Source organism: Pelagibius marinus (genome assembly GCF_014925385.1).
Lineage (GTDB): Bacteria > Pseudomonadota > Alphaproteobacteria > Kiloniellales > Kiloniellaceae > Pelagibius > Pelagibius marinus.
In genome coordinates, this window is the sequence record NZ_JACSDK010000014.1 from 227,462 (window position 1) to 282,635 (window position 55,174).

The following is a 55,174-nucleotide window of genomic DNA, read 5'->3' on the forward strand; positions in this document are numbered from 1 at the left end:
GACGCCATCGCCTCCGCGCAGCAGACCGCCAGGGCCGCGGGCGTGGAGAACGTCCGCTTCGAGCGGCGCGACCTCACCGGCTTCGACGAGAAGGAAGCCTACGACCTGGTGACCTCCTTCGACGCCGTGCACGACCAGAAAGACCCGCAAGGGCTCTTGAAGGGCCTCTACGGGGCGCTCAGGCCCGGCGGCGTCTACCTGATGCAGGACATCGGCGGCTCGGCGAAGCTGGAGAACAACCTGGATTTCCCCATGGCCGCTTTCCTCTACACCGCTTCCTGCATGCACTGCATGCCGGTCTCCCTGGGCCAGGGCGGCAACGGCCTCGGCACCATGTGGGGCTGGGAAACGGCGCTGGAGATGCTGAAGGAGGCGGGCTTCGAGGCGCCTGAGAAGTCCACCTTCGACCACGACCCGCTGAACGTCTGGTTCGTCTCCCGCAAGGCCTAGTCTCCCGACTGCCTTGCGGGCGCAGGGAAGGGCGCGACTGCGGCGAATAGCGCCCTTCCCTGTTCCTTCCGGTCCCTTCCTTGACGGGAGGCCTCTCGCAGGTTATGGAATGACCGTTCCATAACTGGGCGTGGAGGAAAGCCGGCCCATGGCCCGGCCCCGAACATTCGAACGCGAAGAAGTGGTGGAGAGGGCGCTGAGCGTCTTCTGGCGCCAGGGCTACCAGGCGACCTCGGTGCAGGACCTGGTGGAGGCCACCGGCCTCAACCGGGGCAGCCTCTACGACACCTTCGGCGACAAGCACGGGCTGTTCCTGGAAGTCGTCGAGCACTACCGCAGCCACGTCACCGCCAAGCGCCTCGCCAAGCTGGAAGAGCCGGGGCCGGCGCGCGAGAAGATCGCGACTTTCTTCAAGGATGTCATCGAGTTCTCGCTGGGCGAGGGACGCCTGCTGGGCTGCCTCATGACCAACTCCGCCATCGAACTGGCGCCGCACGACCGCGACACCCGTCTGGCGGTGGCCGCCAACATGGCGGCCATGGAGGCTACTTTCCGCCGGGTGCTGACCCGCGCCCGCAAGGAGGGCGAGATCGCCGGCGAGAAGTCGCCCGCCGACCTCGCGCGCTTCCTCACCGCCACGGCCAACGGCCTGCGCGTCATGGCCAAGGTGGCCCCGGAGCGGGCGGCCCTGCGCAGCGTGGTGCGCATCGCCCTCGAATCGCTTGATTGAGTTTTTTTGACCGATTTTTGAACGGTCGTTCCAGAACCGCAACGAATGAGGAGACTAGAGATATGTTGAAGACACGCCAGCCCGCCCCGGAAATGTCCTTCCCGCTGCTGGACGGCGGCACCTGGACCTTGTCGGAGCGCAAGCCCGAGAGCCTGAGCATGGTGGTGGCCTACCGCGGCGTTCACTGCCCGATGTGCCGCAACTACCTGCAGGACCTGAACCAGCACATGGACGAGTTCAAGGCGCGCGGGGTCGACGTCGTCGCGGTGAGCGGCGACGGCAAGGAACGTGCCGAGATGGCCAAGAAGGACTGGGAGCTCTCCGAGGTGCCTATCGCTTATGGCCTCAGCATCGACAAGGCGCGGGAACTGGAGCTGCCGATCTCGACCAGCCGCGGCAAGACCTCCATCGGGATCGAGGAGCCGGAGAAGTTCAGCGAGCCGGGCCTCTTCCTGGTGAAGCCGGACGGCACGCTCTATGCCGCCTTCATCCAGACCATGCCTTTCGCGCGCCCGCCGCTGGACCAGCTGCTGAAGGCCATCGACTTCATCAAGGAGAAGGACTACCCCGCCCGCGGCGAGGCCTAAGGCCGCCGCTTCTTCCCGGCCTTCCGGTCAGTCAGGGCCCGGCTGCTTTATCGGTCTCCGCGATCCGCTTTCGGGTCGCGGAGGCTGTTGAAGACGCCCCTTCGCCCCGGAAGTTACCCCCGGCTCAAGTGGTCGGCAGGTCTATGCAAAAAAATGGATTGTGGTTCCAGGCCTGCGCCGCGCGTAGGATGGGCGGAGAATCCTGACGGGGCAGCCATAGAGGGAAGGGAGCGCTGATGAAGGGCGACAAGAAGGTCATCGGGTATCTCAACAAGGCTCTGAAGAACGAGCTGACGGCGATCAACCAGTACTTCCTGCACTCGCGCATGCTGAAGGACTGGGGCATCACCCGCATGGCCGAGCACGAGTACGAAGAGTCCATCGACGAGATGAAGCATGCCGACGAACTCGTCGAACGGATCCTCTTCCTGGAGGGGCTGCCCAACCTGCAGGAACTCGGCAAGCTGCTGATCGGCGAGAACGTCAAGGAGATCATGGAGTGTGACCTGAAGCTGGAGATGGAGGCCACACCCCTGCTGCGCGAAGCCATCGCCTATTGCGAATCGGTCAGCGACTATGTCTCCCGTCAGCTTCTGACGTCGATCCTCGATTCCGAGGAAGAGCACATCGACTGGCTGGAGACCAACCTCGAACTGCTCGAGAAAATGGGCCTGCAGAACTACATCCAGTTCCAGAGCAAGCCGGCAGAGGGTTCCTGATCGAGGATTGATCTAGCGCGGCAGAGGCTCCTGGCCGCGCCCGGAGTCGGCGGGCAGGGGCGTCTGAGCTTCCGGCCTGGCTGCCGGCGCGGCTGCCGGCCGCGTATCGCAGACCCAGCGCAAAACCGCGCTGAGCTGTCCCTTGGGCAGATTGCGCCAGAGGTACATGGCCGGGCCGCCTATTCCGCCGCCATCAGCAGCGCTTCGGCCGCTTCGGGAGCCAGTTCCGGCTGGGGCCGGGTTTTCGCTGCCGCCGGGGTGTGCACGTTGTCGACGATTTCCTGGGCGCAGTCGAGGCAGGTGCCGCAGCAGGGGCCGTTGCCGAGGGTCAGATAGGCTTCCCGGGCGCAGCGCACGCCGCTCTCGGCGACCTCCCGGATCTCCTCGTCGCGATAACCATTGCAAAGGCAAACGTACATCGGCTGAACCTCAGAGCTTGTCTCACTGACGCCTTTAATATGGTGCGAATGATAATGATTGTCAATCGCGAGTCGGCGTGTAAAATCCTTGTATAAGCCGATGCTTTCAGTGGCCGTTCCTTCAGCCGGAACGGCCATTTTCCGGCCATTTTGTTAAGAATGCGTGTCATTTGCGGTTTTTGCCGGAACCGGCCGGACCCGTGCCACGCGCCATCGATGTGAGAAGGGGACGCACCCGATGAAGATGTTGCAGACAGCCGCCCGGAGCGCGGCATTGGCCACGGTACTGGCCGTGGGGCCGCTCGCGGCGCCGCTGAGCGCGGCGGAAGTGGACAAGCAGGCGGTCCTGAAGACCTACGCGGATATCGCCCATGCGGCCTACGAGGACTCGCTGTTCACCGCCCAGAAGCTGGACAGCGCGGTCGACGCGCTGATCGCCAATCCCACGGAAGCGACCCTGGCGGCGGCGCGCGAGGCCTGGATCGCCGCGCGCGTGCCCTACCAGCAGACCGAGGCTTACCGCTTCGGCAATGCGGTGGTCGACGACTGGGAAGGCAAGGTCAACGCCTGGCCGCTGGACGAGGGCCTGATCGACTACGTCGACGAGTCCACCTACGGCAGCGAGTCGGACGAGAACCCGATCTACACCGCCAACGTCATCGCCAATGAAAAGCTGCGCGTGAACGGCGAGATGGTCGACGCCGGCCATATCACCAAGGCGCTGATCGCCGAGGTGCTGCACGAGGCCGAGGAAGTCGAGGCCAACGTCGCCACGGGCTACCACGCCATCGAGTTCCTGCTCTGGGGCCAGGACCTGAACGGCACCGGCCCGGGCGCGGGCAACCGTCCGGCCAGCGACTTCAGCACCAGCGACTGCACCGGCGGCCACTGCGCGCGCCGCGCCGAGTACCTGAAGGCGGCGACCGGCCTGCTGGTCGACGACCTGAAGGACATGGTGGCGCTCTGGGCCGCGGGCGGCGAGGCGCGCAACGGCCTGCTGTCGGGCGACCCCGGCACCAGCCTGGTCACCATGCTGACCGGCATGGGCAGCCTCTCCTACGGCGAGCTGGCGGGCGAGCGCATTAAGCTGGGCCTCATGCTCCACGATCCCGAGGAAGAGCACGACTGCTTCAGCGACAACACTCACTACTCGCACTATTACGACCAGCAGGGCGTGATCAACGTCTACACCGGCAGCTACACCCGCGTTGACGGCAGTGTGGTGTCGGGGCCGAGCCTCGCCAACTTGGTCGCCGCCAAGGACGGCGCGGTGGACCGCGACCTGCGCGACAAGCTCACGGCCACCAAGGCGGCCATGCAGGCCATGGTCGACCGCGCCGAAACGGTCGAGGCCTACGACCAGATGATCGGCGAGGGCAATGCCGAGGGCAACGCGGTGATCGAGGCCGTGGTGCAGGCGCTGACCGAGCAGACCAGGTCGATCGAGCGCGCCGTGGCCGTGCTCGACCTCTCCGCCATCGAGTTCGAGGGTTCCGACAGCCTTGATAACCCGCAGGCCGTGTTCCAGTGATCGCTGCCCAAACGACCCCGGAGAGCTGACGCTCTTCGGGGTTTGCACTGAATGAAGAGATCGATGAAGCATCCTAGTGTGGCCCTCGTTGCCCTTCTGTTGATCGCGGGCGGGGCGGCAGCCGTGGGGGCCGGCCCCCCACCTGCTGGAAAGGCGCGCATCCCCGCGGGGGTCGCGCCGACGGACGATTTCACGCGCCCGGAGGCCTTTGAGCCATTGCCCGGCGGCGCGGCGACGTCGAAGAAGCCGGTCAACGGCGATGCCTTCTCCCATTCCTCGGCCAACATGAGCTTCGAGCGCGAGCTCGACTTCAAGATCGGCAACGGACTCTTCCGGCGCCTCTGGGTCTCGGCGCCGTCCTCGACCACTTCGGCCGACGGACTGGGGCCGCTGTTCAACGCGCGCTCCTGCCAGCGCTGCCACCTGAAGGACGGCCGCGGGCACCCGCCGGCCTCGGCGGAGGACTCGGCGGTCTCCATGTTCCTGCGCCTCAGCATCGCACCGCAGGACGCGGAACAGCGCGCGCTGCTGGCCAGCGGCCGTGCCGGCGTGATCCCCGAGCCGACTTACGGCGGCCAGTTGCAGGATCTGGCGATCAAGGGCCACAAGGCCGAAGGCAAAATGCGGATCGCCTACGAGGAAGTGCCGGTGACGCTGGCCGACGGCACCGAAGTCTCGCTGCGCCGGCCGACTTACACGATCACCGACCTCGGCTATGGCCCGCTGCACCCCGATGTCCTGACCTCGCCGCGCGTGGCGCCGCCGATGATCGGTCTCGGCCTGCTGGAGGCCGTCTATGACGCGGACATCGAAAGCCGGACCGACCCCGACGACGCGGACGGCGACGGCATCTCCGGGCGCGTGAATCTGGTGTGGGACGATGTGAAGCAGGAAGTGGTGCTGGGCCGCTTCGGCTGGAAGGCCGGCCAGCCGACCCTGCTGCAGCAGAGCAGCCATGCCATCAACGGCGATATCGGTATCTCGGCGCCGACCATGCCCGCGCCCTCGGGCGACTGCACCGCGGCGCAGGCGGATTGCCTCAAGGCGCCCAACGGCAACAGCAAACAGCACGACGGCCTGGAAGCCTCGGCGGAGATGCTGGAGCTCATTACCTTCTACAGCCGCAACCTGGCGGTGCCGGCGCGCCGCGACCTGGACGACCCGCAGGTCCTGGCCGGCAAGCGGGTCTTCTACGAGAGCGGCTGCATCGGCTGCCACCGCCCCAAGTACGTGACGCGGCGCGACTCCCTGGGCGAGGAGCAGTCCTTTCAGCTCATCTGGCCCTACAGCGACCTGCTGCTGCACGACATGGGCGAGGGCCTTGCGGATCACCGCCCCGAAGGACAGGCCTCCGGGCAGGAATGGCGCACCGCGCCGCTGTGGGGCATCGGCCTCACCGAGACGGTGAACGGCCACACCCAGTTCCTGCACGACGGGCGCGCCCGCAATCTGCTGGAAGCGATCCTCTGGCACGGCGGCGAGGCGGAAGCCGCCAAGCAGGAGGTGGTGGCCCTGCCCACTGAAAAGCGTGAAGCGCTGCTGTCCTTCTTGCGGTCGCTCTGACAAGGCGCGGCCCGACCTGGGAGATCTGTCTATGCGATTCTGGCGCGGGCCCAAGACGGCGGCGATGATCCTGCTGCTGGTCCTGGGCGGCCCGGCGTCGCCCGCCGCGGCGGCAACGCCCGACTATGCGGCGCTCAATGCTGCGGTGGTCGACAACTACGTGATCCCGCGCTATGCGGCCTTTGCCGAGCGCACGGCGGTGCTGGAGGCCTCGCTGCGGGAGGCCTGCGCCGACGACCGCCTCGAAACAGGTGAAAGCGCCGCCGCCTACAACGATGCGATGGATGCCTGGATGGCCGTGCAGCACCTGCGCTTCGGGCCCGCCCTGCTGCTCCTGCGTTACGACCGCATCGCGTTCTGGCCGGACAAGCGCGGCACGGTGCGCCGTCACCTGGCACAGATGCTCTCCGAGCGCGATCCCAAGGCGCTGGAGCCGCAGACCTTCGCCAACGGCAGCGTCGCGGTGCAGGGCTTTCCCGCCCTGGAGCGGCTGCTGTACGACAGCGAAGACGCGGTCTGGGCGACGCCCTTCGGCTGCCGGCTTGCGATGGCCATAGGCCGCAACCTGCACGGCATCGCCGAGGGCCTGCTGGCCGACTGGCGCGACGGCGAGACGCCCTATGCGCAGGTCGTCAAATCGGCGGCGCAAGGCAACGCGCATTACTTCGACACCAAGGAGGCCTCGCTGGAGTTTGCCAAGGCCCTGCGCGGCGCCCTGCTGCTGGTGGAGGACTACAAGCTGGGCCGTCCCCTGGGCGACGACGCGGAATCGGCCCGGGAAAAGCGCGCCGAGTCCTGGCGCTCGGCGCGCTCCCTGCGCAACGTTCTCGGCAACCTGCGGGCCGCCCGGGCGCTCTACCGGGATACCGGCGGCATCAGCTTCTCCGCGCTGCTGCAAGACCAGCCCAAGGGCGCGGAACTGGACCGGGTGATCGGCGCCGCGCTCGACCGCCTGGTGGCCGCGGTGGAAGCGCAGCCGGACTCCCTGGTCGCGGCCCTGAAGGCGCCGGACGGCTGGGAAAAGCTGGATGCCGTCCGCGTCGAAACCGGCCAGCTTATGAGACTGCTCAGCGGTCCTCTCTCCGAAGTTCTCGACCTGCCGATCGGATTCAACAGCTATGACGGTGATTGAGCCCAAAATGATCCGGCGGCGCCATTTCCTGGCCGGCGCCGCCGGCCTCTTCGCCGCCTGGGGCCTGCCCTGGAAGGCGGTGGAGGCCGCGGCGGGCGCACGCTACTTCGTCAGCGCCTGCGCGGGGCAGGACGGCGAGACCCTGGCCCGCGTGGTCCGCGAGGACGGCCATGTGGTCGCCACCCTGCCGCTGCCCGGCCGCGGACACGGCGCGGCACGGCGCCCGGGCAGGCGCGAGGCGATCGTCTTCGCGCGGCGGCCCGGCCACTTTGCGGTCGCCTTCGATCCGCTGTCGCCGGAGCCCGCCCGGCGCATCGCTGCGCCCCGGGGGCATCACTTTTACGGCCACGGCGTCTTCAGCCGCGACGGCCGCTGGCTCTTCGCCTGCGAGAACGACTACGACAAGGCGCGCGGCTGCATCGGCGTCTACGATGCCGAGGCCGGTTACCGCCGGGAAAGCGAGCTGGAGGCCTATGCCATCGGGCCGCACGAGATGCTGCTGCTGTCCGACGGCCGCACGCTCGTGGTGGCCAACGGCGGCATCCTGACCCACCCGGACAAGGGCAGGAAGAAGCTCAACATCGAGACCATGCGGCCCTCGCTGGCCTATATCGACACGGCCTCCGGCGACCTTCTGCACGACCATCGCCTGGCGCCGGACCTGCACCAGCTCTCGATCCGTCACCTGGCGGCGACGCCCGGCGACGAGCTCGGCTTCGTCATGCAGTACGAGGGCCCGCGCAACCGCCTGGTGCCGCTGGTTGGCCTGCAGCGGGGCGAAGAGGAAATCTTCCTGCCGCAGGCGGAGACCGCCGTGCTGCGCGCCATGCGCCAGTACTGCGGCAGCGCGGCCATGGACACCTCGGGCCAGGTGCTCGCGGCCTCGGCCCCGCGCGGCGGGCGCGTCACCTTCTGGTCAACGGCCGAACGCGGCTACCTCGGGGCTTTTGAGCTGGGCGACGGCTGCGGCGTGGCCGCCTCGGGCGAGCCGGGCGGCTTCCTGCTGTCCAGCGGCTACGGCAAGCTGGTGCACCACAACGCGCTGAGCGGCGAGACGCGGGCGCTCGGCGATCCCGCCGCGGCGCCGGTGCACTGGGACAACCACATGGTGACCTTCACGCTCTGAGCAGGGGCCGCAGAGCGAACCTTAGATCTCGGTCGGGCCCTTCAGGTTCAGGCAGAGACCGGAATAGAGCACGGGGCCGCTTGGGGCGGCGGGAGCCGCGCCGGCGTCCTCCAGGGTGACCGTCAGGGATTCCGACGTCTTGATGGCGGCCCAGCCGTCTTCGTCCAGCGGCAGGCGCAGGACCTCGCCGCTGCTCACCTGCAGCAGCGGGCGGATGGTGCCGCTGTCGCGCTCCACCGCCCAGACCTGGAAGGCCTTGCCGGCATAGGGCGAGAGCTCCTGCAACGGCTCGACGACCACGCGCCAGGGCCCCTTGAAGGCGGTGACGACCATGACCGGCTGATTCGACTCGTCCTCCAACACGGCGACATAGCTGGGGGCGACCTGCTGGGGCGTCGTTTCGGCGACCTGTTCTTCTTCCCAGGGCGCGAAGGTCTCGACGCCGGCGTAGGTCGCCAGCACCAGCGCCAGCACGGCGGCCACCGCGCCGAAGGGGCGCCAGAAGGCGAGGCTGTCCCAGAAGCTGCGGCGCTCCGGCGCGGCGGCGCTGTTCGGGGCGATGCGTTGATGAATCGCGCGCCAGACCCGGGCCGGCGGCTGTACGGCGGGGGTGGCGTCGCTCAGCGGGGTCAGGCGGTCCTCCCAGGCTTCGACCCGGCGGCGCAGGCCGGGGCGGGCCCGCATCAGCGCCTCGAAGCGGCGGCGCGCGCGGCCGTGCAGGGCGCCGGCCACATAGGCGCTGGCCAGGGCTTCCTGCAGTTGGGGATCGTCGTATCTCATTGACCCACCCCCTTCTTCTCCAGGCATTCGCGCAGCTTGATCAGGCCGCGGCGAATCCACGTTTTGACCGTGCCGACCGGCCGTTTCAGGCGGTGCGCGACCTCGGTCGGCGTCAGGCCCTGGTGGTAGGACAGCAGGATGCAGTCCCGCTGCTCCTCACCCAGGTTGCCCAGGCAGCCCAGGACCTGCTGCATCTCCTCGCTGGTCTCCGCCTGGGCCGCGGGATTGTCGGCGCTGGTGCGCTGGTCCTTTTCGGCGGACCACTCGTCCTCGGCCACGCGATAGTCGGCCCGGCGCAGCAGATCCAGGGACTGGTTGCGGACAACGTTGATCATCCAGGTCATCGGCCGCCCACGCCCTGGATTGTAGCTGCCGGCATGCCGCCACATCTTCACATAGGCCTCCTGCAGGGCCTCTTCGGCCCAGGCCTCCCGTCTCAATATACGCAGCGAGATACCGAAGAGTTTCGCGGAGGTGGCCTCGTAGAGCTCACTGAAGGCAGCCTGATCGCCAAGGCTGCAGCGGGACAGCAGTTGCCCCAGGCGCTCTGAGGAATCCCCGACCGAGGCCGCCCGGGTTGCCGTGGGCTTCATGGATCCGCTCGCGTGGTTCATTCGGTCAGGCTCTTTCTCCGGCCGCAGACGCCTCACAAATCTTGCAGACCTCGTCCCCTGGAGCAACGGCACAAGGGCCGTGGGCCATTAGACGTAAGTACCTGTGAAAGCTGGTCTTCGGGGCTGGCGTTGCCGGATTGACATGAGGAAGCGGCGACTCGGGCGGGAGTCTGCCCTTTGGCGGCCAGTCCCGCCAGCCGGAAATCCGTGGCAGGAGGCGCGGCGGAGAGGCCCTCACAAGCAGCGGGGGCAATCTGCCCCAGGGCCTCCCTTCTCCGGTGTCTTCGCCGGTTTTCGGCCCGAAAAGGTGGCTCTACACGGTCTTTTGTGGCCAAAAATGACCTCTAGCGACTGGCCAGACCGCGCAATCCGTTTATAGTGTCTGCGCTGAAGGAAGAGGTCTAAATTCTCATTCCCATTCATTCGTTAGACGCTTTAGAGCATTTTGGCCAGCGTAGGTATTTGAGGGAATGGTTAGCACGATAGAGCGCGAGCGGGGTCCTCGCTCACGTTTCGAAGCAACCCGTGCGCTGCTGGCGCGGCGCCGGCTCAATCTGTTGCTGCCGATCCTTCTGCTGGTCGCGGTCTCGCTGGTGGCGGTCGCCGGCGTGCTGTACTGGAGCGCCGGCTCGCTCAACGAGCGCGAAGTCGAGTCTCAGCGTGCCCTCGTTAAGACGATGGTCCAGATCAGGCGGGACAGCCTGCGACAGCTGATCATCGATTACGCTTGGTGGGACGAGGCCATCACAACCTCTGAGGTCACGCTCGATGAACGTTGGGCAAGGGTCGGTATGGCGGCCTACCTCAACAACGCCTTCAATATCACCGGCGGATGGGTCATCGGGGCGGACGACCGGGTCAGACTCGCCTTCGAGAACGGGCGCCACGTCGACGCGGCGCAGGCACAGCCCTTGCCGCAGGGCGCCGAAGAACTGATTGCCGCGGCGCGCAGCGCAAGATCCATCGACGAGGTGCCGGAGGCGCACTTCGTCATCCATGGACAGGAAATCACGCTGGTCGCCGCCAGCCTGGTGGCCCCCTTGGCGACGGTCTTCAGCGGCGAACCGCAAAATGTCATGGTCTTCGTGCAGCCGCTGGACCTGGCCTTCTTCGACCGTGCCGGCGTCGGTGGCCAGATCGAGGACCTGCACTTCATCCGCGGGCCGGCGCCTGACGGCTACTACCAGTGTCCGGTACCGGGGCTCAACGACCAGGTCCTGGGCCACGTGATCTGGCGCGATCATCAGCCCGGCTCGGGCATGCTGTGGAATGTCGTTCCCTTCCTTGCCGTCTCGCTGCTGGCGGTCGGGTTTCTCGTCATCCTGGCGATCAAGCGCGTGGAAACGGTGGTATCGCGCGAAGGCCGTCTCTCGATCTCCCTTTATCAGGAAAAGCAGAGGCGCTCGCAGAAGTCCGACTTCGTCTCCATGGTTTCTCATGAGCTGCGCACGCCGCTGCAGGCGATCGGGACCTCGGCAGACATGCTGGAGCGCTTCGGCGACCAGATGAGCGAGGGGGAACGTCGCGAGGAGGCGCGCACCATCCGGCGCGCGGTCAGGACCCTGGCCCATCTGGTGGACGACGTTCTGGCGATAGGGCGCAGCGAGGCAGCCCAGGAACGCGCCCGCGAGCGCGGGACCGTGCTGGATCTGGCCCAGTTCTGCCGGGCGATGTGGCGCGAGGTGTCCCTGGCCCTGCGGTCCAAGCAGGAACTGCAGCTGGTGGACGACATCGGCGCGCCGATCGACAAGGTGGACGAGCTTGCCATGCACACGGTGCTGTCGAACCTGCTGCAGAACGCCATCAAGTACTCGCGTGGCGAGGGGCCGATAAAGGTCAGGCTGGACCGCGAGGACGGGGAATACACGATCACCGTCACGGATTTCGGGCCCGGCATCGCCGCGGACCAGAGCGGGGATATCTTCAAGCCCTACTGGCGCGCCAAGGAAGTGGAGAGCATCACCGGCACGGGCCTGGGCCTCGCCGTGGCCCGCTCCTCCGCCCGCGCGTTGGGCGGTGACCTGCGGCTGAAGTGTTCCGGAGGAAGCTGCGGCCCGGACTGCGGCACCTGCTTCGAAGTGCGCTGGCCTGCCTGCAACTGACGGTATTTTCCCGCTTCCTTAAGTAAAACAGACCATCCCTCGGCCGGGATCGCCCGCTGCCGCAAGGCCGCGGTTTGCCGAGCTTTGTTCTGGCATACAATCGTCAGTCCCTCTAAGGTTGTGATTTTAAATCAAGATTGCGCAACCGTGTATTCTCGGGAATTATTTCAATACCCGGCATGGTTAAATATTGATACTCGCAAAGGAAGCAAAATCACCCTGTCGGGTTTATCTATTTACCAGTTTAACGGGTATTTTTCCTTTGTGACTTCCTAGCTATTTCGCATAGATTGTATTCGGGGTCATGGAATCATTGATTAGCATGGAGTTCGGATGCTTGCTCAACAAACAATGGGGAAGGCCAGACAGGCCCATCCCGTAGATGTTCACGTTGGCGGTCGCGTACGCCTTCGCCGCGTGTTCCTGGGCTACTCACAGGAGAAATTGGCGAACGCGCTGGGGCTGACCTTCCAGCAGATCCAGAAGTACGAACGGGGAGCGAACCGCATCAGTGCGAGCAAGCTCTATGAGCTCTCGCGAATCCTGAGCGTTCCCGTGACCTATTTCTTCGAAGGTGTGGAGTCTGAAGGGGAATCTGGTTCTGCCGGCGGCCAGGAGACAGGTGCCGCAGCGGCCAGCACGATCCATTCCTCCGACCCCGATTTCACCAACCAGCGGGAAACGCTGCAACTTATCAGTTCTTACTATAGAATCCCTGATGCGAAGGTGCGGGCCGAGGTCTTGTCGTTGTTGAAGACCTTGGGACGTACGACCGACAGCTGATCGGGGCCTAGAAGCGACGGAGGGTGCCACGGCGGGCGTGAGCGAGGGAAGTCCGACAGGAAAGGAGACTCGGCTGGTTGCCACCCGAGAATCCCTGCCTTTCATCCTTCTCTCACCTTTCGGACGCGGCGTCACTTCCGAAGCACGGTCTCGCAGGGGGCGCTGGGGCCCCTGCGAGACGGCTTCCCGGCGGTGCGGAGCGCGGGAATGAGCCCCTTACCGTCGGAAAACAGCGTCGAAAGCTATGTGGAAGCCCTCTCGGGCGCGCGCAGCACGGCGGAAATCGGGGCCAAGCTGGAAAGCGTCCTCAAGGGCATGGGCTTTAAGAGCTTTGCCTACGTGCATGTCCGCCCGCCTCTGGGCAAAAAACTGCGATCCTTTGTTCCGCCCGGCTCGCGCAGCGGCAACCAGGTGCACGAGTTTCTCTCCACCCTGCCGGGCCCCTGGGTGGACCACTACCTCTCGCAGGACTATGGCGATCTCGATCCGACGCTGCAGGCTGCCGTCAGCCGCCTGATGCCCTTTCAGTGGCGCGAAATCGGCGTCCGCAACGATCTCTCCAACGGCCAGCGCAAGGTTCTCAACGAGGCCCGCGACCATGGCGTCAAGGACGGCGCCACCATCCCCATCCACGGCCCCGACAGCGGGCTTTCGACCCTCAGCATCGTCGGCGGCGGCGGCGAGCGCGAGTTTCAGGATGCCTACCAGCGCAGCTATCGTGATCTGGTCTGGCTGGCCATCAACACCCACGAGGCCTTCCTGAACCTGGCCGAGAGCGCTCCTGACCTGGGCCGGGTGCGCCTGACCGACCGTGAGCGCGACTGCCTGGTGTGGACGGCGCGCGGCAAGACGGCCTGGGAGGTCGGACAGATCCTCTCCATCTCCGAGGAAACGGTGCTCTTTCACCTGAAGAACGTGACCCGCAAGCTCGGCGTTTTCTCCAAGCACCACGCCGTGGTGAAGGCCGTTATCCAGGGCTATATCGTCCCTTAATTCACTGAATTAAAAACATTTTTCTAGATCTGTGAAGCGGGCGCGCCGCCTCTCACGGTCCGTTGAAGCACGCCTGCGGCGCCGCAGCCCCCCCAGTTCTGGGGGGCTGTCTGGGCGCGGGCGACGCGGTCCAATCCCTCCGTCGAACGATGGAGGGGCTGACCGCCGTGATCGATGTTGTGACACCGGACCTCTACTTGGCCTACGCCGAAGAGTTGCGGCTGATGTTTCAGCAACGCTACCGCGTCTTCAAGCGGCGCCTGGGCTGGAACGTGACGGCCAGGGACGGCGAGGAGCGCGACCAGTTCGACGACTGCTACCCCATCTACCTGCTGGCCTTCGACGAGGCGCGCCGCCTGGCCGGCAGCTGGCGCTTCCTGCCGACCACCGGCCCCTACATGCTGCGCAACGTCTTTCCCCAGCTTCTGCGCGGCGCCAGGGCGCCTTACCACCCGCTGATCTGGGAGGGCAGCCGTTTCGCCGTGGAAGGCCGGGGCGCGCGCAGGCGCACCAGCAGCGAACTGCTCTGCGCCGTGACGGAAACCTGCATCGCGCTTGGCATCCGCGAGCTCATCACCGTCTACGACGCCCGCATGGAGCGCCTGCTGCCGCGTCTCGGCTGCCCGCCGAAATGGCAGTCCCTGGCGGCGCGCGTCAATGGAGAGGCGGCTTACACCGGCCGCTTCGATATGGACCACGAGACGCTGGCCAGCCTGAGAGCGGTGGCCGGCATCCAGCACTCCGTGATTCGCAACGCGCCCTTCCACGACGAAGCGGCGGTCGCCTGACCCTGACCCCCCAAGGCTCTCCGAGAGAGCCGCTATTTGAGAGTAAGGAGGACAAGATGTCTCAGAATAACGGACCGATCGAACTGAAGATCTCCAACCCGCTGCAGGACGCGGCGGCCATCAAGCGCTGCCTCGAATATCTGCGCATCGAGGCCGAGCGGACCGGGCTGCATTTCGCGGCGCACCTGATCGGCGTCGCCGCGGAGGCGGTGTCGGACTCCATCGCGCTGTCGGAGAAGTCCGTGGCCAACATCGACCGCAACGGCGCCGCGCAGATCGCCGTCTCCGGCGAAACCGACATAACCCGGCGGCACTGACCGGCGGTCGATGAAGCGCGCTGCCGCCGGCCGCCTGGCCGCGTGCGGCAGCCGGAGAAGGGAGCAGACCCATGAGCTTGGCTTTCGACCATTCGGCTGGAGATCTCGTGGTCGGCCGGCCTTTGGAGGAGCCGGCCGCCGCCACGCCGGTGAAACTGAAGGGGCGGCCTCTGCTGGGCGTGCTGCCGCAGCTGCGCGCCGACCCCTTGCGCTTCTTCACCCGCGTCGCACGCGACCACGGCGACGTGGTGGAGCTTTCCATCGGCCTCGACAAGATGCTGATGCTGAACAGCCCGGCGCTGATACGCCACGTGCTGCAGGACAACCGCCTGAATTACGAGAAGAGCAAGTTCTACGACGTGCTGCGCTCGATCCTCGGGGACGGCATCTTTCTCGCCGAGGGCGAGGAATGGTTGTCCCAGCGCAAGACGGCGGGGCGCAGCTTCCAGGGCTGCCAGCTGCGCCGCATGACCGCGGCCATGCAGGAAGCGGTCGCGGATTTGGAGCAGCGCTGGTCGGCCCTGGCTGCCCGCCGGGCGGTCATCGACGTGATCCCGGAGATGATGCGCCTCACCCTGGATATTCTCCTGCGTACGCTCTTCAGCCTGCGCCTGGAGGACCAGCACGAGGATATCTTCCATTCCCTGACGGTGATCCTGCGCGACGCCGAAAAGCGTATCTGGTCGCCGCTCGCTGTGCCGCGCTGGCTGCCGACCCGGCGCAACCGCGCGGTGCGCGCCGCGCTCGCCGACTTCGATCGCTTCGTGCTGGACCTCATCGCCGCGCGCCGCGCCGCCGCTGGGCGCGATGAGGCCGCGAACGACTTGCTCGACCTGTTGCTGGCCAACCAGAACGGCCGCAGCGACCGCCAGCTCTGCGGTCAGATCCAGTCGATGATCCTGGCCGGCCACGAGACCACCGCCAATGCCCTGACCTGGTGCTGGTACCTGCTGTCTCTGCATCCGGAAACATTGCGCCGGGTGCGCGGCGAGGCGCGCGCGGTGCTGTGCGGCCGCGCCGCCGGTTTCGCCGAGTTGCCGGCGCTGAAGTATACGCGCATGGTTTTCGACGAGACCCTGCGTCTCTATCCGCCGCTGTGGACCTTTTCGCGCACCGCGGTCGCCGACGACCGCATCGCCGGCCTGGACGTGCCGGCGGGCACCAACGTCATGCTGAACATGTTCGCGGTGCACCGCCGCCCGGAGCTGTGGGACAACCCTGAAGGCTTCGATCCCGCCCGCTTCGACACCGAAGCATCTGACGCCGCCCGGCAGCGCTTCGCTTACTTCCCCTTCAGCGACGGGCCGCGGACCTGCCTGGGCGAGCGCTTCGCCGTCCTGGAATCGATGATCGCCATCTCCGCCGTCGTGCAGCGCTTCGAACTGCAGCTGCTGCCCGGCCAGAAGGTGGAGCCGGAGCCGATGATCACCCTGCGCCCCCGCGGGCCGCTGCTGATGCGGGTCTGCCCGGCGCCGGCTGCCTGACCGCAAGGAGCCGAAGCATGCCTGCGCCGGTGCTGGTTGCCCTGACGTATCTGGTGGGCCTGGGGATCGTCTATCCCTTCCTGCCGTTCCAGGCCCTGGCGCTGGGCGCGAGCCCGCTGACGGTCTCCCTGCTGCTGGTCACCGATACCGCCGTGGTGCTGCTGCTGGCGCCGGTCTGGGGGCGGCTCAGCGACCGCCTGGGGCGCCGCCGGGTGATTTTCTTCGCTCTGGCGACGGCGCCCTTCGCCAACCTGCTGCTGGCCCACGCGGACAGCCTCTCTCTCTTGTTCCTGGCGCGGGCCTGCGCCGGGGTCGGCAACGCCGTGATCCCGGTGATCCAGGCCCTGGTGGCGGATCGCACCTGCCTGCGTACGCGGGTCTGTGGCATGGCCAACGTGAACTCCGCCTACGGGCTGGCTTTCATCATCGGCCCCCTGGTCGGTACCGTGCTGCTCGGCGCCGGGGGCGACGACTACCGCAGCGCCGCCTTCGGCGCCGCCGGCTTTGCGGTGCTGTCGCTGCTGCTGACCCTGGCCTTGGGGCGGGAGGACAGCGGGAAGGACGCTCCCGCCGCAACCGCTCCGGCCACGATCGCACCGCCGCCGCGACGCATCGTCATGGCGCCGCTTTGCCTCGCGCCGATCGCCCTCATGGCCGTGCTGTCCTTCGTCTATGCCTCCATGGACTCCACCCTCGGGCTGTGGTCGCAGCGGGTGCTGGCCTGGGATGCGCGCGACGTGTCGCTCGCCTTCACCCTGGCCGGCGCGGCGGCGGTCTTCAGCCTCTGGGTGCTGATCCCGCGGCTCTGCGGGCGCTACGGGGAAGGGCGCGTGACCGCCGGCGCCTGCGCCGCCATGGGGCTTGGCTTCCTGCTCTTTGTGCTGTGGCCCAGCGACCTCGCCGTCGCTCTGGCGCTGATGCTGCTCGGCGCCGGCATTGCCATGTGCCTGTCCTGCCTGCAGGCGCTGCTGTCGAAGGCCGCGCCGGACAACGTGCAGGGTTCGGCCATGGGGCTCAATCACGCCGTGCTCAGCTTCGCGCGCATCCTAGGGCCGGTCTGGGGCGGCTTTGCCCTCGGCAGCCTCGGCGTCGGCTGGCCCTACCTTGCCGGAGCGCTGCTGACCTTCGCCGCGTTGCTTGTCGTCATCTGGTTCTACCGGCCCGAAGCCCGCGTTCTGCAGAACTGAACGCCGCCGAAGCAAAGGGGGAGTGTCATGTTGAACGTCGCGTTCTTTCTCGACGGCACCGCCGCGCGGCAGCCGCACGCCAAAGCCCTGGTCTACGAGGGGCACAGCTTCGACTTTGCGCAGATCCGGGTCCTGGCCAACCAGGTGGCCAACGGCCTGCGCGCGGCGGGCTACGGCCCGGGCAGCCGCATCGCGCTGGCCTGCGGCAACCGGCCGGGCTTCCTCGCCGCCTACTACGGCATCCTCAAGATCGGCGGCCTGGCGGTGGTGCTGAGCACCACGCTGCGCGAGCGCGACATCCGCTTCCAGTTGGAGGACTCCGGCGCCGAGGCCCTGCTGACCTATGACGGCCCAGGCAGGGCCGGGGGCGGCAACGACTTTGGCGAAGGGGCCCTGGCCGCCGCCGAGGCGGCGCCCGCCTGCAGGCAGGCCTGGGTCATTCCCGCCGATATCACGGCGGCCTCGCCTCTCGCCGGCGCGCCGGCGCTGCGCGACCTCATGGCGGGGCAGCCGGACGCGGCGCGCACCCACGGCTACGCGGCGGACGACACGGCGGTGCTGCTCTACACCTCCGGCTCCACCGGCCGCCCGAAGGGCGTCGAGCTGACCCAGGTGAACCTCCTCGCCATGACCCGCATCAACCAGGCGCTGGCGCCGCGCGCGAGCACGCGGGTGCGGCTCATCTCGACGCCGCTGTTCCATGTCATGGGCCAGGTCTGCGGGCTCAACCTCGCCATGCTGAACGGCGAGACCCTGGTGCTGGTCGAAGGCTTCGACCCGGCGCTGATCTGGCGGCTGATCGTCGAGCAGCACGTCAGCTACTTCGTGCACATGCCGATCTACTACCAGTACCTCATGGAGCGCGCCGACGGCGTCGACACCGCGGCGGTGCGGTCCTGCCTGCGCCTCTGCGCCACCGGTGGCGCGCCATTGCAGGCGGGCCTCTCGGAGGCCTTCGCCGAGCGCTTCGGCCTGCCCATCGTGCCCGGCTACGGCCTCACCGAAGCGTCTTCGATCGTCGCCTGGGGCGGGACACGGGACGGCGGCTCGGTGCTGTCGGGACGGGGCCTCAGGCCCACCACGGTCGGCCCGGCGGTGCCGGGCGTCGAGGTGGCGCTGGAGGCGGACGGCGCCCTGAGCGCCCTGCCGGGCGCCCAGGGCGAGATCCTGCTGCGCGGACCGGGGGTGATGAAGGGCTACCTCAACCTGCCCGAGGTCACCGCACGGACGCTGCGCGGCGGCTGGCTCAGGACCGGCGATATCGGCCGCTTCGACGAGGCCGGGCGCCTCGACATCCTGGGCCGCGCCGACGACAAGATCCTGCGCGGCGAGGAGCATATCTACCCGGCCGAGGTGGAGGCGGTGCTGAAGGCCCATCCGGCGGTCGCCGAGGCGGCGGTGATCGGCGTGCCCGACGACTACCTGGGCCAGGAGGCCAAGACCTTCGTGGTGCTGCGTGACGGCTGCAGCCTGGCCGCGGAAGACCTGCTCGGCTGGCTGGCGCGCGAGCTGCCCGACGGCAAGTGCCCGGGCCTAGTCGAGTTCCAGGCGGCGCTGCCCCTGACCCCTACCGGCAAGGTGGCGCGGCATTTGTTGACTTAGGAGTCTCCGATATGCCGAGCTCTGCCAAGCAATGAAGCCGACCGCAGGCTGCACAATGCCACCCTGATGAGCGCGAAAGGTCTTCTTAATAACTGCTTCGCATGCTCGGAGGCGCCGTGGGCTCTGTGGCCACCTGGAGGGATGCTGCCGTGACAAAATTCGCAAGACTCTTCGCTCTGATGTTCTCGATAATGATCCCGTCAAGCATTGCGAACGCTGGGCAGTCCGAGGCAGGACAAACAGATCTCGTTTGCGAAACCGGCCCGGTCACGAAGACTTTCGGTCAGTCGCAATGGCTCGTTTACAGTTGCAGCGATAGACGCACGGTAGTTGTCATGTCGGCACCAGGCAATCCAGCCATGCCGTTCTACTTCGTGATTTATCCATCCGCGACCGGGTATCAGCTAGGTGGGGAAGGAACGGGAGATCAGGAGTTCACGGCAGCAGCTTTCAGCGAGCTTCAGGCGCTTTCTCCGACTGAAATCGAGAACCTAGTTCAGGAAACGAGACAGCGTTGAAGTCGGACGATGGCTGGATCGCAGCTGTCGCGAAACGCCGGCGCGGCGCGGTTATGGTTAACGCAGGTCCGCCCGCGCGTAACGATTTCTATAGAAGCCGGTCCTAGACTCGATCCCCGCCGCGACAAGAAGAACGAGGAGGGGCGGGTGAACCGCAACGGCATGAAGGTCATGCGCAAGGAGCGCCGCCGCGACCGGCGGCGCGGCCTGAACCTGGACGCCAGCCTGGACGGCCATGAGGTCCTGCTGACCGATCTCAGCGCGGCCGGCTTCGGCGCGGCGCTGGACGCTACCGACCGTACGCCCTTCAGCTTTCGCGTGGGCGCCCGCCTGCGCCTGGAGCTGAAGCCGCAGCGGGGCGCGCCGCTCAGCCTGCCGGTGGAGATTATCCGCGAGGTTGGGGACAACGGGGTGCTCGGCGGCGTCTTCGTCGGCCTGACCGACGAGTCCTACAACGCCATCGAAGACATTCTGACCGGCCGCCTGCAGCGCCGCGGCTGATCAACCCGCAGGGCGAAAACGAAACGGGCCGGCTCTCGCCGGCCCGCTCGGGATGTTTTTATCGTTTGCCTTGTTTGCGCCGTGCTCTTCGGCCGCGCCCCTCAGTTGCTTTGGGCAACCTGCGTCGGGGCGGACTGCGGCTTGCGGGTGTAGAAGATGTGGCGGCCGATGGTCGGGCCCTTGGCGAAGGCCTTGCGCCAGACCGGCTTCACGTAGTCGGCGTGGTACCACAGGGCGCCGCCGGAGGGATCCTCGGCACGCCCCCAGTAGACCTGGCTGGCCAGCTCGGTGGCTTCCTTCCAGGCGCCCTGGTCCTCGACCTCGTCCTTCTTGCCGTCGCAGTACCAGGAGAACTGGCAGCGGTGCAGCACTTCGTCGGTGCCGTCCTGCACCACGCCGCAGACCGAGTCGGGGAAGTAGCGCGAGGCGACGCGGTTCATCACCACGTGGGCCACGGCCAGCTTGCCTTCCAGCGGCTCGCTGCGGGCTTCGAAGTAGATGTTCTGGGCCAGGCAGGTCAGCTCCTGGCGCAGCTTGCCCGGGTTCGGGGTGTAGCTGCTGGCGATCTGCTCCTCGAGGTCCAGTTGGCTGATGCCGACCTGGCGCACGTAGAACTGATTGGGGTCGATGTCCTTCGCGTCCACGGGAATGAAGCTCTGGGCGGTCACCCGCGTCCAGGCATCATCGACCTGGTCGCTGGTGGCGACACTGGCCAGGGCCGCGCCGGCGATGACGCAGGCGAAGGGCGCGCTGAGTGCAGAGCAAACCGCTTTCGCACTGAGGCCTTGCTTGGCATGGCGCTGTCCGGTGAACGCGTGGCGCGCGGCTGCGAGCCAACGGTCCCGGTGCGGCCGCCAATCGGCCAGCGTCTTTGCAATCCGGTTCATCTAACGTCCAATACCCTGTGAACATTGCGTGGAACGTGCCCTGGTTCGTGCCTGGGCCTTCTACCCTTCCTGCTCTGCCGGCGGGTCACCCTTTCGGGTTCTTAGCGACGCCGCAGGGGCTCTTCTGGCCCGGGAGGAGCTTCGTCCACACCCAAAGGTTTACACAATCTTAATCCGGCATATCAAGAAGAATCGTCTTATATTTGAGATAAATTCCCATAAAATTCTGAGCAAATTAACTATTAATCCCGTCTATCTTCAAAAAGTTTTCCGTAGAAATTGGTAATAATGTTACTTTTTGATGATATTTACTTAGTTATGCTTGGAAGTTTGAGAATATTTACTTGGATTGGCCGCGGATCGCCTGGTCATCGAGTAAGAATTCTCGCCTCGATTACAATGAATCTCGCAGCTGCGGGAGGGCGATTCATAGGCCCTCTACTAGACTCGGGTCGGTTGAATCTTGGCGCCGGGGCGACTCGCGGGGATCAATACTGAGGGCCTTCGGCGGCGCCCTGGGGGAAACCGCCCGCGGGCGGGGAGGACAATTCTGTGATTTCCGCCCGGAGGCCTCTCCGAGTCGCTGGCAGCGACTCGGGATTATGGTTAACGGGCCGGTGGGGCGGGCCGGTGGGGCGGGCCGGTGGGGCGGGCCGGTGGGGAGGCTCCTGAGGAGGCTCCAGGGAGGGCCTGAGGCGGCGCCTGGGGCCTAGCGCAGCAGGCCCTTGGCGGGGGCCTGCGAAGCCCAGGGGGCCTTGTGGATGCCGCACTCGGTCTTGCCGCTGCCCGCCCAGCGCCCGGCGCGTGAGCCGTCCGCGGCGCCGTCTTCGTCGCCGGTGACCTTGGAGGTGCAGGGCGCGCAGCCGACCGAGGGGTAACCCTGAGCTCCCAGGGGGTGGCGCGGCAGGTCGCGCTCGACGAAGGCCCGGGCGAGATCCTTCGTGCCCCAGGTCACCAGGGGATTCACCTTGATCCGCGACCCCGCCGCCTCGAAGAGGCCGAGGCTCTGGCGCTGGCCGCCCTGGAAGCGCTTGCGCCCGTTGATCCAGGCGCTGAAGCCGGAGAGTGCGCGCTCCAGCGGCAGCACCTTGCGCAGCTGGCAGCAGAGGTCCGGGTTGCGCCGCCACAGGGTGCCATCCTGGTCGGCCCAGTTCAGGTCGTCGGCTGCCGGGCCGACGCTGCGCACGTCGGTCAGGCCCAGCTTGTCGATCAGGGTGTCGCGATAGGCCAGGGTCTCCGGGAAGTGCTTGCCGGTCTCCAGGAAGATGACCGGGGTGTGGCGGTTGACCTGGGCGACCAGGTCCAGCAGCACCGCCGACTCCGTGCCGAAGGAGGAGACCACGGCGATGCGCCCGGCGAAGATCTCGTTAATCGCCGTGTCCAGCAGCTGGATGCTGTTCAGTCCCTTGTAGCGTTGCTCCAGCAGACGGGCGCGTTCACTGAGGCGCAGGCCGTCGTCCTGGTTGGCCGGCGGGCGGACGACCAGGGGCGGGCGGGAAAGCGATTCGGCGGCTTGAGTCATAACGGTTCCAGGGCCCCGGGGGGCGGTCAGCGGTTGGCCGCGCCGCGGCGCAGGGCGAAGGCGGTCTGCCGGCCGTCACCGGTCGGCTGGTAAAGCACGGAAACTTCGCTCATGGCTTCCTGCCAGCCGGCGACGGCCTTGTCGTCGGCTACCTCGAAGCTGTCGAAGCCGCAGCGCACCATGAAGAACAGCTGGTCGCGCAGTACGTTGCCGACGGCGCGCAGCTCGCCGGTGAAGCCGTAGCGTTCGCGCAGCAGGCGCGCATAGGAATAGGCGCGGCCGTCGCCGAAACGCGGGAACTCCAGCGCGATGAGATCGAAGCGGCCGAGGTCGTCGGCCAGCTCGGCGGGCGACTGGTCGCTCTTCAAGCGCAGCCCCAGGCGGCCGTTGTGCGCGCGCAGCGTCTCGCGATCGGCCTGCCACTGTTCCAGGCTGACGATGACGTCGCCTTCGGGCGCCGCGTCCTCGGCCAGTGCCGTCCAGCTGTCGGCAATGACCTGCCCGTTCTTAAGCAGCGGCATAGAGCTTCTCCTTGAAAGGCGCTGCACCGACACGGGCATAGGTGTCGTTGAAGCGCTCACCGTCCCCGCGCAGCTCCAGGTAGGTGTCGACGATGCTCTCGATCGCATCGACCACGTCGTCATAGGAAAAGGCGGGGCCCAGGATCTTGCCGACGGCGGCGTTCTCGTCGGCGCTGCCGCCCAGGGTGATCTGGTAGAATTCCTCGCCTTTCTTGTCGACGCCCAGGATGCCGATGTGGCCGACGTGATGGTGGCCGCAGGCGTTGATGCAGCCGGAGATCTTGATCTTCAGATCGCCGATCTCGTGCTGCTTCTTCAGGTCGCTGAAGCGCTGCGAGATGCGCTGGGCCACCGGGATGGAGCGTGCGTTGGCCAGGTTGCAGTAGTCGAGGCCGGGGCAGGCGATCATGTCGGACACCAGCCCGACGTTCGGCGTGCCCAGACCGTTGGCGGCCAGCGTTTCCCAGACCTCGGCGAGGTCGGTGAGCTTTACGTGCGGCAGCACCAGGTTCTGCTCGTGGGTGACACGGATCTCGTCGCAGCTGAGGCGCTCGGCCAGGTCGGCGACCACCTCCATCTGCTCGGCGCTGGCGTCGCCCGGCGCCTCGCCTTCCGGCTTCAGCGAGATGGTGACGCAGGCATAGCCCGGCGCCTTGTGCGCCGTGACGTTGGAGCGCACCCAGCGGGCGAAGTCGCGGTCCTCGAAGCGGCGCGCCTCGAAGGCCGGCTGATTGGCCTCCAGCGTCTCGAAGGCCGGCGGCGCGAAGTAGGCCTCGATGCGCTCGATCTCCTCGGCCGGCAGGTCGAGGGCGCCGTCCTTGATCTGCTGCCACTCGTCCTCGACCAGGTCCTTGAAGGTCTCGGCGCCGGTCTGCTGCACCAGGATCTTGATGCGCGCCTTGTAGAGGTTGTCGCGGCGGCCGAGCTGGTTGTAGACGCGCAGGATGGCTTCCAGGTAGCTCAGCAGGTGCTGCTTGGGCAGGAACTTGCGGATCGTGGTGCCGATCACCGGGGTGCGGCCCAGGCCGCCGCCGACGATGACCTCGAAGCCGACTTCGCCGGCCTCGTTGCGGCGCACCTGCAGGCCGATGTCGTGGAAGCGCACGGCGGCGCGGTCGTTCGGCGCGCCGGTGATGGCGATCTTGAACTTGCGCGGCAGGAAGGAGAATTCCGGATGCAGGCTCGACCACTGGCGGATGATCTCCGCATAGATGCGCGGATCCTCGATCTCGTCGGCGGCTGCGCCGGCGAAGTGGTCCGCCGTCACGTTGCGGATGCAGTTGCCGCTGGTCTGGATGGCGTGCATCTCGACCTCGGCCAGCTCGTCGAGGATGTCCGGCACGTCCTGCAGCTGCGGCCAGTTGTACTGGATGTTCTGGCGCGTGGTGAAGTGGCCGTAGCCGCGGTCGTAGTCGCGCGCGATGCTCGCCAGCTTCAGCATCTGCCGCGACGACAGGGTGCCGTAAGGCACGGCAACGCGCAGCATGTAGGCATGGAGCTGCAGATAGAGGCCGTTCATCAGACGCAGCGGCTTGAACTCGTCTTCGCTGAGCTCACCGGCGAGGCGGCGTTCGACCTGACCGCGGAACTGCTTCACGCGCTGGCGTACGAAGGCCGCATCGAACTCGTCGTAGCGGTACATCTCTCAAAGATCCTTTCAGGCAGCGCGGCTGCGCTGGTTTTCATTTCCCCGGTAGTCGGCCCTCACGGTGGGGCCGGCGGCACGGATGATCTCGCGGGTCGAGAGCGGCTGCAGGATGCCGTCGACCTCGACCACCTCCATCTCGTAGGGGGCGACGATCTCACGCGCTGCGACGGCCTCGTCGGCCTCGGCCAGCATGGCCTCCAGCTCCTCCGCATCGCGGGTCGCGCGGCTCTGGTTCAGATGGCCCGACCAGGTGCCGGTGTCGGTGAGGTAGACGACGTCGCCCTCGCGCAGGCGGTTGGCGGTGACGATCTTCAGCTTGTCGTTCTTCTTGCTCATGGCGGCGGCTCTTTTCTCTAGACGGCGACGGCCTGCGGCAGGGCCGCTGCGGCGTCTTGCAGTTCGGTGGCGATGTCTGTCTCCAGCGCCCGGCGGGCAACCTCGCCGATGATGATCAGGGCCGGGCCGGTGACGCCGGCGGCCTCAAGGCGCTGCGGCAGCTCTTCCAGGCGGCCGGTCACGACTTTCTGTTCCGGGCGGGTGCCGTTCTCGATGACCGCTACAGGGGTCGCGGCGGCCAGGCCGTGCTCGATGAGGCGCCCGGCCACCGTGGCGGCGGTGGAGACGCCCATGTAGACGGCCAGGGTCTGCTTGCCCGAGGCGAGGCTCGCCCAGTCCAGGTCCGGCTCGCCGTTGCGGGCGTGGCCGGTCAGGAAGGTGACCGCCAAGGCGGTGCCGCGCAGGGTCAGCGGGATGCCCGCCGCCGCGGCGCAGCCTGCCGCCGCGGTGACCCCCGGCACGACCTCCACGGCGACGCCGCGGGCCTGCAGGTAGTCCATTTCCTCGCCGCCGCGCCCGAAGATGAAGGGGTCGCCCCCTTTCAGGCGCACCACCCGCTTGCCGGCCAGGGCGTGGTCGGCCATCAAGGCGTTGATCTCGTCCTGGGTCTTGGAGTGGTTGGCCTTGGCCTTGCCGACGTAGATGCGCTCGGCATCGCGGCGCGCGTAGTCGACGATCTCCGGGCCCACCAGCTTGTCGTAGAGCACGACGTCGGCTTCCTGCAGGCGGCGCAGGGCCTTGAAGGTCATAAGGTCCGGATCGCCCGGGCCGGCGCCGACGATGGCGACGGAACCGGCATCCTGGCGCTGGGTCTCCGGGCCGTTGATGAGGCCGAGCATGGCCTCGCGGGCGCCGGTCTCGTCGCCGGCCAGCACTTTGTCGGCCACCGGGCCGCTGAAGAAGCGCTCCCAGAAGCGCCGGCGTTGCAGGCCGTCGCCGATCTGGGCGGTGACGGCGCCGCGGAAGGCGCCGGCGAAGCGGGCGAGGCGGCCCAGGTTCGCCGGCAGCAGGGTTTCCAGGCGGGCGCGGATCTGGCGCGCCAGGATCGGCGCATCGCCGCCGCTGGAGATGCCGATGACCACGGGATCGCGGTCGATGATGGCCGGGGTAATGAAGCTGGAGAGGTCCGGGCGGTCGACCACGTTGACCGGAACGCCGCGGTTCTGGGCGGCCGCGGCGACGGCCTCGTCGACGGCCGGCCGGCCGCTGGCGCCGATCACCAGGCCGCAGCCGGCGATATCGTCCGGCTCGAAGGGCCGCGGGTGCCAGGTGATCTCGCCCCGGCGGGCCAGGGACGCGATCTCGGCATTGGCTTCGGGGGCCACCACGACGGGCCGGGCGCCCGCCTTCATCAGCAGGCGCAGCTTGCGGGCGGCCAGTTCGCCGCCGCCCACCACCAGGCTGGGGCGGGCGGTAAGGTCATGAAATGCCGGAAAATACCGCATGGCACGCTTTCCTGCTTCCTTGAACGCCCGCTTCCTTGGGGCTGCCTTTTTCGGGCCGGCGGACAGGGGGCCGTCCAGCCCGATCTTCACGAGACCTATTTTCACGATGAAGGTAGGGTGAAGTGTCTAATTTGTCCAGATCATACTGTAAAAAGATTTAAGATCACACAAAGAAACTGTGAAATAAGCGGGAAGCGGCCTTGGCGGGTGACAGGCAAGGCGCATCTGCCGTATCAAGGGGCACCGCTTCCTTTGGGGCCTTTTTCGGGGAGTCGCCCATGTCCTTTTGTCGGCCGTTCGGCCTTCTGCTGGTGATCTGCGCTTCGGTTTCTCTGGCCGGCTGTTCCATGACGCCTTTCCAGGTCCGGGGCTCCGACGCGGCGGTGGAGGCGGCCAAGGCCGAGGGCAGGGACATGCTGCCGCGCCTGCAGCCGCGCGCCCTGGGCATCTGCTACAGCCCGGCCTTCAACGAGCCCGCGGAGGTGGAGGCGGAAGCGATCTACCGCTGCGACGGCGGCCGCGTGGTGCAGAAGGACGAGGACACCTTCTGGAACGGCTGCTCGCTCAGCCAGCCGAACCGCATCAACTACGTCTGCTACCCCCCCGACATCACCAAGAAGCTGCGCGACGGCGAGGTGCCGTCGAACTAGGTCTTCCGCTTCGCCTTGTTTTCCAGCCCGTGCTGATGGATAGCGGCCCGGCAGGTGGCGACCTGCTGCCGCAGCGGGTCTTCGCCCTCCAGCCGCAACACCGGACAATGTAGCGACTTCAGGAATACCTCGTGGTTGGCGCGGCTGCGCATGCCCTGCCCGCCGCTGTCGTAGCTCGCTGCCCAGCCGAGAAATTTCTCGAAAGCCGAGTGGCGGTCGCCGCCGGGGCCTTGCCGAGCGACGTGGTGCCCGACCCGGCGGCCCCGGTAATGTGCAGTCTCATCCGGCGACCTCGCTTTCCGCTGCCGCGGCCCGCCATTCCGCGCGCACCGCGGCGTCGTCTTCCGCATCGGCATGGACCGCGCGCAGGACACCGAAGGCGCTTCCCGGCAGCAGGCGCGCCAGCGCCCAGACGGCCATGGCGCGCACCAGCGGCGAGGGGTCGTCGAGCAGCGCCTCGGCGCGCGGTGCCAATGCGGCCTCGCCGCTGTTGCCGGCGGCGATCAGCACGTTGCGCAGGAAGCGGTCGCGGCCGATGCGCTTGATGGGAGAGCCCGCGAAGACGCGGCGGAAGACAGCGTCGTCCAACTGCAGCAGGTCTGCCAGGCGTGGCGCCGACAGCTCGGCGCGCGGCAGGAAGGCCGGCTCGCTGCTGCGCTGCGCGAACTTGTTCCAGGGACAGACCGCCAGGCAGTCGTCGCAGCCGTAGATGCGGTTGCCCATCGCGCGGCGGAACTCTGCGGGGATATGCCCCTTGTGCTCGATGGTGAGGTAGGAGATGCAGCGCCGGGCGTCCAGCCGGTAGGGCCCGAGGAAGGCCTCGGTGGGGCAGACCTCGAGGCAGCGCCGGCAGGAGCCGCAGTGATCCTTCTCGGCGCTGTCCGGCGAAAGCTCGAGGTCGGTGAAGACCTCGCCCAGGAACAGCCAGGAGCCGAGCTCCAGGGAGACTAGGTTGCTGTGTTTGCCCTGCCAGCCCAGCCCGGCGGCCTGGGCCAGGTGCTTCTCCATCACCGGCGCGGTGTCGACGAAGACCTTCACCTCGGCCGCCAGTTCCTCGTGCATCCAGCGCGCCAGCGCCTTCAGGCGCTTCTTGATGAGGTCGTGGTAGTCGGCGTTGCGCGCGTAGACGGAGATCGAGGCGCGGTCCCGGCGCTCCAGCAGGTCCAAAGGATCGCTGCCGGGCCCGTAGTTCTGCCCCAGCACGATGACGCTGCGCGCCGCGGACCAGAGGGTCTGTGGGTCGGCGCGGCGCTCCGCGTTGCGCGCCAGCCAGTCCATGTCGCCGTGGCAGCCCTGGTCGAGGAAGGCGAGGAATTCTGCCTGCGCCGCCGGAGCGACCTGCGCCGGCGCGAAGCCGACCGCGTCGAAGCCCAGCGCCAGCGCTTTCGCGCGGATCCGGGCCTTCAGGTCGTCAGAAGCCCGATCCTCAGAGCGGAGGGATATCGCCTTCCGCGGTTTGTCGCTCGAAGTCGGCAACGAAGTCCTCCAGGCGGCCACCTTCGATGGCCTCGCGCAGACCGGCCATGATCTGCTGGTAGTAGTGCAGATTGTGACGGGTCAGCAGGATCGGTCCAAGCATCTCCTTGGCCTTGAAGAGGTGGTGCAGGTAGGCGCGGCTGTAGTCGGTGCAGGTCGGGCAGGGACAGTCCGGGTCCAGGGCACGCGCGTCGTCGCGGTGGCGGGCGTTGAAGATGTTCAGGGTCGCGCGGCGGGTGAAAGCCTGTCCGGTGCGCCCACTGCGCGTCGGCAGCACACAGTCGAACATGTCGATGCCGCGCCTCACCGCGCCGACGATGTCGGCGGGCTTGCCGACGCCCATGAGGTAGCGCGGCCGCTCGGCCGGCAGCTGCGGCAGCGTCGCCTCCAGCACCGCGAACATGGTTTCCTGGCCTTCGCCGACGGCCAGGCCGCCGACCGCATAGCCGTCGAAGCCGATCTCCAGCAGCGCTTCCGCCGAGCGCTGGCGCAGTTCCGGATAGACCCCGCCCTGGACGATCCCGAAGAGGCCGTATCCGGGGCGCCGCGTGAAGGCCGCCCGGCAGCGCGCCGCCCAGCGCATGGAACGCTCCATGGACTCCCGCGCCTCTTTCTCGGTCGCCGGGAAGGGCGTGCACTCGTCCAGCACCATGGTGATGTCGGCGTCGAGCAGCTCCTGGATCTCCATGGCGCGCTCGGGCGTCAGGCTGTGCGGCGTGCCGTCCAGGTGGGAGCGGAAGGTGACGCCCTCTTCGGTGATCTTGCGCAGCTCCTCCAGGGACATGACCTGGAAGCCGCCGGAGTCGGTCAGGATCGGCCCCGGCCAGTTCATGAACCTGTGCAGCCCGCCCAGCGCGGCGACGCGCTCGGCGCCGGGGCGCAGCATCAGGTGATAGGTGTTGCCGAGGATGATCTCGGCGCCGCTCGCCTTCACCTGGTCCGTCGTCAGGCCCTTCACCGTGCCGGCGGTGCCGACGGTCATGAAGGCGGGCGTGTTGACCACGCCGTGCGCGGTGGTCAGGCGGCCGCGCCGCGCGGCGCCGTCGGTCGCCGAAACCTCGTAGGCCAGGCCGAAGTCCTTCATGTTTCCTTCTCCGGCTCCAGCAGGCAGGCGTCGCCGTAGGAGTAGAAGCGGTAGCCCTCGGCGACGGCGTGGGCGTAGGCCGCCTCCATGCGCGCTTTGCCGGCGAAGGCGCAGACCAGCATGAAGAGAGTGGAGCGCGGCAGGTGGAAGTTGGTCATCAGCAGGTCGGCGGCCTTGAAGCGGTAGCCGGGCAGGATGAAGAGGTTGGTCTCTCCGGTAAAGGCGGAGAGACGGCCGTCGTCGGCGGCGACGCTCTCCAGCAGGCGCAGCGCCGTGGTGCCGACGGCGACGACGCGTCCGCCGGCGGCGCGCGCGGCGTTGATCGCCGCGGCGGCCTCCTCGGTGATCTCGCCCCACTCGCTGTGCATGACGTGGGCTTCGACCTCCTCGGTCTTCACCGGCAGGAAGGTGCCGGCGCCGACGTGCAGGGTGACGTTCACGCGGCCGATGCCGCGCGCCTCGATGCGTTGCAGCAGCGCCTCGGTGAAGTGCAGCCCGGCGGTGGGCGCGGCGACCGCGCCTTCGCGCTCGGCGAAGACGGTCTGGTAGTCGTGGCGGTCCCGCGGGTCGCCGGTCTTGTCGCGGGTGATGTAGGGCGGCAGCGGCATGACCCCGTGCTCTTCCAGCGCGGCCAGCAAGGCGCCGTCGCGGCGGTCGAAGTGCAGGGTGACCTCGCCGGCTTCACCCTTGTCGATCACCGCGGCGGCGAAGTCCCCCGAGGCGTCCGATCCGAAGTCGATGCGGTCGTTGACGCTCAGCTTGCGGGCCGGGCGCGCGAAGGCTTTCCAGGTACCGCCGTCCAGCGCCTGGTGCAGCGTGACCTCCACCCCGGCGGTGCCGCGCTTGCCGGTCAGGCGGGCGGGGATCACCTTGGTGTCGTTGGTGACCAGTAGGTCGCCGGGCTGCAGCAGGTCCGGCAGGTCGGCGATGCGGCGGTCCGCCAGGCCCCTTTGGCTTCCGCGGGCGCCCACGTGCAGCAAGCGCGCCTGGTCGCGCGGCTCCATGGGATGCTGGGCGATCAGTTCGCGGGGCAGGTCGAAATCGAAGTCGTCGGTTCGCATTGGGGGCAGGGACTACCACTGCCGGAGCGGCAGGCCAAGACGTCTAGTTCTCCAAGGCTGCCGGCTTGCGCGGCGGGACGAGTTGGATGGGTGCGCCGGGCCGCGACGGGGCGGCGGGGCCTGCGCCGGTGTCCAGGGGCGAGGCACCGTAGAGGCGGCTGGTGATGCTGGAGAGGTCGGCGGGCGGCGTGGCGGCAGCGGAGCCGGTGACGGCCGGGGGCACGGCCGCGCCTGCGAAGGCCCCGCGCCCGCGGGCATAGTCCTCGGCCCGGTAGCTCAGCAGGCGGCCGTCCTCGATGACATAGACGACGCTGCCATCCGGGCCGCTGTCGGCCGGGACGGCGGGCGTCGCGGGGAGGGGACGACCGGCGCCGGTGACCAGGGGCGCCGTTTCCGGCGGCGGCGCCGCCGCCCGAGACGCGGGGGGGGGCGGCCCCCCCGCACCGAAGGTGCGGGCGTAAACCGAACTGTAGGGCGATCCGTCGGAGGCGGCGTAGGTGGGGGAGAAATAGCTCGCGTCCTGCGCCGCCGCGGTTCCGGTGCCGCCCGCCGCCGTGACGAGCAGGACCAGGATCCAGGCGCGCCGCAGGCGGACCCGGCCAAATTCATGGCCGCTGATTGCCGGCATGAGACCCCCAATCTCCCCGGGGCGCGGCTTCCGCCGGCACCCCGGGTCCGTTTGTGGGCCCATTTAGCGGCTTGCGGGGCTCTGCGTCCAGGATTGAGTGGTCCAGGACCGAACGGTCTGGGTCAGAGTGGTCCCCGTGCCGCGGCGCGGTCAGGAGGCTATATCGGCGATCTGGTCCTGGTCGCCCACGGTCCTCACCAGGGCATAGATCTGTCGCCGTACGCCGGGATCCGAGATCCGGTTGTAGGCCTGGATCAGCTTCAGGGTATCGCTTTTGCCCAGCAGGGCCCCGACCTGGTCGTCAGAGCCTGCGCCGCGGTCGCGGTCGGCGGACTCCTGCGTCGGGGCCTCGCCCTCGGCCGGAATTTTCTCGAAAAAATAGCCGACCGGGACATGCAGCGTCCGGGCCAGATGGAACAGACGGCTGGCGAAGATACGGTTGGTCCCGCGCTCGTATTTTTGGATCTGCTGGAAGGTGATGCCCAGGGCGCGCGCCAGGGTCTCCTGGCTGAACCCCATCGCCAGGCGGCGCAGGCGCAGGCGTGAGCCGATGGCGATGTCGATGGGATCGGGGGTGGCGGAGGTAAGGCGTGGTTTTTCGGTCACTGTCTGGATCTCTTTTTGCAATTCGACCCAGCGGCGATGGGTGGGAAATGGGCTATTGACTGGTTTTCTGCGGTATCAGGCTTACCGCAAACCTTTTCCGGCGATCAAGCATGCGAATTGATCAGGTTGCGGCTCACCGGGGCGCTTAGGCGCCTCCTAACAATGGTACGGAAGATCGCCCCTTTCGGGGTGCAGAAGAGGGTGATTTTTTTTGGACTGCTTTTGGGGCGTTAGGTGCTGGATTTGCGCCAGACGGCGTGTTCGCCGGCGGTATCCGCGCCGCAGGGCCTGCTGGCGATGGCGGCCTCCGCTCGGGCTGTCGCGGTGGCGACCGAGGGAAAGACGTCGGAGAGGGCCTTTAGGATGGGCGCCACCTCGGGGCTGGAGACCGAATAGAACACGGTCTGGGCCGAGCGCCGCGTCTTGACCAGGTTGTCCCGGCGCAGCTTGGCGAGGTGCTGGGAAAGCGCCGACTGGCTCAGCCCGACCAGGCGGCAAAGCTCGGTGACCGAGTGTTCGCGCTCGCAGAGATGGCATAGGATGACCAGACGCCGCTCATTACCCATTGCTCGAAGCAAGCGGCTGGCGCGGCCCGACGTCAAGAGGAGGGATCCGAACGACATGTAGTTGATACTTGTTCGCCGGGGGTGATGGTCAAGGGCAGGGGTGTTTTTTTTCCCTCAACTATCTATCTGACGTATCTGACAAAATCGAGAGCCGAGACGAAAATATCGTGACTACCACTTTTTTGGACGCTACCGGCCTGCGCTGTCCCCTGCCGGTGCTGCGCGCCCGCAAGGCGATGAAGGGCGTCGCCGCCGGCGGCCTGCTTGAGGTCAAGGCCACCGATCCGGGTGCGGTGGCCGATTTTCAGTCGTTCTGCGAGACCACCGGCGACGAGCTGGTGGAGTGGCTGGAGGACGATGGCGTCTTCCTGTTCCGTATCCGCAAGGCTGGCTAGGGCCGCGCGCTATTCGCCGAGGGCCGGTTGGGTCCCGCGGCCGTCGGGGCGCGGCGCGCGGTCTTTGACCGGCTCACGGCCTTCCAGCAGGCCGACCAGCAGCGAGAGCATGGGCGGGATGATCAGCAGGGTCAGGGCCGCCGACATGGCCAGGCCGCCGATCACCACGGACCCGAGGCCGCGGTAGAGCTCAGAGCCCGCGCCCGGGAAGAACACCAGCGGCAGCATGCCGACGACCGAGGTGAGGGTCGACATGAAGATCGGCCGGATCCGGTTGCGCGTCGCCTCGACGATCGCCGGGCCCGCCGCCATCCCTTCTTCGCGCAGGTGATAGAGGGTCTGGTGGACCAGCAGGATGGCGTTGTTCACCACGATGCCGATCAGGATGACGAAGCCCAGCAGCGTCAGCATGTCCAGGGGCTGATAGGTATAGAGGTTCAGCACCGCCAGCCCGGCGACGCCGCCGGCGGTGGCCAGCGGTACCGACAGCAGGATGATCAGCGGGTAGAAGAAGCTCTCGAAGAGCACGGCCATGACCAGGTAGACGATGGCGATGGCCAGCGCCAGCTGGACCACCATGGCGTTCCAGGTCTGGGTCAGCTTGTCGGCGGTGCCGGAGATGGTGAACTCCACCCCCGGCGGCAGGCCGGCCTGTTCCATCGGCACCATGACCTGATCGCGCAGGATCTCCAGCGCCGCTTCCAGGGGGATGCCCGGCGCCGGCCGGATCTCCAGCGTGATGGTGCGGGCGCGCTCGTGGTGGCGCACCTCCGTCGGGCCCGAGGTCAGGACTATCTCCGCCAGGGAGGAGGCGGGCAGGATGTCGCCGCTGGAGGTCACCACCGGCAGGCTGGCAATGCCCTGGGTCTCGACGACGTTGGCCTCAGGTCCCTGCAGCATGAGGTCCAGGCGGTCATTGCCGACGGTCACCTCCAGCACGCGCAGGCCGTCGTTGAAGGTGTCGATGGCCTCGCCGAACTGGCGCGCGCTGATGCCGTTGTCGGCCAGACGCACGCGGTCGGGGAACAACCGCACCTCCGGCGCGCCCAGCTCCAGGCCGGGGTTGGGGCGCAGCTGGTTGCCCTTCTCGCGCGGCAGGATCTGCGCGATGCGCCCCACCGCCTGCTGCGCCACCTGCAGGATCGGCTCCAGCTGCTGGCCGGAGATGTTGAGGTCGATCTTGCGTCCCGAGCCGATGCCGCGCCCGAAGATGGAGGGCTGGCTGATGAAGCCGAAGGTGCCGGGCTCGCTGAACACTGGGCCTTCCAGCAGCGGGATGACCTCCGCCGCGCGCTGCGGCTCCGCCGAGGTGGCGCCGATGAAGGTGTTGGCGTTGAAGGCGACGAAGAAGAAGCGGTCCATCTTCGGCGGCGGCCGCTGCCCGGCCCCGGCGCCGAAGCCCGCCAGCAGGCTGCCGAAGCTTTCCTTCACATCCAGCAGCAGTTCGCCCGGCAGGGCGCTGATCCGTTCCTGCAGGGTTCTTTCATCCTCCGCCGGTTCCTCCAGTGAGGATTCCTGCTCCGTCCAGTGCGGCCGCGTGGCGGTCTCGACGCCCTCGGCAATGTTCACCATGGTGTCGAGGTTGTAGCCGGGCGGCGGAATGATGATTCCGAAGACCAGGTTGCGGTTGCCTTCGGGCAGGTATTCCAGCTTCGGCAGGTAGTGCCAGCTGCCGTAGAGCGCAACCGTGGTGACCGCCGCCACCGTTCCCAACGCGGCCAGACGGCTGCGCACCACCAGCCGGGCGAAGCCGACCACCGTGGCGACGAAGCCCTTGGCGAGCTGGTCGATCACCGGCAGATGCAGGCGCGTGACGCTGTGGTCGGAGTGCGACTTGCCGCCGTTGCCCAGCAGCCGGCTGGAGAGCGCCGGCAGCACCGTGATGGAGACCAAGAGGGACAGCATGACCGAGACGGAGATCGCCACCGCGATGTCGCGGAACAGCTGACCCACTTCCAGTTCCATGACCAGGATCGGGATGAAGACCATCACCGTGGTCAGGGCCGAGACCAGCACCGCGCCCCAGACCTGCTTGGCGCCCAGGTAGGCGGCCTCGCGCACCGGGCGGCCCTGTTCGCGCAGGCGGTAGATGTTCTCCAGCACGACGATGGCGGCGTCGACCACCATGCCGACGGCGAAGGCGATGCCGGCCAGCGAGATGACGTTGATCGAGCGCCCCAGCGCGGCCATGGCGACGAAGGCGCCGATCACCGAGACGGGGATGGCGATGGAGACCACCAGGGTCGCCCGGAAGGAGCGCAGGAAGAGCAGCAGAATGATGGCCGCCAGGGAGCCGCCGACCCAGATATTCTGCTGTACCAGGTTGATGGCGGAATCGATGTAGACCGTCTCGTCGTAGACCTGGCGCAGTTTCAGCCCGGCGGCGGGGATGGGCCCTTCGTTTAGTTCCCTGATTGCCGCGCGGATGCCCTTCATGGTCTCGATGACGTTGGCGCCGGTCTCGCGGATGGCGTTCATGGCCAGGGCGGCGTGGCCGCGCATGCGGATGGAGGCCCGCGCCTCCTTGTAGCCGAAACGCACGTCGGCGATGTCGCCGATGAGCACGCGGGCCACGCGGCCGCTGGCGGCGTTCTCGTCGCTGCGCACCACGACCGAGCGCACCGCCTCAATGGTGTTCAGCTCGCCCTCAGTGCGCACCACGTAGCGGCGCTTGCCCTCGTCGACGTCGCCGGCGCTGAAGGAGGCGTTGGCGCGGCGCAGGGCGTCGACCACCTCGCTGACCGTCAGGCGGTAGCGGGCCAGCACCTGCGGTTCGACGGTCACCTGGATTTCCCGTTCGGTGCCGCCGTAGACGTTGATGCGGCTGACCCCGGGGACGCGCTCCAGGCGTTCCTGGATGACGTTCTCGGCGAAGTCGCCGTATTCGCTCATCGGCCGCTCGTTGCCGGCTTCGCGGGTCAGGATGAACCAGGCGATGGCATTGTCTTCGGCGCCGGCGGTGTCGAGCGTCGGTTCGTCGGCTTCGTCGGGATAGCCGTTGACGCGGTCGAGCCGGTTGGAGACCAGCAGCAGCGCCCGGTCCATGTTGGTGCCGACGGCGAACTCCAGGGTGACGCGGCTGCGCCCGCGTTCGGACCGCGAGGTGATCTCCTCCAGCCCCTCGATGCCCTTCAGCTCTTCTTCCTGGCGGTTGGTGATCTCGCGTTCCACCTCGGCCGGCGCCGCGCCGGCCCATTCGGTGGTCACCGTGATGACCGGGCTGTTGGTGTCCGGGGCGAGCTGGATGGGAATGGTCTGCAGGGCCACCAGGCCGAACATCACGACCATCAGCACGGCGGCGACGACGGCGATGGGACGTTCAATGGCGGTCTTGATGAGGTTCATCAAGAAGCCTCTTCGATTTGCACCGGCGTCCCAGGTTGCAGTCGTTCGTTGCCGCGCACCACAACCAGATCACCCGCGGCGAGCCCGTCGAGCACCTCGTAGCGGCTGCCCACGGCCTCGCCCAGCACGATGCTGCGCGGCTGGGCCTTACCGTCGGTGACGACGAAGACGATGGTGTCGTTCGGCCGCTTTATGATGGCGTCCTTGTGCACCGAGACGATCTCGCGCGGCGCGCCGATCGGCACCTGCACGGTGACCGACTGCTCGTTGGCCAGGGGGGCGGTGGCGGCCTGATCCGGCGGCCCGAAATCCGGCACGAAGCGCACGGCACGGGTGCGCGTCAGCGGGTTCTCGTTGGGGATGATGGCGCGCACCGCCGCCTTGAACTTGGTTCCGTTGTCCAGGGTGACGTCGACGGTGGTGCCGGCCGAGAGGCCGAGCAGGCGGTTGGAAGGCACGTCGGCCTCCACCTCCAGGCTCTGGTCGGCGATCATGTTCACCAGTTCTTCGCCAGAGGAGGCATAGGAACCGGCCTCGCTGAGGCGCCGGGTGATGACGCCGTCGTAGGGCGCGGTTATCTGGGTGTATTCCAGGTTGATCTCGGCCAGGCGCAGCTGGGCGCGCGCCGAGGTCACCGAGGACTCGGCCTCGCTGGCTCCTGCCTGGGCGATGACGACCTCCTGCAGGGCGTCCTCGAAACGCGCCTGGCTGAAGGCGGCGGACTTCTTCAGCCCCTCCAGGCGCGCCAGTTCCTGTTGGGCCAGGGTGATCTGCGCCTGCTTGGTCTTGAGTTCGGCGCGGGCGACCGCCAGCCCGGCGGCGGCGAGGTCGCGCTCGGCCCGCATGATGGAGTCGTCTAGCACGGCGAGAACGTCGCCCGCGGCGACCCGGTCGCCCACTTCCACGCGAAATTCCAGGATCGGTCCGCCGATGCGTGCGGCGACGGAGCCGGCCTGGCGCGCCACCAGGCGGCCGATCACCGGCACGGTTTGTTTCAACGGTTCGCTGCGCACCGCGTTGACGCGCACGCGCGAGGGATCCTGCTGCGCGGCGGCGGGGCCGGGGTCAAGCGCGGCGGCGGTCAGGCCCAGTAGAATGGCCGCCAGCGGCACAAGGCCGGCGACGGCCGAGCGGCGCTTTGCCGTTCGTACGTATGCGATCAAGTTCGCTCTCCACGGGCCCTTGGGTCGCGGGGGGCTTTCTGCCGCCGTCCGCACCGGAAAAGTTCAGCTATTCTCAACAATTGGCGCGAGTTCAGGGGGGAGTCAATGCCACAGATGCAGGCGCGAAAGGACTCCTGACAGGCCCCTGAAGGCGCGGCAGAGCGCGCAATTCGGGTCTTCGCGGGGCTCCATTGCCGCGCGCCGGGCAAAATGCTCGGTTAAATTAACGGGCTCCAGGTTCTATGATCGGGGAGTCACGATGAACCGATTGCCCTATAGAGCCGCTTTATGACCACTCTTCTTTTCAGTCACAGCGCCTGCGAAGGCCACATCCCGGATATCGGACACCCGGAGGGCCCGGTGCGCCTGAAGGCGATTCGCGAGGCGCTTTCCGCCTCGGAGTTCGATGCCCTGGAGCGCCGTGAGGCGCCGCGGGCCGAGGAAAGCCAGATCGCCCTGGTCCATCCCGGCGACTACGTGCAGAACCTGCTGCGCGCGGTGCCCGGCGAAGGCGAGGGGGAGCGGGCGCTGGATGCCGACACCATTCTTTCGCCGGGCTCCGGAGAGGCGGCCCTGCGCGCGGCTGGCGCCGTGGTGGCCGCGGTTGATGCGGTGATGGCCGGCGAGGCCGACAATGCTTTCTGCGCCGTGCGCCCGCCGGGCCACCATGCCGAACCGGACCACGCGATGGGCTTCTGCGTCTTCAACAACGTCGCCGTCGGCGCCTTGCACGCGCGCGCGGCGCACGGTCTGCACCGCATCGCGGTGGTGGACTTCGATGTCCACCACGGCAACGGCACCCAGGCGGCGTTCTGGGGCGACCCCGACCTGTTCTACGCCTCGACCCACCAGATGCCGCTCTTTCCAGGCACCGGCTCGGCGCGCGAGCGCGGGGTGAACGCCAACATCGTGAACGTGCCTCTGCCGCCCGGTGGCGGGTCCGAGGAGTTCCGCCAGGGCATGCGCGACAACATCGTGCCGGCCCTGACCAGCTTCCAGCCGGAGTTCCTGTTCATCTCCGCCGGATTCGACGCTCATGCCGAGGACCCGCTGGCCGGGCTGAACTTCACCGAGGACGACTATGCCTGGGCGACACAGCAACTCATGGCCCTGGCGCGCAGTTCCTGCGGCGGCCGGCTGGTCTCGGTGCTGGAAGGCGGCTACAACCCGACTGCTCTCGGGCGCAGCGTCGCCGCCCACGTGCGTGTCCTGATGGAGGGCTGAAGGCCCGCGCGCCGCGCCTTGCGGGTGCAAAGAAGGGGCAAAAGGGCGCAAAAGGGCCTCCCATGGCCCTATAAGGGCTGTTTTCCCGGGCGCGCTTCCGGCATGGTCGGCGGGCGACCCGCCGCGAATCCGCCGCGGCGCAAGGAGTGAAAGGGGGGGGCGTGGGGCCCCCACGGAGTGAGACCAAGAGTATGGCAGACAACGACATTCCCGCCGATATCCGCAAAATGAGCTTCGAGGAAGCGCTGGACGAGCTGAAAGCGATCGTCGGCAAGCTGGAGCAGGGCCAGGGCACGCTGGACAGCGCCATCGGCGACTACGACCGCGGCGCTGCGCTGAAGCGGCATTGCGATGCCAAGCTGCGCGAGGCCCAGGCCAAGATCGAGAAGATCAGCCTCTCCGCCGACGGCAGCGTGAGCAGCGAGGCCCTCGATGTCGAGTAGCCGCGTTCAGATGCAAGGAGAGAGCCTGCCGTCCGGGGAGGGCGACCTGCAGGAAGCGCTGAAGGCCCGGGCGGCGGCCGTGACCGGCCTGCTGGATGAGCTGCTGCCGCCGGTCGAGGGCCCGCGCGGCGCTGTCATCGAGGCCATGCGCTATGCCGCGCTGGGCGGCGGCAAGCGGCTGAGGCCGTTTCTGGTCTGCGAAACAGCCCGCCTGTTCGACGTGCCGCAGGACCAGGCGCTGAGGGCCGGGGCGGCGCTGGAGATGGTGCACTGCTACAGCCTGATCCACGACGACCTGCCGGCCATGGACGACAGTGACCTGCGCCACGGCAAGCCGACGGCTCACCTGGCCTTCGACGAAGCGATCGCGATCCTGGCCGGCGACGGCCTATTGACCGAGGCCTTCACGGTGCTGTCCGACCCGCGCACCCATGCGAAGGCGGAAGTGCGCTGCGCGCTGGTCGCCCAGCTGGCCGCGGCCGCCGGAGCGGCGGGCATGGTCGGCGGGCAGATGATCGACATCTCGCCGGAGCGCAGCGGCCTGGACCTGGCCGGGATCTCGGAACTGCAGAGCCTCAAGACGGGGGCGCTGATCCGCTACGCCTGCGAGGCGGGGGCGATCCTGGGCGAGGCCGGCGCCGCCGAGCGGCAGGCCCTGGTCGCCTATGCCGAGGACCTGGGCCTGGCCTTCCAGATCGCCGACGACCTGCTGGACGAGGAGAGCACGCCCGAGGCGCTGGGCAAGCCCACCGGCCAGGATGCAAACCTTGGAAAAGCCACCTTCGTGGACCAGCTTGGCGTCGAGACAGCGCGCGAAAAGGCCCGGGAACTGGTCCATTCCGCTTGTGCACGGCTTGATCTTTTCGGTCAAAAGTCGGACCTTCTAAGGCAGACGGCGGCTTTTGTCGTCTCTCGCCGGTCTTGAGGGCTTGGCCATAAGGGGGTTATGGCTGCAGGGATGCAGGCGCGACTTGGTATTGTTAGTATTATTTCGGTGTGACAATGAGACGCCGGCAAGGCGGCAGGAGCGGAAATAAGCGTGGCACAAATCGGTCATAACAGGCGTCCCACCCCCTTACTGGATCGAGTCGAGGAACCGGCCGATCTGCGCAAGCTGAATGAAGAGCAGCTGCGCGATTTCGCCGACGAGTTGCGGTCGGAGATGATCGAGGCGGTCTCGGCGACCGGCGGCCACCTGGGCGCCGGCCTGGGGGTGGTCGAACTTACCACCGCGCTGCACTACGTCTTCGATACGCCCCGCGACAAGCTGATCTGGGACGTCTCCCATCAGTGCTATCCGCACAAGATCCTGACCGGCCGGCGCGACCGCATGCGCAGCCTGCGCCAGGGCGGCGGCCTCTCCGGCTTCACCAGCCGCAAGGAGAGCGTCTACGACCCCTTCGGCGCGGCGCACAGCTCGACCTCGATTTCCGCCGGCCTGGGATTCTCCGTGGCGCGCGACTTCCGCGGCGAGGACAACGCCGTCATCGCGGTGATCGGCGACGGCGCCATGAGCGCGGGCATGGCCTACGAGGCGATGAACAATGCCGGGGCCATGAACTCGCGGCTCATCGTCATCCTCAACGACAACGACATGTCGATCGCGCCGCCGGTGGGCGCCATGAGCGCCTATCTGTCGCAGCTGATCTCCTCGAAGCCCTTCCTTTCGGTGCGCTCCATCGGGCGCGAACTCGCCAAGCGCTTCCCACGGCCCATCGAAATGGCCGCCAAGCGGGCCGAGGAATACGCCCGCGGCCTTCTGACCGGCGGCACCCTTTTCGAGGAGCTCGGCTTCTTCTACGTCGGTCCCATCGACGGTCACAACCTGGACCACCTGCTACCGGTGCTGAAGAACGTGCGCGATTCGCACTACGAGGGCCCGGTGCTGATCCACTGCGTGACCCAGAAGGGCAAGGGCTACGAGCCGGCCGAGGCCGCCGCCGACAAGTATCACGGCGTCGCCAAGTTCGACGTGGTCACCGGCAAGCAGGCCAAGGGCACGCCCAAGGCGCCGAGCTATCAGAACGTTTTCGCCGCCGGGCTGATCGCCGAGGCCGAGCACGACGACACCATCGTCGCGGTGACCGCCGCCATGCCCTCGGGCACGGGGCTCAACAAGTTCGCCGAACGTTTCCCGGAGCGCATGTTCGATGTCGGCATCGCCGAGCAGCACGCCGTCACCTTCTGCGCCGGCATGGCCTGCGAGGGCTTCAAGCCCTTCGCAGCGATCTACTCCACCTTCCTGCAGCGCGGCTACGACCAGGTGGTCCATGACGTGGCGATTCAGAGCCTGCCGGTGCGCTTCGCCATCGACCGCGCCGGGATGGTCGGCGCCGACGGCGTCACCCACCAGGGCAGCTACGACCTGGCCTACCTGGGCTGCCTGCCGAACTTCGTCATCATGGCGCCCAGCGACGAGGTCGAGCTGATGCACATGGTGGCGACCTCCTGTCTGATCGACGACCGCCCCTCGGCCATGCGCTATCCGCGCGGCGAGGCCATGGGCATCGAGATGCCGGCGCGCGGCACGCCGCTGGCGATCGGCAAGGGCCGCATCCTGCGCGAGGGCAACAAGGTGGCGATTCTGTCCCTCGGCACGCGCCTCGCCGACGCCCTGGCGGCGGCCGATGACCTGGCGGCCCGCGGGCTTTCCACCACCGTGGCCGATGCCCGCTTCGCCAAGCCGCTGGACGAGGATCTGGTGCGCCGCCTGGCGCGCGAGCACGAGGTGCTGGTGACCGTGGAGGAGGGCGCCATTGGCGGCTTCGCCACCCAGGTCATGCAGTTCCTGGCCCTGGAAGGCGTCTTCGACAAGGGGCTGAAGTTCCGCCCCTTGACCCTGCCGGACCGCTGGATCGACCACGACAAGCCGGACGCGCAGATTGCCCAGGCCGGCCTGGACCGTGCCGGTATCCTCGCCGCCGTCTTGGGGGCGCTGGGTCAGGACGAACTGGAGTCGCCCGTCCGGGCCTGACGGCGGGTTCCCAAGCAAGGCGCCGTGCATAGCGGCTCTGCGCGCGGAGAGGGTTCTCGCTCTCCGTTAAAATCGGCATAGTGCAAACATGTCCGGAGCACTTCTCCCCGACGCCGCGGCCTTGGCCGGCGGCGCGCCTTCTGCTGTTGCCTTATGGCGCCGCGAGATTCTCGCGACGCTGCGGCTGGCGGCGCCGCTGGTCTTCACCCAGCTGGCGATGATCGGCATCAACACCACGGACATCGTGATGATGGGCTGGCTGGGGCCCGAGGAGCTGGCGGCCGGCGCCCTGGGCATGAACATCTTCATCCCGCTGTTCCTCTTCGGCCTGGGCATCGCCACGGTGGTGGCGCCGATGACCGCGCAGGCGCTCGGCGCGCGCGATTTCCGCGGCGTGCGCCGCACGGTGCGCCAGGGCTTCTGGCTGACGCTGCTGTTCGGGGCGATCTTCACCGCCATCATCTTCAACGGCCGCTGGGTGCTGCTGGCCTTCGGGCAGGAGCCGGCGATCGCGCTGCTGGCCGAGGACTATTTGCAGGCCGTTGCTTGGTCGCTGCTGCCCAGCCTGTGGTTCGTGGTGCTGCGCAGCTTCGTGACCGCCCATTCACGGCCGCGTTCGGTGCTGGTCATCACCCTGGTGGCGGTCGGGGTCAACGCGATCTCGAACTACGGCTTGATGTTCGGCCACTTCGGCCTGCCGCGCTGGGGATTGATGGGTGCCGGCGTCACCAGTTCCATCGTGCAGGCCCTCTCGTTCCTGGCGCTGCTCGGCTACGTGCGGTGGGACCGGCGTTTCCGCCGCTATGCCATCCTGCTGCGATTCTGGCGCCCGGACTGGGGGCGCTTTTTCGAGCTGTTCCGCATCGGCGTGCCGATCGGCTTGACCATCGTCGCCGAGGCCGGACTGTTCTCCGCTGCCGCCTTCCTTATGGGCCTTATCAGCACCGAGGCCCTGGCCGCCCACGCCATCGCCCTGCAGTGCGCGGCTGTCGCCTTCATGGTGCCGCTGGGCCTGGGCCAGGCGGCGGTGGTGCGCGTCGGCCTGGCCGCCGGCGCGCGTGATCACGACGGCGTCACCCGCGCCGGCTGGGCGGCGCTCATCGCCGGTTCCCTCTTCATGGCCTGCTCGGCGCTGGTCTTCTGGTTCGCCGGCCAATTCCTGGTCGGGCTCTTCCTCGACCTCGCGGCGCCGGAGAACGCCGAGGTGGTGGAGCTGGCTGTCGCCTTCCTGGTCATCGCCGCCCTGTTCCAGCTGGTCGACGGCGGACAGGTCATCGGCGTCCATGCCTTGCGCGGCCTCAGCGACACCACTGTGCCCATGTGGCTGGCCATCGGCGGCTACTGGTCGATCGGCTTCGTCGCCTCGGTGGTGCTGGCCTTCCCCTTGGGCTTGGGCGGGCGCGGCGTCTGGATGGGCCTCGCCTGCGGCCTGGCTTTCGTCGCCTCTGCGGTGATCTGGCGCTTCCACCGCCGCCGGCGCTACCTGCCCAACGCGGGTCTCGTTGGGCAATGAGCAAGTCGAAGGTCGCTAAGACCCGCGCGGATCTGGCGCTGGTCGAGCGCGGCCTGGTGGAAAGCCGCGCCAAGGCCCAGGCCCTGATCATGGCCGGCAAGGTCTTCGCCGGGGAGCGCAAGCTGGCCAAGGCCGGCGAGAGCGTCGCCGAGGACCAGGCGTTGGAGGTGCGCGGCCAGGACCACCCCTGGGTCAGCCGCGGCGGCCTGAAGCTGGCCCACGCGCTGCAGGCTTTCGACCTCGACCCCGCGGGGTTGACCTGCCTCGACGTCGGCGCCTCCACCGGCGGCTTCACCGACGTGCTGCTCCAGCACGGCGCCGCCAGGGTCTACGCCGTCGACGTGGGTCACGGCCAGCTGGCCTGGCAGCTGCGCAACGATCCCCGCGTCGTGGTGCTGGAGCGCACCAACGCCCGCACCCTGACGGCCGAACAGGTGCCGGAGCCGGTCGACCTGCTGGTCTGTGACGCCAGCTTCATCGGCCTGGAGATATTGCTGCCGGCCCCGCTCGCCCTCACCGCGCCCGGCGCCGTCATGGCGGTGCTGATCAAGCCGCAGTTCGAGGTCGGCAAGGAGCGGGTCGGCAAGGGCGGCGTGGTGCGCGACCCGGCGCTGCACGAAGAGGTCTGCGCGCGGATCCGGGCCTGGGTCGAGGCGCAGCCCGGCTGGACCGTCGAGGGCGTCGTCGAGAGCCCCATCACCGGCCCCGAGGGCAACAAGGAATTTCTTCTTGTCGCCCGCAGAGCTTAAGGGTTCTTTGAGGGGGATCGCCTAGCCTTGCCGCTTCGCAGCAGACGCGGGAGAGCTGCGGCATGAAGCGGTATGGCAAGAAAGTGAAGTGGAACGCCAAGGCGGTGCTCGGCCTCGGGCTGGCGCTGATGGTGATCCTTGCCGCCAGCCAGGTCACCACCTTCTTCCGCTACTGGATCTGGGGGCCGAACACCGGCCACCGCATCGCCGGGCTCAGCAGCGGCCACTACGAGCGCCGCTTCCCCGCGATCCTGCGGGACTCGGCCACCTTCGGCTACGTCCTGATGAACGAAGGCGAGCGGCTCACGCTTGATTACGATCTCACCATCAACGAAGGCACGGTTTCCTTCGCGGTATGGAAGTGGCCGCCCTTCGCCAACCGCCCGCAGTATGTCGGGCCGCGCATCATCGAAGCGGGCGGCAGCGGCCGCATCGACTTTGTCGCCCAGGGCTTGGGCTTCTACCGCATCTACATGTACGCGCACCGCTGGCAGGGGGACGTCTCGGTCGATTGGCGCGCCTCGGACCGCGGCGAGGGCTGAACCATGGGGAAGCACGTTTACGAACTTAAGGGCCGCGCCAAGACCTGGGCCGCGGTTACAGTTTTCGTCATCTTGGCCTGGACCTTCTTCGGCCAGAGCTTCTTCAACTTCAACCTCGGCTTCTTCAACCGCGGCTACCAGGTCGCCTCGCTGCGCAGCGGTCACTTCGAGCGCCACGGCATCCACTGGCAGCAGCACGACGTGACGGTCGGCCATGTCGTGTCGCTGGGCGGCGAGACGGCGACGCTGGATCTCGATGCGGAAATCAACCGCGGTATCCTGGTCGTTCACGCCTGGCGCTGGCCGGCCTTCTTCTACGACGAACCGACGGTTTACCGCCTGCGCCTGGAAAAGGACGCGCAGCAGCGCACCCGGTTTCCGCTGGAGGGGGCGGGGATCTACGTGCTCTCGGTCAACGGCATCTATTTCGGCGGCGATCTGTCGCTCGATTGGCGGACGGGTGAAGACGGCTAGCTTCGTCCTTCGAAGCCCAGCAGCACGTTCACCGCGTTGACGCCGATCTCCGCCACCGCGTAGCCGCCTTCCATGACGAAGAGCGTCGGCTTGCCGAGCCTGGCGATGGTCTGGCCGATGACGAAGTAGTCTTCCGACTTCAGCTTGAACTGCGAGATCGGGTCCTTCTCGAAGGTGTCGACGCCCAGCGAGACGACAACGGCCTCCGGACCGTAGGCGGCGATCCTGGCGCAGGCATCCTGCAGCGCGGCCAGCCAGACATCGAAGCCGCTGCCCCAGGCCAGCGGGTAGTTGGCGTTGCAGCCCGCGCCGGCGCCTTCGCCGGTCTCGTCCTCGTAGCCGAGGAAGAAGGGGAACTCCTGGCGTGGGTGACCGTGAATCGAGGCGAAGAAGACGTCTGGGCGGTCGTAGAAGATCGCCTGGGTGCCGTTGCCGTGATGATAGTCGACGTCCAGCACCGCGACCCGCCCGGCGCCGGCGTCGATGAAGGATTGTGCGGCGACGGCAGCGTTGTTCAGGAAGCAGTAGCCGCCGTAGAAATCGGCGGCGGCGTGATGGCCCGGCGGCCGGCAGAGCGCGAAGGCCGAGGTCGCGCCCTGGTGCAGCTCGTCGGCGCCGCTCAGCGCCACGTCCACGGCGGCGGTCGCGGCCTGCCAGGTGCCGGCGGTGATCGGCGTGCCGGCGTCGAAGGAGAAGTAGGAGAGCTTGCCGTCGATGTGCTCCGGCTCGATCTGGCGCAGGCCGCGCACAGGCCAGACCAGGGGCAGAGCGTCGTAGTCGCGGCCTTCGGCGGTCCAGAGATCCCAGGCCTTCTCGAGGAATTTCACGTAGCCGGCGTCGTGAACTTTCAGAATGGGGTCAAGCCCGTGTTGCGTCGGCCCCGTTACCGGCCCCAGCTCGGATGCTTTCACCCTCTCCAGCACCGTCTCGGCGCGTGAGGGCATTTCGACGGCGGGCTCCATCTGGCCGTTGATGAGCTCCAGCTTGGCGTGGTGCAGCTTGTGCTTTTCGCTGTAGATGGTCTTCACGGAAGGGGGTCCTCGACAAGCGTGACGTGATCGGCTCGCCAGGCGCCGGGCCAGACTTCGGCGCCGGTCTCGCGCAGGCGGCGGATCTCAGCAAAGGGAATGTCATGGGCGAGCATCATCGGGCCGTCGGCTTCGTGCTCGGCCAGCGGCGGTATGGCTTCCAGCACGCCGTGCATGCCCAGGCTCGGCTCGCAGGGCAGGTAGAGGGCACAGGCGCCGACATTGCTGTGGTTCAGCGTGGTGCCGGGGGAGCGCCCGATGACGCCGGCCGTGGCTACCGCGCAAACCAGCTCGACCGCGCGCGCCTTGGCGCAGCCGGAGACCCGCGAGTAGCCCGAGAGCCGGTGGGTCATCGAGGGCACGAGGAGAAGGTCCGGGGCCTGCGGTGCCAGCAGGACCGAGAGTGCCGGCATCTCGACGTCCAGGCAGATCAAGGTGGCGATCTTGAGCCCTTCCCACTCGACGATGTGAAGTTCGTCGCCGGGCGTGAGGTTCCAGTAGTCCGGCTCCTGCTCGCCGGGCGTGAGGGAGAGTTTGTCCTGGGGGATCGCACGGCCGTCGGGCAGCAGCAGCCAGGCGCGGTTGGTGGAGCCGCCCTCTACCGGCCAGGGCATGGTGCCGGCCAGCAGGCCGATGCCGTGGCGGGCGGGCAGGTCGCGCAGCAGTTCCAGCGCGCTCGGGGCCTGCTCGGCCATCCAGGCGATCTCCTTGTCGGAAGGGAGCCCTTCCGGTTTGAAGGACAGCCAGGCTTCGGCGGCGTATTCCGGCATGACCAGCAGCTTCGCGCCGCTGGCGGCGGCCTCGGCCATCTTGGCGTCCACATGGTCGGCCCAGGCGCCGAGACCGTCCAGCGGCGTCGAGAGGTTGGTGGACCAGAGGGCCAGGGTGAAGGTGGTTGGGGGAGTCATGGGTCTACCCTGCGGCGAGAGGCGGAGGCGGGCCCCGGCCCGCCTCCTGCCGTTCGGCTTACTTCTTCAGGCGCGTCCAAACCTTGTTGCGCAACTCACGCGCGGCCGGCGAACAGTTCAGGTTCGGCCGCAGGCGGTCGGCAAATTCTTCGGGCATGACGACCGCCGGGTCGGTCTTCAGCGAGTCGTCCATGAACGCGCCGGAGCCGCGGATGGCGTTCATGTAGCCGGTGAAGTTGGACGCCATGGCGGCATTCTCCGGCGCCATCATCCAGTTGATGAAGGTCTTGGCGTTTTCCTTGTTGGGCGCCGAGGACGGCACGACGAAGTTGTCGGCCCAGAAGGTGATGCCTTCCTTGGGGTACATGTAGGTCGCGCTCGGCAGCTTTTCCTTGGTGCGGTGCGAGGCGCCGTTCCACTGCATATGAGCGACCACCTCACCGGCAGCCATGCGGTCAATGGTGCCATCGGAGTTGTAGGTGGCGACGAAGGGCTTCTGCTTCTCCAGCACGTCGAGGATTTTCTGCGCGTCCTTTGAGTCTTCGGTGCACTTAGAGACGCCGACGTAGTAGGCGGCGGCGTTGTAGACCTCGACCTCGTCGTTCAGCATGGCGATCTGCCCTTTGAGGGCGTCGCGCGGCTCGAAGACTTCCTTCCAGGAATTCTCCAGTTTGCCGGTCTTGGCGGAGTCGTAGGTGAAGCCGGTGGTGCCCCACATGTAGGGCGCCGAGTAGCTGCGCTCGGGATCGAAGGGCTGGGCGTTGTGAGGGGCCATGACGTTGGCGAAGTTCGACATGGAGCCGGCGTCGATCTTCTCGGCCAGGCCTTCGTCGATCATGATCTTGACCATGTAGTCGGAAGGCACCACCACGTCGTAGCCGGAGGCACCGGCCTGCAGCTTGGCCAGCATGGTTTCATTCGAATCGTAGACGTCGAGCGTCACCTTGATGCCGGTGTCGGCTTCGAATTTCTTCAGCAGGTCGGGGGGGAAGTAGTTCGACCAGTTGTAGAGAAACAACTCGCCCTCGGCCTGGGCGCTGCCCGCGGTGAGGGGCCCCATCGTGAGAGCCAGGGTCGCCGCGCAGGCGACGCTACCCAAGAGTTTCTTAAATGCCATTTGAGCCTCCAATTTTCTGTCGCGCGGCTATTTCGACTTATAAACGCGGCGCCGCGTTGCCGCGGCTACCGTCGCATCCTGCCGATCAGGAAGGACAGGGTGACGAAGAGGATAGAGACGATCAGCATCAGCGAGGAGATCGCGTTGACCTCCGGGGTGATGCCGATGCGGATCATGCCGAAAATATAGACCGGCAGCGTGGTCGCACCGGCGCCGGCGACGAAGTAGGTGATGACGAAGTCGTCCAGCGAGATGATGAAAGCCAGCATGCCGCCCGAGAGGATGCCGGGCCAGAGCAGCGGCAGGGTCACGCGCTGGAAGGCCTGCCAGTCGTTGGCGTAGAGATCGGCGGCGGCTTCGCCCAGGGCCTTGTCCATGCCCTCCAGGCGGGCGCGGATCGGCAGGTAGGCGAAGGGAATGCAGAACACGGTATGGGCGACGATCACCGTCAGCAGCCCCAGCTTGAAGCCGATCAGGATGAAGAACAGCAAGGTGGCCACGGCGGTCACGATCTCCGGCACCACCAGCGGCAGGGCGATGAGCCCGGAGATGCCGTCGGCGCCGCGGAAGCGGCCCTTGGCCATGCCCAGCGCCGCCAGGGTCGCGGCCAGGGTGGCGGCCAGTGTCGACACCGAGGCGACGATCAGCGAGTTGCCGGCGGCGCGGACGATGTCGTCGTTGTCCAGGACGACGCCGTACCACTGGGTCGAGAAGCCGCTCCAGATCGTCGCCAGGCGGTTCTCGTTGAAGCTCAAAGCGATGAGCACGAGGATCGGCAGGTAGAGATAGGCGAAGAACACCCAGGTCGTCGCGCGGATGCCGCGGAAGCGCCACAGCGGGTTGGTGACGTCGACGCGCATCAGTGACCTCCCGCCGGGGCGCGGCGGAATCGGATCAGGTAAACCATCATCGCCAGCAGCACGATGGTCAGCAGCGCGAAGGCCAGCGCCGCCCCGAAGGGCCAGTTGCGCGCCGCGCCGAACTGGCTCTGGATCAGGTTGCCGATCATCATCGACTTGCCGCCGCCCAGCAGCTCCGGCGTCACGTAGGCACCCAGCGCCGGCACGAAGACCAGCACGCAGCCGGCGGCGATGCCCGGCGCGGCCAGCGGCAGGATGACGCGCAGCAGGGCGCGGCGGCGGTCGGCGCCCAGGTCGAAGGCGGCCTCGATGAGGCGCGAGTCGAGCTTTTCCAGGCTGGCGTAGATCGGCAGCACCATGAAGGGCAGGTAGCTGTAGGTCAGGCCGATGGAGACGGCGTAGGGCGTGTAAAGCAGCCCCAGGGGCTGGTCGGCGGCGATGCCCAGCCAGTGCAGCAGGTTCTCCACCAGCCCGCCGTTGCGCAGCAGCAGGATCCAGGCGTAGTTGCGCACCAGCAGGTTGGTCCAGAAGGGGATGGTGACCAGGAAGATCAGCAGGTTGCGCCGCCCCTCCGGCTGCATCGACATGTAGAGCGCGGTGGGAAAGCCGATGGCCAGCGCCAGGGCGGCGGTCAGCAGCGACAGCCCGAAGGAGCGCGCGAAGATCTGCAGGTAGTCGGTGTTGAGGATCAGGCTGTCGTCGAGGTCGCGTTCGAAGATGAAGTTCACGTAGGCTTCGGACGTGTGCAGGTCCCAGACGACGCCGCCGTTCAGGCCCTTCTCCAGGATCGAGACGTAGGCCATGAGGCCCAGCGGCGCCAGCATGAAGAAGCCGATGATCGCCAGCGCCGGGGCGATCTGCAGGAAGCGTTTGCTGGTTGCGGAGCCGGTCATGGCGGTCAGTCCGCCAGACGCTGGATGGCGGCGGGGGCGATACGGATCTTCACCGCCGCGCCGCTGGCGAGGTCCAGGCGCGCGCCCTCGTGGTTCTGGCTGCGCACGGTGAAGGGCGTGCCGTCTGCCAGCGTCAGGTGATAGGTGGTGTCGGTGCCCATGTAGACCACGGCTCCGACCGTGGCGGGCAGGCCCTCGCCTTGCGGCGGCACGATCTCGGCGCGCTCCGGGCGCACCGCCAAGGTCACCCGCTGGCCGCCGCCGGACCCCTTCTGTCCGGGCCCGTTGAGGGTCAGGTTGTGGCCGCAGGCCAGCTGCGCCACGGCCGCGCCGTTGGCCTCCGTGATGCGGCCCTCAAGGAAGTTGGTCTCGCCGATGAAGTCGGCGACGAAGCGGCGCTGCGGATGCTCGTAGATCTCGGTGGGCGAGCCGATCTGCAGGATCTTGCCGCTGTCCATCACCGCGATGCGGTCGGACATGGTCAAGGCCTCTTCCTGGTCGTGGGTGACGAAGACGAAGGTGATGCCGGTCTCCGTCTGCAGGCGCTTCAACTCGATCTGCATTTCCTTGCGCAGCTTCAGGTCCAGCGCCGAAAGCGGCTCGTCGAGCAGCAGTACCTTGGGCTGGCTGGCCAGCGCCCGGGCCAGGGCGACGCGCTGCTGCTGGCCGCCGGAGAGCTGCGCCGGCTTACGGTTGGCGTAGCCCTGCAGCTTCACCAGGGCGAGCATCTGTTCGACGCGCGCCGTGCGCTTCTCCTTGGGGCGGCCCAGCATCTCCAGGCCGAAGGCGATGTTCTGCCCTACCGTCAGGTGCGGGAACAGCGCGTAGCTCTGGAACACCGTGTTGATCGGGCGCTTGAATGGCGGCAGACCGGTAAGTTGCTGGCCCTCCAGGAAAACGTCGCCCTGGCTCGGCTGCTCAAAGCCGCCGATGAGCCGCAACAAGGTGGTCTTGCCGCAGCCCGAAGGGCCGAGCAGGGTGAAGAACTCGTTCTGACGGATCGTCAGCGAAACATCGTCAAGCGCGCGAACTGCATCCGCACCGGCGCCGAAGACCTTCGACAGGCTTCGCGCCTCGATGGCTGGTGTACCCACACGATCTCCCATTCGTGCCTCGAAGCCGAGCATAGCGAGGGCCCGGTGGGAGCCACAAGGTGGAATCAGGGGGAAAACCCACGCTTACCCATGAATCATGTTGCTTTTTGGGTGTTTTCCGCGGCGAATCTCAGTCGGCGAGAAGAGCTGCGGGCGCCTGCAAGTTATGGCTGCGCGGGTCGCCGTCCAACAGCTCCGCCGCCTCGACCAGGGGCGACAGGGCCTGAGCCAGGCGCGCGAAGCTGCGGATCATCGACAGGGCCGCCGGGCTTTCGACCCCGCCGCCCAGGGCGTCTTCCAGCAAGGCGGCGAAGGGATCGCGCGGCTCCGGGAAGGGGCGCAGTCGCACTGCCGTCTCCTCGGCGATGCCGGCGGCCTCCTTGGCCAGGGAGAGGGCCTTGCGGTAGCCGCCCAGGGCGTCGACCAGCCCCGCCTCCTTGGCGTCGGCCCCCGACCAGATCTGTCCCTTGGCCACCGCCAGCACCGCCTCCTGGGTAAGACCGCGTCCGGCGGCCACCTTGCCGGTGAAGTCGGCATAGGTGGTGTCGAGGGTCTGTTGCAGCCAGTCCCATTCCTCGCGGCTGAAGGGCGCGTTGGGGCTGAACATGGCGGCGCGGCGCCCGGCCTGCACCCCGTCCCAGTTCACGCCCAGATTGGCCCAGAGCTCGCGCAGCGAAACCTTGCCGCTGACCACGCCGATGGAGCCGGTCAGGGTGCCGGGCTGCGCGACAATGACGGCGGCCGGGGCGGCAACGAAGTAGCCGCCGGAGGCCGCGACGTTGCCCATGGAGACGACCACCGGCTTGCCCAGGTCGCGGGCGCGCTGGACCTCGCGCCAGATGGTGTCCGAGGCGACATAGGAGCCGCCGGGGCTGTCGACGCGGAACAGGATGGCCGTGACCTCCGGATCGTCGATGGCGTCGGAGAGGGCCTCGGCGATGTCGACGGCGCCCAGCGTCACCTTGCCGAAGATCGGATCGTTCTCGCCGCCGGCCAGCACAATGGGGCCTTCGCCGTGCACCAGGGCGACGACGGGGGCGTCGGACCCGCTCTCGGGCGCGGCGCGGCGGTAGGCCTGCAGCGACAGCCACTCGGCGCCGGGGCCGGCGGCCTCCAGGACCAGGGCCTCGACCTCGTCCCAGTAGCCCAGGCGGTCGACGAGGCCGAGGCGCTGCGCCTCGGCCCCCCGGTAGGGCGCGCGGTCGATCAGGGCGCGCAGGGCGCCGGCCTCCAGGTTGCGGGCCTCGGCCACGGCGGTGACGATCTGCTCCAGGGCGGAGTTGAGATAGCGCTGCAGGTTCCGGCGCTGCGGTTCGGGCATGTAGTCTTCCGTCAGGAAGTTCATGGCGCCCTTGTATTCCTCGCGCTGGGCGACCTGCGCGCGCACGCCGATCTCCTCCAGCAGCGGCTTGAGGAAGGGCTGCTGCAGGGCGAAGCCGGTGATGCCCAGGTCGCCGGAAGGCTGCACCCAGATTTCGCCGGCCGCGCTGGCCAGGAAGTAGTGCAGGGTGCCGTTGCCGGCCTCGCCGAAGGTCTCGGCGAAGGCGGTGACCGGCTTGCCCTGGGCGCGGAAGTCGACGACGGCGTCGCGCAGTTCCTGAATCTGCGCCAGGCCCGGCGCGCCCCAGCCGGCGCGGATCACCAGGGCCTTCACCCGGTCGTCGCGCCCGGCGGCCTCCAGCGCCTCCACCGCCTCGCGCAGCACCAGGGCATGGCCCAGGGAGACGCGGGCGAGGGGATTGACGGGGCGCTGCTCGATCAAGCCGCGGGAGAGGTCCAGCAGCAGGACGGTCTCCTTCGGCACCTCGCCGGCGGCCGGTTCCAGGCCCTCGAAGCGGGGTAGAAAGACCGCCGTGACGACGATCCCGGCGATGAGCAGGAAGCCGACCGTCGCGAAGAGGCCGAGCAGGCACTTCAGCAGAAACATGATGATGCGGGTCATGGCCCTATCTCAGCGTCCCGAGCCTTTCCTGGCCAGTTAAATTTTCGTGCCGAGGTCGCCCGGAGGGGGTAAATGCGCAGGGCCGCCGCGCGACTGTCTGACGGCTTGTGCTTGAGCGGGCGATACCGCAAAGTCCGCCTTTCGCGGTGGCGCGACGTGAAGACAGGCGAAGATGCGTTTCGGGATAATTCAGGGGCCGGACCATGCGGCGTAAGGCGCGGCGTGGCGGCGGCCGCCAGCTTGAAGTGACGGTGGAGGCCTTGGGCGCCAAGGGCGACGGCCTGTCGAGCTGCGACGGGCGGCCGCTGTTCCTGGCCCAGACGGTGCCGGGCGACCGGGTGCTGGCGCGGGTCACCGGGCAGCGCGGCGGCGGCTTCAAGGGCGAAGTCATCGAGTTGCTGGAAGAGGGCCCCAACCGGATCCAGCCGCCCTGTCCCTTCTTCGGTCCCTGCGGCGGCTGCGCCCTGCAGCATCTGGCCGAGTCCGCCTATATCGACTGGAAAGAAGATCTGCTGCGCCTGGCGCTGGAGCGCCGCGACCTGGCGCCTGAGACGCTGCATCCGCTGCGCCGGGTGCCGCCGGGACGACGCCGGCGCATCACCTGGAGCGCGCTGAAGACGGCGCGCGGCCCGCTGATCGGTTACTACGAGCGCCAGTCGCACCAGCTGACCGACGTCGACGCCTGCCTGCTGGTGGTGCCGGAGCTGCAGGCGCTGCTGGCGCCGCTGCGCGACCTGCTGGACCGCGTCCTGGCGGTTCAGGAAGGGGCCAGGGTGACGGCGACGCTCTGCGAGACCGGTGTCGATGTCTTGCTCGATTCGCGCCATGAACTGACTCTGCCGGACCGCGAGGCCCTGGCCGCCTTCGCCGAGGCCAGCGACCTGGCGCGGCTGTCCTGGACCGACGGCCGCGAGGCGCCGGAGCCCCTGGCGGTGCGCCGCGACCCGATCCTCACTTTCGGCACGGTGCCGGTGCGGCCGCCGGCCGGCGGCTTCGTGCAGCCCACCGCGGAGGGCGAGGCCCTGCTGGTGGAACTGGTCATGGCCGCGGTGCCGGAGGGGGCGGAGACCGCCGCCGACCTCTTCGCCGGCTGCGGGACCTTCACTTTTCCGCTGGCCGAACGCCTGCAGGTCTACGCGGCGGAGGGGGCGGAGGACTCGCTGACGACCTTGGACGCCGCGGCGCGCCGCGCCACGGGGACGCTGCGGGTGCAGGCGGAGCTGCGCGACCTGGCGCGCTTCCCGGTGCTGGCCGACGAACTCTCCGGCGGTGACGTGGTGGTCTTCGATCCGCCGCGCAACGGCGCCCGCGAGCAGGCCGCGGAGATCGCCGCCAGCGACGTGCCTGTCGTCATCGCCGTGTCCTGCAACCCCACGACCTTCGCGCGCGACGCCCGTACCCTGGTGGACGGCGGTTACCGCCTCACCGAGGCAACGCCCATCGACCAGTTTCCCTGGTCGGGCCACCTGGAACTGGTCGCGGTCTTCAAGCGGTAGTCTCCGCATCGCGATCTCTGCGCGACACTCCCCATCCAAGCCTTCCCCACAAAGGGGAATGGAAGAAGAGACCGCGCGGCTTCGCCGTACAGGTCCCTCCCCATCAATGGGGGAGGGTTAGGGAGGGGGGTGAAGGCATTTACGCCTTCGCGTCGGCCAGGACTTCGCGGATGGCGGTGATGGCGGCCTCGACGTCGTCGCGGGAGACGTCCAGGTGGGTGACGGCGCGGATGCGCGCGCCGGCGCCGCCCAGGTCGACGCCCTTTTCCTTCACCGCGGCGCAGAAGGTCTCGGCGGAGAGGCCGGTGCCGGCGATGTCGAAGAAGACGATGTTGGTCTCCACCGCGTCGACGTCGACCCAGATGCCCGGCAGGTTGCGCAAGGACTCGGCGAAGAGCTTCGCGTTGTCGTGGTCCTCGGCCAGGCGCTCGATGTTGTGTTCCAGGGCATAGACGCCCGCGGCGGCGATGATGCCGGCCTGGCGCATGGCCCCGCCGGTGCGCTGCTTCAGGCGCCAGGCCTCCTCGATGAACTCGCTCGAGCCGGCCAGCACGGCGCCGACCGGGCAGCCGAGGCCCTTGGAGAGGTCGATCCAGACGCTGTCGAAGGGCGCGGCGAAGTCGCGGGCGGAAACCCCGGCGGCGACCACGGCGTTCAG

The 55,174-nt window shown here is 67.8% G+C and carries 55 protein-coding genes (2 of these 55 cut by a window edge); 29 read left to right on the forward strand and 26 right to left on the reverse strand.

The window, feature by feature from the left end; genetic code table 11:
- The 4 genes from H7X47_RS17065 to bfr form a co-directional block, all read left to right on the forward strand.
- Positions 1–450, forward strand: partial view of a class I SAM-dependent methyltransferase gene (locus H7X47_RS17065; protein ID WP_193369920.1) — the final stretch only. 639 nt of this gene lie to the left of the window's left edge; the window shows 450 of its 1,089 coding nt (coding positions 640–1,089); the start codon falls outside the window, past its left edge; its stop codon occupies positions 448–450.
- Between the two features lie 148 nt (positions 451–598).
- Positions 599–1,180, forward strand: a complete 582-nt coding sequence (locus tag H7X47_RS17070; protein ID WP_193369921.1) for a TetR/AcrR family transcriptional regulator — start codon at positions 599–601, stop codon at positions 1,178–1,180.
- 62 nt (positions 1,181–1,242) lie between these two features.
- Entirely contained in the window at positions 1,243–1,767 is a 525-nt protein-coding gene (locus H7X47_RS17075) for a peroxiredoxin-like family protein (RefSeq protein WP_193369922.1), read from the forward strand.
- 236 nt (positions 1,768–2,003) lie between these two features.
- Entirely contained in the window at positions 2,004–2,486 is a 483-nt protein-coding gene (gene bfr, locus H7X47_RS17080) for a bacterioferritin (RefSeq protein WP_193369923.1), read from the forward strand.
- A gap of 179 nt (positions 2,487–2,665) precedes the next feature.
- On the opposite strand, the gene H7X47_RS17085 is transcribed toward bfr, so the two are convergent.
- Positions 2,666–2,905, reverse strand: coding sequence for a (2Fe-2S)-binding protein (locus tag H7X47_RS17085; protein WP_193369924.1), 240 nt, complete (start codon positions 2,903–2,905; stop codon positions 2,666–2,668).
- Positions 2,906–3,143: 238 nt separating this feature from the next.
- Here H7X47_RS17085 and H7X47_RS17090 point away from each other — a divergent pair, with 238 nt between their 5' ends.
- The 4 genes from H7X47_RS17090 (at position 3,144) to H7X47_RS17105 (ending at position 8,257) form a co-directional block, all read left to right on the forward strand.
- Positions 3,144–4,436, forward strand: coding sequence for an imelysin family protein (locus H7X47_RS17090; protein WP_322096506.1), 1,293 nt, complete (start codon positions 3,144–3,146; stop codon positions 4,434–4,436).
- A 63-nt stretch (positions 4,437–4,499) separates the two neighbouring features.
- Positions 4,500–5,999 carry a di-heme oxidoreductase family protein gene (locus H7X47_RS17095; RefSeq protein ID WP_193369925.1) on the forward strand — a complete coding sequence of 500 codons (1,500 nt, stop codon included), beginning with the start codon at positions 4,500–4,502 and terminating at the stop codon, positions 5,997–5,999.
- Between the two features lie 31 nt (positions 6,000–6,030).
- Positions 6,031–7,131 carry an imelysin family protein gene (locus H7X47_RS17100; RefSeq protein ID WP_193369926.1) on the forward strand — a complete coding sequence of 367 codons (1,101 nt, stop codon included), beginning with the start codon at positions 6,031–6,033 and terminating at the stop codon, positions 7,129–7,131.
- Positions 7,118–8,257, forward strand: coding sequence for a DUF1513 domain-containing protein (locus H7X47_RS17105; RefSeq protein ID WP_193369927.1), 1,140 nt, complete (start codon positions 7,118–7,120; stop codon positions 8,255–8,257). Before H7X47_RS17100 ends, H7X47_RS17105 begins: the two co-directional genes overlap by 14 nt.
- A gap of 21 nt (positions 8,258–8,278) precedes the next feature.
- Here H7X47_RS17105 and H7X47_RS17110 read toward each other — a convergent pair whose 3' ends face one another.
- Together H7X47_RS17110 and H7X47_RS17115 are read right to left on the reverse strand one after the other, a co-directional pair.
- Positions 8,279–9,037 carry an anti-sigma factor gene (locus H7X47_RS17110; RefSeq protein ID WP_193369928.1) on the reverse strand — a complete coding sequence of 253 codons (759 nt, stop codon included), beginning with the start codon at positions 9,035–9,037 and terminating at the stop codon, positions 8,279–8,281.
- On the reverse strand, positions 9,034–9,630 hold the full coding sequence (locus H7X47_RS17115; protein ID WP_193369929.1) for a sigma-70 family RNA polymerase sigma factor: 597 nt from the start codon (positions 9,628–9,630) through the stop codon (positions 9,034–9,036). The genes H7X47_RS17110 and H7X47_RS17115 overlap by 4 nt, the downstream gene beginning before the upstream one ends.
- Before the next feature lie 491 nt (positions 9,631–10,121).
- Between H7X47_RS17115 and H7X47_RS17120 the strand changes: the two genes are divergently transcribed.
- From H7X47_RS17120 to H7X47_RS17165, 10 genes are all read left to right on the forward strand, one after another.
- Complete coding sequence (locus H7X47_RS17120; protein ID WP_193369930.1) at positions 10,122–11,753, forward strand: sensor histidine kinase; 1,632 nt, start codon at positions 10,122–10,124, stop codon at positions 11,751–11,753.
- Between the two features lie 333 nt (positions 11,754–12,086).
- Positions 12,087–12,536, forward strand: a complete 450-nt coding sequence (locus tag H7X47_RS17125; protein WP_193369931.1) for a helix-turn-helix domain-containing protein — start codon at positions 12,087–12,089, stop codon at positions 12,534–12,536.
- A gap of 207 nt (positions 12,537–12,743) precedes the next feature.
- Positions 12,744–13,529 (forward strand): helix-turn-helix transcriptional regulator, encoded by a 786-nt coding sequence (locus H7X47_RS17130; protein WP_193369932.1) that lies wholly within the window; start codon positions 12,744–12,746, stop codon positions 13,527–13,529.
- Positions 13,530–13,696: 167 nt separating this feature from the next.
- A complete protein-coding gene (locus tag H7X47_RS17135; protein ID WP_193369933.1) occupies positions 13,697–14,317 on the forward strand; it encodes an acyl-homoserine-lactone synthase in 621 nt (206 codons plus the stop codon).
- Positions 14,318–14,373: 56 nt separating this feature from the next.
- Positions 14,374–14,634, forward strand: coding sequence for a hypothetical protein (locus tag H7X47_RS17140; protein WP_193369934.1), 261 nt, complete (start codon positions 14,374–14,376; stop codon positions 14,632–14,634).
- 71 nt (positions 14,635–14,705) lie between these two features.
- Positions 14,706–16,118 (forward strand): cytochrome P450, encoded by a 1,413-nt coding sequence (locus tag H7X47_RS17145; protein WP_193369935.1) that lies wholly within the window; start codon positions 14,706–14,708, stop codon positions 16,116–16,118.
- 17 nt (positions 16,119–16,135) lie between these two features.
- Positions 16,136–17,305, forward strand: coding sequence for an MFS transporter (locus H7X47_RS17150; RefSeq protein WP_193369936.1), 1,170 nt, complete (start codon positions 16,136–16,138; stop codon positions 17,303–17,305).
- A gap of 27 nt (positions 17,306–17,332) precedes the next feature.
- Positions 17,333–18,907 carry a class I adenylate-forming enzyme family protein gene (locus H7X47_RS17155; RefSeq protein WP_193369937.1) on the forward strand — a complete coding sequence of 525 codons (1,575 nt, stop codon included), beginning with the start codon at positions 17,333–17,335 and terminating at the stop codon, positions 18,905–18,907.
- 149 nt (positions 18,908–19,056) lie between these two features.
- Positions 19,057–19,425, forward strand: a complete 369-nt coding sequence (locus H7X47_RS17160; protein ID WP_193369938.1) for a hypothetical protein — start codon at positions 19,057–19,059, stop codon at positions 19,423–19,425.
- A gap of 9 nt (positions 19,426–19,434) precedes the next feature.
- Complete coding sequence (locus H7X47_RS17165; protein WP_193369939.1) at positions 19,435–19,926, forward strand: PilZ domain-containing protein; 492 nt, start codon at positions 19,435–19,437, stop codon at positions 19,924–19,926.
- A gap of 101 nt (positions 19,927–20,027) precedes the next feature.
- Here the strand turns inward: H7X47_RS17165 and H7X47_RS17170 are convergent, their stop codons facing one another.
- From H7X47_RS17170 to cysG, 6 genes are all read right to left on the reverse strand, one after another.
- The gene (locus H7X47_RS17170; protein ID WP_193369940.1) at positions 20,028–20,813 is read right to left on the reverse strand and encodes a cell wall hydrolase; all 786 of its coding nucleotides are present in this window, start codon (positions 20,811–20,813) and stop codon (positions 20,028–20,030) included.
- Between the two features lie 709 nt (positions 20,814–21,522).
- Positions 21,523–22,335, reverse strand: coding sequence for a phosphoadenylyl-sulfate reductase (locus tag H7X47_RS17175; protein ID WP_193369941.1), 813 nt, complete (start codon positions 22,333–22,335; stop codon positions 21,523–21,525).
- Between the two features lie 26 nt (positions 22,336–22,361).
- Positions 22,362–22,856: a DUF934 domain-containing protein gene (locus H7X47_RS17180; protein ID WP_193369942.1), complete on the reverse strand. Its 495-nt coding sequence runs from the start codon at positions 22,854–22,856 to the stop codon at positions 22,362–22,364.
- The gene (locus tag H7X47_RS17185) at positions 22,843–24,498 is read right to left on the reverse strand and encodes a nitrite/sulfite reductase (protein ID WP_193369943.1); all 1,656 of its coding nucleotides are present in this window, start codon (positions 24,496–24,498) and stop codon (positions 22,843–22,845) included. Before H7X47_RS17185 ends, H7X47_RS17180 begins: the two co-directional genes overlap by 14 nt.
- A gap of 15 nt (positions 24,499–24,513) precedes the next feature.
- Positions 24,514–24,840: a DUF2849 domain-containing protein gene (locus H7X47_RS17190; RefSeq protein ID WP_193369944.1), complete on the reverse strand. Its 327-nt coding sequence runs from the start codon at positions 24,838–24,840 to the stop codon at positions 24,514–24,516.
- Positions 24,841–24,857: 17 nt separating this feature from the next.
- Complete coding sequence (cysG, locus tag H7X47_RS17195; protein ID WP_193369945.1) at positions 24,858–26,285, reverse strand: siroheme synthase CysG; 1,428 nt, start codon at positions 26,283–26,285, stop codon at positions 24,858–24,860.
- A gap of 278 nt (positions 26,286–26,563) precedes the next feature.
- Between cysG and H7X47_RS17200 the strand changes: the two genes are divergently transcribed.
- Entirely contained in the window at positions 26,564–26,935 is a 372-nt protein-coding gene (locus H7X47_RS17200) for a hypothetical protein (protein ID WP_193369946.1), read from the forward strand.
- On the opposite strand, the gene H7X47_RS17205 is transcribed toward H7X47_RS17200, so the two are convergent.
- The 7 genes from H7X47_RS17205 to H7X47_RS17235 form a co-directional block, all read right to left on the reverse strand.
- Positions 26,932–27,087 carry a P-loop NTPase family protein gene (locus H7X47_RS17205; protein ID WP_193369947.1) on the reverse strand — a complete coding sequence of 52 codons (156 nt, stop codon included), beginning with the start codon at positions 27,085–27,087 and terminating at the stop codon, positions 26,932–26,934. The genes H7X47_RS17200 and H7X47_RS17205 overlap by 4 nt on opposite strands.
- A gap of 127 nt (positions 27,088–27,214) precedes the next feature.
- Positions 27,215–28,378 (reverse strand): tRNA epoxyqueuosine(34) reductase QueG, encoded by a 1,164-nt coding sequence (gene queG / locus H7X47_RS17210; protein ID WP_193370067.1) that lies wholly within the window; start codon positions 28,376–28,378, stop codon positions 27,215–27,217.
- The gene (gene tgt, locus H7X47_RS17215) at positions 28,362–29,495 is read right to left on the reverse strand and encodes a tRNA guanosine(34) transglycosylase Tgt (protein ID WP_193369948.1); all 1,134 of its coding nucleotides are present in this window, start codon (positions 29,493–29,495) and stop codon (positions 28,362–28,364) included. Before tgt ends, queG begins: the two co-directional genes overlap by 17 nt.
- A complete protein-coding gene (gene queA, locus H7X47_RS17220; protein ID WP_193369949.1) occupies positions 29,492–30,556 on the reverse strand; it encodes a tRNA preQ1(34) S-adenosylmethionine ribosyltransferase-isomerase QueA in 1,065 nt (354 codons plus the stop codon). The genes tgt and queA overlap by 4 nt, the downstream gene beginning before the upstream one ends.
- A 43-nt stretch (positions 30,557–30,599) precedes the next feature.
- Positions 30,600–31,184, reverse strand: a complete 585-nt coding sequence (locus tag H7X47_RS17225) for a hypothetical protein (RefSeq protein WP_193369950.1) — start codon at positions 31,182–31,184, stop codon at positions 30,600–30,602.
- Positions 31,185–31,334: 150 nt separating this feature from the next.
- Entirely contained in the window at positions 31,335–31,790 is a 456-nt protein-coding gene (locus H7X47_RS17230) for a helix-turn-helix domain-containing protein (protein ID WP_319633627.1), read from the reverse strand.
- 230 nt (positions 31,791–32,020) lie between these two features.
- Positions 32,021–32,413 carry an ArsR/SmtB family transcription factor gene (locus H7X47_RS17235; protein WP_193369951.1) on the reverse strand — a complete coding sequence of 131 codons (393 nt, stop codon included), beginning with the start codon at positions 32,411–32,413 and terminating at the stop codon, positions 32,021–32,023.
- Between the two features lie 110 nt (positions 32,414–32,523).
- Here H7X47_RS17235 and H7X47_RS17240 point away from each other — a divergent pair, with 110 nt between their 5' ends.
- Positions 32,524–32,751, forward strand: a complete 228-nt coding sequence (locus tag H7X47_RS17240) for a sulfurtransferase TusA family protein (RefSeq protein WP_193369952.1) — start codon at positions 32,524–32,526, stop codon at positions 32,749–32,751.
- A gap of 9 nt (positions 32,752–32,760) precedes the next feature.
- Here H7X47_RS17240 and H7X47_RS25865 read toward each other — a convergent pair whose 3' ends face one another.
- Both H7X47_RS25865 and H7X47_RS17250 read right to left on the reverse strand, forming a co-directional pair.
- On the reverse strand, positions 32,761–36,096 hold the full coding sequence (locus H7X47_RS25865; RefSeq protein WP_227010559.1) for an efflux RND transporter permease subunit: 3,336 nt from the start codon (positions 36,094–36,096) through the stop codon (positions 32,761–32,763).
- Complete coding sequence (locus tag H7X47_RS17250) at positions 36,096–37,259, reverse strand: efflux RND transporter periplasmic adaptor subunit (RefSeq protein ID WP_193369953.1); 1,164 nt, start codon at positions 37,257–37,259, stop codon at positions 36,096–36,098. Before H7X47_RS17250 ends, H7X47_RS25865 begins: the two co-directional genes overlap by 1 nt.
- A 288-nt stretch (positions 37,260–37,547) precedes the next feature.
- Between H7X47_RS17250 and H7X47_RS17255 the strand changes: the two genes are divergently transcribed.
- The 8 genes from H7X47_RS17255 (at position 37,548) to H7X47_RS17290 (ending at position 45,178) form a co-directional block, all read left to right on the forward strand.
- Complete coding sequence (locus H7X47_RS17255; protein WP_193369954.1) at positions 37,548–38,483, forward strand: histone deacetylase family protein; 936 nt, start codon at positions 37,548–37,550, stop codon at positions 38,481–38,483.
- A 191-nt stretch (positions 38,484–38,674) separates the two neighbouring features.
- A complete protein-coding gene (locus tag H7X47_RS17260) occupies positions 38,675–38,926 on the forward strand; it encodes an exodeoxyribonuclease VII small subunit (protein WP_193369955.1) in 252 nt (83 codons plus the stop codon).
- Positions 38,916–39,851: a polyprenyl synthetase family protein gene (locus tag H7X47_RS17265; RefSeq protein WP_227010560.1), complete on the forward strand. Its 936-nt coding sequence runs from the start codon at positions 38,916–38,918 to the stop codon at positions 39,849–39,851. Before H7X47_RS17260 ends, H7X47_RS17265 begins: the two co-directional genes overlap by 11 nt.
- Positions 39,852–39,965: 114 nt before the next feature.
- On the forward strand, positions 39,966–41,900 hold the full coding sequence (dxs, locus tag H7X47_RS17270) for a 1-deoxy-D-xylulose-5-phosphate synthase (RefSeq protein WP_322096507.1): 1,935 nt from the start codon (positions 39,966–39,968) through the stop codon (positions 41,898–41,900).
- 88 nt (positions 41,901–41,988) lie between these two features.
- Positions 41,989–43,413 carry an MATE family efflux transporter gene (locus H7X47_RS17275; protein WP_193369956.1) on the forward strand — a complete coding sequence of 475 codons (1,425 nt, stop codon included), beginning with the start codon at positions 41,989–41,991 and terminating at the stop codon, positions 43,411–43,413.
- Positions 43,410–44,162, forward strand: coding sequence for a TlyA family RNA methyltransferase (locus H7X47_RS17280; RefSeq protein ID WP_193369957.1), 753 nt, complete (start codon positions 43,410–43,412; stop codon positions 44,160–44,162). The genes H7X47_RS17275 and H7X47_RS17280 overlap by 4 nt, the downstream gene beginning before the upstream one ends.
- A 62-nt stretch (positions 44,163–44,224) precedes the next feature.
- Entirely contained in the window at positions 44,225–44,704 is a 480-nt protein-coding gene (locus H7X47_RS17285) for a hypothetical protein (protein WP_193369958.1), read from the forward strand.
- A 3-nt stretch (positions 44,705–44,707) separates the two neighbouring features.
- The gene (locus H7X47_RS17290) at positions 44,708–45,178 is read left to right on the forward strand and encodes a hypothetical protein (RefSeq protein ID WP_193369959.1); all 471 of its coding nucleotides are present in this window, start codon (positions 44,708–44,710) and stop codon (positions 45,176–45,178) included.
- Here H7X47_RS17290 and H7X47_RS17295 read toward each other — a convergent pair.
- From H7X47_RS17295 to sppA, 7 genes are all read right to left on the reverse strand, one after another.
- Positions 45,175–46,206: a histone deacetylase family protein gene (locus H7X47_RS17295; protein WP_193369960.1), complete on the reverse strand. Its 1,032-nt coding sequence runs from the start codon at positions 46,204–46,206 to the stop codon at positions 45,175–45,177. The genes H7X47_RS17290 and H7X47_RS17295 overlap by 4 nt on opposite strands.
- The gene (locus H7X47_RS17300) at positions 46,203–47,114 is read right to left on the reverse strand and encodes a nitrilase-related carbon-nitrogen hydrolase (RefSeq protein ID WP_193369961.1); all 912 of its coding nucleotides are present in this window, start codon (positions 47,112–47,114) and stop codon (positions 46,203–46,205) included. The genes H7X47_RS17295 and H7X47_RS17300 overlap by 4 nt, the downstream gene beginning before the upstream one ends.
- Positions 47,115–47,172: 58 nt before the next feature.
- Positions 47,173–48,231, reverse strand: a complete 1,059-nt coding sequence (locus tag H7X47_RS17305; RefSeq protein ID WP_193369962.1) for an extracellular solute-binding protein — start codon at positions 48,229–48,231, stop codon at positions 47,173–47,175.
- Between the two features lie 65 nt (positions 48,232–48,296).
- Positions 48,297–49,091, reverse strand: a complete 795-nt coding sequence (locus H7X47_RS17310) for an ABC transporter permease (RefSeq protein WP_193369963.1) — start codon at positions 49,089–49,091, stop codon at positions 48,297–48,299.
- The gene (locus H7X47_RS17315; protein WP_193369964.1) at positions 49,091–49,984 is read right to left on the reverse strand and encodes an ABC transporter permease; all 894 of its coding nucleotides are present in this window, start codon (positions 49,982–49,984) and stop codon (positions 49,091–49,093) included. The genes H7X47_RS17310 and H7X47_RS17315 overlap by 1 nt, the downstream gene beginning before the upstream one ends.
- Before the next feature lie 5 nt (positions 49,985–49,989).
- A complete protein-coding gene (locus tag H7X47_RS17320) occupies positions 49,990–51,078 on the reverse strand; it encodes an ABC transporter ATP-binding protein (RefSeq protein ID WP_322096508.1) in 1,089 nt (362 codons plus the stop codon).
- Positions 51,079–51,208: 130 nt separating this feature from the next.
- The gene (gene sppA / locus H7X47_RS17325; protein WP_193369966.1) at positions 51,209–53,020 is read right to left on the reverse strand and encodes a signal peptide peptidase SppA; all 1,812 of its coding nucleotides are present in this window, start codon (positions 53,018–53,020) and stop codon (positions 51,209–51,211) included.
- Positions 53,021–53,223: 203 nt separating this feature from the next.
- On the opposite strand from sppA, the gene H7X47_RS17330 reads away from it, so the two are divergent.
- Entirely contained in the window at positions 53,224–54,516 is a 1,293-nt protein-coding gene (locus H7X47_RS17330; RefSeq protein ID WP_193369967.1) for a class I SAM-dependent RNA methyltransferase, read from the forward strand.
- A 139-nt stretch (positions 54,517–54,655) separates the two neighbouring features.
- Here H7X47_RS17330 and H7X47_RS17335 read toward each other — a convergent pair whose 3' ends face one another.
- Positions 54,656–55,174, reverse strand: partial view of a threonine aldolase family protein gene (locus tag H7X47_RS17335; RefSeq protein WP_193369968.1) — the 3' portion only. Its footprint extends 528 nt past the window's final position; the window shows 519 of its 1,047 coding nt (coding positions 529–1,047); its start codon lies beyond the right edge, outside the window — the gene reads right to left on this strand; the stop codon is at positions 54,656–54,658.

What these genes read in the sequence shown, in the direction of transcription:
- H7X47_RS17070 (WP_193369921.1), top strand. Translation starts at nt 599, where the DNA reads ATGGCCCGGCCCCGAACATTCGAACGCGAAGAAGTGGTGGAGAGGGCG.
- H7X47_RS17075 (WP_193369922.1), top strand. Translation starts at nt 1,243, where the DNA reads ATGTTGAAGACACGCCAGCCCGCCCCGGAAATGTCCTTCCCGCTGCTG.
- bfr (WP_193369923.1), top strand. Translation starts at nt 2,004, where the DNA reads ATGAAGGGCGACAAGAAGGTCATCGGGTATCTCAACAAGGCTCTGAAG.
- H7X47_RS17085 (WP_193369924.1), bottom strand. Translation starts at nt 2,905, where the DNA reads ATGTACGTTTGCCTTTGCAATGGTTATCGCGACGAGGAGATCCGGGAG.
- H7X47_RS17090 (WP_322096506.1), top strand. Translation starts at nt 3,144, where the DNA reads ATGAAGATGTTGCAGACAGCCGCCCGGAGCGCGGCATTGGCCACGGTA.
- H7X47_RS17095 (WP_193369925.1), top strand. Translation starts at nt 4,500, where the DNA reads ATGAAGCATCCTAGTGTGGCCCTCGTTGCCCTTCTGTTGATCGCGGGC.
- H7X47_RS17100 (WP_193369926.1), top strand. Translation starts at nt 6,031, where the DNA reads ATGCGATTCTGGCGCGGGCCCAAGACGGCGGCGATGATCCTGCTGCTG.
- H7X47_RS17105 (WP_193369927.1), top strand. Translation starts at nt 7,118, where the DNA reads ATGACGGTGATTGAGCCCAAAATGATCCGGCGGCGCCATTTCCTGGCC.
- H7X47_RS17110 (WP_193369928.1), bottom strand. Translation starts at nt 9,037, where the DNA reads ATGAGATACGACGATCCCCAACTGCAGGAAGCCCTGGCCAGCGCCTAT.
- H7X47_RS17115 (WP_193369929.1), bottom strand. Translation starts at nt 9,630, where the DNA reads ATGAAGCCCACGGCAACCCGGGCGGCCTCGGTCGGGGATTCCTCAGAG.
- H7X47_RS17120 (WP_193369930.1), top strand. Translation starts at nt 10,122, where the DNA reads ATGGTTAGCACGATAGAGCGCGAGCGGGGTCCTCGCTCACGTTTCGAA.
- H7X47_RS17125 (WP_193369931.1), top strand. Translation starts at nt 12,087, where the DNA reads ATGCTTGCTCAACAAACAATGGGGAAGGCCAGACAGGCCCATCCCGTA.
- H7X47_RS17130 (WP_193369932.1), top strand. Translation starts at nt 12,744, where the DNA reads ATGAGCCCCTTACCGTCGGAAAACAGCGTCGAAAGCTATGTGGAAGCC.
- H7X47_RS17140 (WP_193369934.1), top strand. Translation starts at nt 14,374, where the DNA reads ATGTCTCAGAATAACGGACCGATCGAACTGAAGATCTCCAACCCGCTG.
- H7X47_RS17145 (WP_193369935.1), top strand. Translation starts at nt 14,706, where the DNA reads ATGAGCTTGGCTTTCGACCATTCGGCTGGAGATCTCGTGGTCGGCCGG.
- H7X47_RS17150 (WP_193369936.1), top strand. Translation starts at nt 16,136, where the DNA reads ATGCCTGCGCCGGTGCTGGTTGCCCTGACGTATCTGGTGGGCCTGGGG.
- H7X47_RS17155 (WP_193369937.1), top strand. Translation starts at nt 17,333, where the DNA reads ATGTTGAACGTCGCGTTCTTTCTCGACGGCACCGCCGCGCGGCAGCCG.
- H7X47_RS17165 (WP_193369939.1), top strand. Translation starts at nt 19,435, where the DNA reads ATGGCTGGATCGCAGCTGTCGCGAAACGCCGGCGCGGCGCGGTTATGG.
- H7X47_RS17170 (WP_193369940.1), bottom strand. Translation starts at nt 20,813, where the DNA reads ATGAACCGGATTGCAAAGACGCTGGCCGATTGGCGGCCGCACCGGGAC.
- H7X47_RS17175 (WP_193369941.1), bottom strand. Translation starts at nt 22,335, where the DNA reads ATGACTCAAGCCGCCGAATCGCTTTCCCGCCCGCCCCTGGTCGTCCGC.
- H7X47_RS17180 (WP_193369942.1), bottom strand. Translation starts at nt 22,856, where the DNA reads ATGCCGCTGCTTAAGAACGGGCAGGTCATTGCCGACAGCTGGACGGCA.
- H7X47_RS17185 (WP_193369943.1), bottom strand. Translation starts at nt 24,498, where the DNA reads ATGTACCGCTACGACGAGTTCGATGCGGCCTTCGTACGCCAGCGCGTG.
- H7X47_RS17190 (WP_193369944.1), bottom strand. Translation starts at nt 24,840, where the DNA reads ATGAGCAAGAAGAACGACAAGCTGAAGATCGTCACCGCCAACCGCCTG.
- cysG (WP_193369945.1), bottom strand. Translation starts at nt 26,285, where the DNA reads ATGCGGTATTTTCCGGCATTTCATGACCTTACCGCCCGCCCCAGCCTG.
- H7X47_RS17200 (WP_193369946.1), top strand. Translation starts at nt 26,564, where the DNA reads ATGTCCTTTTGTCGGCCGTTCGGCCTTCTGCTGGTGATCTGCGCTTCG.
- H7X47_RS17205 (WP_193369947.1), bottom strand. Translation starts at nt 27,087, where the DNA reads ATGCGCAGCCGCGCCAACCACGAGGTATTCCTGAAGTCGCTACATTGT.
- tgt (WP_193369948.1), bottom strand. Translation starts at nt 29,495, where the DNA reads ATGAAGGACTTCGGCCTGGCCTACGAGGTTTCGGCGACCGACGGCGCC.
- queA (WP_193369949.1), bottom strand. Translation starts at nt 30,556, where the DNA reads ATGCGAACCGACGACTTCGATTTCGACCTGCCCCGCGAACTGATCGCC.
- H7X47_RS17225 (WP_193369950.1), bottom strand. Translation starts at nt 31,184, where the DNA reads ATGCCGGCAATCAGCGGCCATGAATTTGGCCGGGTCCGCCTGCGGCGC.
- H7X47_RS17235 (WP_193369951.1), bottom strand. Translation starts at nt 32,413, where the DNA reads ATGTCGTTCGGATCCCTCCTCTTGACGTCGGGCCGCGCCAGCCGCTTG.
- H7X47_RS25865 (WP_227010559.1), bottom strand. Translation starts at nt 36,096, where the DNA reads ATGAACCTCATCAAGACCGCCATTGAACGTCCCATCGCCGTCGTCGCC.
- H7X47_RS17255 (WP_193369954.1), top strand. Translation starts at nt 37,548, where the DNA reads ATGACCACTCTTCTTTTCAGTCACAGCGCCTGCGAAGGCCACATCCCG.
- H7X47_RS17260 (WP_193369955.1), top strand. Translation starts at nt 38,675, where the DNA reads ATGGCAGACAACGACATTCCCGCCGATATCCGCAAAATGAGCTTCGAG.
- H7X47_RS17265 (WP_227010560.1), top strand. Translation starts at nt 38,916, where the DNA reads ATGTCGAGTAGCCGCGTTCAGATGCAAGGAGAGAGCCTGCCGTCCGGG.
- H7X47_RS17275 (WP_193369956.1), top strand. Translation starts at nt 41,989, where the DNA reads ATGTCCGGAGCACTTCTCCCCGACGCCGCGGCCTTGGCCGGCGGCGCG.
- H7X47_RS17280 (WP_193369957.1), top strand. Translation starts at nt 43,410, where the DNA reads ATGAGCAAGTCGAAGGTCGCTAAGACCCGCGCGGATCTGGCGCTGGTC.
- H7X47_RS17285 (WP_193369958.1), top strand. Translation starts at nt 44,225, where the DNA reads ATGAAGCGGTATGGCAAGAAAGTGAAGTGGAACGCCAAGGCGGTGCTC.
- H7X47_RS17290 (WP_193369959.1), top strand. Translation starts at nt 44,708, where the DNA reads ATGGGGAAGCACGTTTACGAACTTAAGGGCCGCGCCAAGACCTGGGCC.
- H7X47_RS17300 (WP_193369961.1), bottom strand. Translation starts at nt 47,114, where the DNA reads ATGACTCCCCCAACCACCTTCACCCTGGCCCTCTGGTCCACCAACCTC.
- H7X47_RS17305 (WP_193369962.1), bottom strand. Translation starts at nt 48,231, where the DNA reads ATGGCATTTAAGAAACTCTTGGGTAGCGTCGCCTGCGCGGCGACCCTG.
- H7X47_RS17310 (WP_193369963.1), bottom strand. Translation starts at nt 49,091, where the DNA reads ATGCGCGTCGACGTCACCAACCCGCTGTGGCGCTTCCGCGGCATCCGC.
- H7X47_RS17315 (WP_193369964.1), bottom strand. Translation starts at nt 49,984, where the DNA reads ATGACCGGCTCCGCAACCAGCAAACGCTTCCTGCAGATCGCCCCGGCG.
- sppA (WP_193369966.1), bottom strand. Translation starts at nt 53,020, where the DNA reads ATGACCCGCATCATCATGTTTCTGCTGAAGTGCCTGCTCGGCCTCTTC.
- H7X47_RS17330 (WP_193369967.1), top strand. Translation starts at nt 53,224, where the DNA reads ATGCGGCGTAAGGCGCGGCGTGGCGGCGGCCGCCAGCTTGAAGTGACG.